The sequence below is a fragment of the Dietzia sp. IBK-p2-16D genome (assembly GCF_057773085.1).
The window spans coordinates 169186-224339 of sequence record NZ_JBYMTL010000007.1; the positions used below are offsets into that span (position 1 = coordinate 169186).

Genomic DNA, 55154 nt, shown 5'->3' on the forward strand with positions numbered 1-55154 from the left:
ACTCGTCGTCGAGTTCCATGCGCACCAGCACGTAGCCGGGCAGGACCTTGCGGTTGGCGACCTTCTTCTGGCCGTTCTTGACCTCGGTGAACTCCTCCACGGGGACCTCGACCTGGAAGATCTTGTCCTCGGCGCCCAGCGTCACGGCGCGGGTCTCGAGGTTGGCCTTCACCTTGTTCTCGTACCCGGCGTAGGAGTGGATGACGAACCAGTCGCCGGGGAGCTTGCGCAGCTGACGCTTGAACGCGATGATCGGGTCGATCGCGGGCGCGGCCTCCTCGGCCGGGGCCTCGGCGGACTCATCGGTGGCCTCGAGCGCCGACTCGGCGAGCTCGTCCTCCGCAGCGGTCTCGTCGCCCTCGGGGATGGTCTCACCCTCGACGTCCTCGTCGAGCGCCGTCTCGACGGCGTCGGTGTCAACGGCGTCGGTGTCGGCGTCAACAGCGTCCGCGCCAGCAGCGTCGGTGTCAGCAGTATCGGCGGGATCCGCAGCCGTGTCACCGAGCGCCGCGTCCGCCTCGGTCGCGGCCTGCTCGGCGCCCTCGGCCTCGGGGCTCTGATCGATGTCGCTCACGGAAATGCGGTCCTCTCGGGTTTCGGCGGTCCGGATCTCGCCCCGGACCCCAGCGGCAGGTCTCTAGCGGTCGAAGACGAGCTCGACGAGCTTGCCCGCGCCGAAGTCGACGCCCGAGACCAGCGCGGTCATGAAGATGAGGAACAGGAACACCACGATGGTGTAGGTGACCATCTGGTTCCGCGTCGGCCAGATGACCTTACGGAGCTCGTCCACGACCTGCTTGATGTACTGGAACGGATTCGCGCGGTCAGTCCGCGTGTCCTCCGGCTTGTCCGCGTCCGTGCGGACCCGGCCCGCCACGGCGGTGTCGCCGCGGCCGGCCTTACCGGTGGGGACGGCAGCGGCGGCGTCGGAATCGCGGACGCCGCTGATGTCGACGTCGTCGTCGCGATCCTGGCTCACGCGGCTACCTCCGGGTCGTCTGGCTTGCGGTAAGTGCAGGGGCGACAGGACTTGAACCTGCAACCTGCGGTTTTGGAGACCGCTGCTCTGCCAATTGAGCTACGCCCCTTCGGCCGGTCACCCGGCCACCCGTGCCCTCCCGCGCCTGCGGGCCGCACGAACGCCTCGACTCTACAGTGTCGGCGACTGCCCGGGGCAGCGCGGTCCGCGACCGCGTTCGGTCGGGCGTCCCAGTATACGACAGCGTTGCCGGTGGCCCGAAATCGTGCGTCGTCACCCGGCGAGGGAGACCGTGACGATCGCCTTGCCGAACACCTTCGACCCGCCACAGGTCACGGCGAGCGCGACGTCCGCGGTCGATCCGTCCTCGGCCACCTTCCTCACCGTCCCCGCCACCTCGAGCCGGGCGGGCTCGTCGGCAGGGACGACCACGGGCCCGGCGAACCGGAACGAGGTCGCCACCACGCGGTCGGCTCCCCCGGCCCACTCGGCCACGACCCCGATCGCCAGCGCGGAGGTGAGCATCCCGTGCGCCACCACCCCGGGCAGGCCGAGCGCCCGCGCCGCGTCGTCGTCCAGGTGGATGGGGTTGTGGTCCCCCGACGCCTCGGCGTAGCGACGCAGGTCGTCCCGCGAGATCGGCAGGGTCCGCGACGGCAGGACGTCCCCGGTGGCCGCGGTCCTCGTCGTCGTCGTCATGTCCTGTCCGTCCTTGCCCTGTCCGTCCTCGTCCCGGTCGGTCATTCCTCCACCTCCGCGGTGAGCAGCGCACTGGTCAGGGTCTGGACCGGCTCGCCGTCGGCATCGCGCAGCACCGTGTCGAACCCGATCATCCGCCCGCCGCGCGCCGACCGCACCCCGGTGACCGTGGCGGTGGCGGTGAGGACGTCGCCGACACGGATCGGCCGGTGATGCTCGCTGGACTGCGCGGTGTGGAGGGTGCGCGCGAGGTCGATGCGCAGAGCGGGGTGCTCCATCACCGCGCGTTGGACCGGCGCGGTCAGGGCGGCCGCGAGGGTGACGGGGACCTGGTCGGTCGGCGCGCCCACCGCCCCGGCGAAGCGCGTCACCACCGCGTCGGTGACCGTGACCGGATCCCCGACGACGACGAGGTCATCAGCGTTGTCTGTGCTCACAGGCGCCGACGCTACCCGAGGGCGAGTCCGCCGAACCGCCGATACGAGTCGTCCCCGCCTCCTACGGTGGGGGCAGTCGAGCAGGGAGTGCGATGTGAGCCACGACGAGCCGGCCCCGCAGGCCGGGCAGGAGAAAGCTGGGCGGTCGCCGGGCGGACCCGGCGGAGACGCCCCCACACCGGTGGAGGGGCACGGCGGCTCGCACGCCACGGCCGTCGCCGCCGCGCACGGGGTGCGGACGATGTTCACGCTCTCCGGGGCGCACGTGTTCCCCATGTACGACGCCGCGGAGAAGGAGGACCACGGCGTCGCACTGCTGGACGTGCGGCACGAGCAGACGGCCGCGTTCGCCGCCGAGGCCACCGGCAAGCTCACCCGCTCCCCCGGCCTGGCCGTCCTCACCGCCGGCCCGGGCGTGACCAACGGCGTGTCCGCGCTGGCGCAGGCGTCGTTCTCGGGCGCGCCGATGGTGGTGCTCGGCGGACGCGCACCGGCCGGCCGCTGGGGCACCGGCAGCCTGCAGGAGTTCGACCACGTCCCGGTGGTACGGCCGGTGACCGTGTCCGCCGAGACCGCCCGGGACACCTCCGACATCGCCGCCGCCACCCACCGCGCGTTCACCGCCGCCCGCACCGCGCACCGCGGGCCGGCGTTCCTCGACGTGCACATGGACCACTTCTTCGACCGGTGCTCCTCGGTCCGCCCGGGCCCCGGTCTCGCCGACGACGGCTCCCCCGCCGCCGCGCCGGACCGCTCCCCCGACACCGACGCCGTCGACCGGATCGCCGACCTGCTGGTCGGCGCCGAGCGGCCCGTCCTGGTGCTGGGCTCCGACGTGTGGGCCGACCGGGGCGAGGACGCCGCGCTGCGGTGCGTCGAGTCCCTGGGCCTGCCCGTCATCCCCAACGGCATGGGTCGCGGGATCGTCCCAGCCGGGCACCGGCTGCTGGTGACCAAAGCGCGCGGGCTGGCGTTCGGTGCGGCCGACGTGGTGGTCGTGGTGGGCACGCCCCTGGACTTCCGGCTCGGCTACGGCGTGTTCGGCGGCAAGGAGGGCGCGACGCCGGCGACCGTGGTGCACATCGCCGACTCCCCCGGCCAACTCGGTCACCACGCCTCCCCGGCCGTGGCCACTGCGGGCGACCTGGGGCTCGTGCTGGACGCGGTGGTCGAGGCCGTGCAGCGCCGGTCGGGGGCTCCCCGCCCGGACTGGTCGACCTGGGCGGCCACGCTGCGGGAGAAGGCCGACGCCACCCATGCCGCCGACCTTCAGCTCCTCGGAGCCTCGGCCGACCCCGTCCATCCCGCCCGGATCTACGGCGAGCTGCTACCGCGGCTGGCCGAGGACGCCGTGGTGATCGGCGACGGCGGCGACTTCGTGTCCTACGCCGGCAAGTTCATCGAACCCGCCCGGCCCGGCAACTGGCTGGACCCCGGCCCGTTCGGGTGCCTGGGTGCGGGGCTGGGCGCGGCGATCGCGGCCCGCATCGCCCGGCCGTCCAGCCAGGTGGTGCTGCTGCTGGGCGACGGCGCCGCTGGGTTCTCCCTCATCGACGTGGACACCCTCGTGCGGCACAAGCTGCCCGTGGTGATGGTGATGGGCAACAACGGGGCGTGGGGCCTGGAGAAGGGGCCCATGCAGATGCTCTACGGCTACGACGTGATCGCCGACCTCGCACCGCGGACCCGCTACGACGAGGTGGTCAAGGCCCTCGGCGGGGCCGGCGAGATGGTCACCGATCCCGCGCAGATCGGCCCGGCGCTGGACCGGGCGTTCGCCAGCGGCGTGCCGTACCTGGTCAATGTGGTCACCGACGTGGAGGCCATGTATCCCCGCTCGACATTCGGAGTCTGAACTGACGTGATCAACCCTGATTTCCCGTTGTGGCTACGTGCCTCCCACCTGATCAACTTCATCCTGATCGGCATGTTGCTCCGCTCTGGCTGGGAGATCCTTTCCTCGATGCCGCGGTTGTGGTGGCGCAACGACTGCAAGCCCGGGACCGAGTGGTTGCGCTTCACCCGCCGGAAACTGCCACGGGAGGAGGGCGTGTACACCTCCCTGATGGACGAGAAATCCCTGTCACCGTTGATCGGCCTACCGGGTCGGGAGAACATCGGGCTGGGCCGGCACTGGCACGGGATCTCGGTGATGCTGTGGGTGCTCAACGGCCTGGTGTACGTGGTGCTGCTGTTCGCGACCGGACTGTGGCGCCGCATCATCCCCACCTCGTGGAGCGTGTTCGGCGAGGCGTGGGAGTCGATCCGGATGTACCTCGGGTTCCGGGCTCCGGCGATCGAACACTTCGACCCGTATGACGCCGCACAGATGCTGGCCTACACCGCCGTCATCTTCGTCCTCGCTCCGCTGCTCATCCTCACCGGCGTGGCGATGGCGCCGGCGGTGCGGTCGCGGTTCCCCTGGTACGTCAAGCTCTGGGGTGGCCACCAGGGTGCCCGGTCGCTGCACTTCATCCTCATGGTGCTCATCTCGGCGTTCATCGTCATGCATGTCGGGCTGGTGTTCCTGGTGCACGCCGAGCACAACGTGGTGCACATGGTGTTCGGCACCACCGACACGGCACGATCCGCCCAGGCCTTCACCATCACGATCGCCACCGTCGTGGCCGTGGTCCTGTTCTGGATCGCCCTGAGTTACTGGTCGCTGGCCGACCGCGCCCGGGCGCAGCGGTTCACCGCCGGGGTGTCCGAGATCGGCCGCCGCCTCTTCCTCAACCGGATGCGACCGCGGATGGGGCGGCAGAACACCTACACCGACGACGACATCTCCGAGTTCCACTGGACCAACGGCCTGCCGCCCACCGAGGACGAGTCGCCGGAGTGGGTGGCGGCGGCCCGGGATGACGACTGGTCGGGTTACACCGTGACCATCGGCGACGACCTCTCGGGCGCGGCGAAGACCCTTACCCTCGACGATCTCGCGGAGCTTCCGCGCACCTCCTACGTGGCCGTGCACACCTGCATGCAGGGCTGGTCCGCCACGTCCCGGTGGACCGGAGTGCGGCTGCGCGACCTGCTCGGCCCCAGGCCCGAAGGTGCGAACTACGTGCTGATCGACTCCTACGGATTGGCCCAGAAGATGTACGACAACCGGCCGCGGGAGCCGTTCTACGCGGTCCTGGACCTCGAAACGGTCTACGAGGACGACACGATCCTGGCCTATGAGCGCAACGGGAACCCCGTCGAGACCCACCTCGGCGCCCCGGCACGCCTGCGGGTGGAGTCCAACCACGGGTACAAGCACGTCAAGTGGGTGCGCTCGATCCGGTGGATAGCTGACTACGCCGAGTACGGTGACGGCCGTGGCGGGACCCGCGAGGATTCCGCGCTGCAGGCGTTCAACGGAAGGATCTGACGTGCCCGAGATCGTGTCGTGCCGCTTCGAGGTCAGCGGGGTCCGGACCGACAGAGACGTCAAGAAGGCGCTGCAGGCGCTCTACGACATCTTCGCCGAGCACGGACTGGGCCAGGCGACCTTCGAGCTCACCGGAGCCGAACACGCGCAGCTGCACGTCAAACACCCGGACACGGTCCGCCCCGACCCGGCGATCATCGACCGCGCCCTCGCTCGGGCCGGAGATTTCCGCGTCGTCTCCTCCCGGCTCCACTCGCCGGACTGAACCGACCGCCACGAGAAGAGTCCCGGTCATGACCCGCAACCCCGTCCGGCGCAACTGCGCCCATCCCCATTCCTGCTCGGACGAGACCCGGCTGCGGGTCCTGGCCGAGTCACCGCTGACCGGCGAGCTGACCCCGGCCGAACACCGTGACCTGAACAGACACCTGTCCGCCTGGTCCTGGGCGGAGGGCGATCCGCTGATGCTCGCCGGGGATGAGCTGCACGGCTCCTACCTGGTGGTCTCGGGCCGCGTGCGGGTCACCCGTGACACCGTCGAGGGACACGAGATCACGGTCGACATCGCCGCCCCGGGAGATCCCGTGGGCCCGCTGCGCTCCGAGACCGACACCGCGATCGATTCGGCCTGGGCGATGGAGACCACCTGTGCGTTGTTCCTCCCCGCCGAGGCCCTGGCGGAGGTCGTCGGGAACCACCCCCGCTTCGCGCTCGCGGTGCTGCAGCAGCAGCAGGAGCGCCTCGAGCAGGCGCGTGAGCGGGAGATCGGGCACGCCACCCGCTCGGTGGAGCAGCGGGTTGGTTCGGTGCTGCGGTACCTCGACGACAAACTCGGCAGTAGACAACGGGACGGTGCGAGCCTGCTCCAGGTCCGACTGCGACGCGACGACATCGCGGGACTCGCCGGCACGACGGTCGAGTCCGCCTCCCGCGTGATGGCCCGCCTCAAGAAAGCGGGCGTCATCGACTCCGGCCGCGAATGGGTGTCGATCCTCGACCACGCCGCACTCGATCGGGTGATCGACGGAAAATAGCCGCTCACCTCGAGTTCTTCGTTGATTGACCGGGGTCAAGGAAGTCCGCTTCCGCTCCTCCTAACGTAAGTGGTGCACGTAGGGAACGTGCAAGAACCACAGACTCGAAGGAGAGGGATCACCATGAGTGTCCGCGAACAGGTCAAGAGCATCGTCCTGCGTTCGGACGAATTCTCGTGCCCGTCGTGCATCGCGAAGATCGAGAACAAGTTGAACGATCTGGACGGTGTCGAGTCCGCTGAGGTCAAGTTCGCCTCCGGACGGGTTCTGGTCGACTACGACCCCGCGAAGGTCTCGGTACGTGACCTCGTCGCAGCGGTCGCCGAGGTCGGCTACGCGGTCAAGCCGTCGGCGTTCTGACGCGACCGCACCGACCGCACGTCAGACGAGGAGAACAGGCAATGTTGAAGTCATGGAGAACCTGGGGCGTGGTCGCTGCCTCCGGTCTGCTCATCATCGCGTCGTGGCTGGTCGGGCGGCTGACCTCGGCCGAGACGGTCGCGGACGGGCTGATGATCGCCGCCGCCGTCGTGGCCGGCTACCGGATCGCCGTCTCGGCGGTCCAGGCACTGCGCGTCCGGATGGTGTCGATCGACCTGCTCGTCGTGGTCGCGGCCGTCGGCGCGATGTTCATCGACAACTACTGGGAGTCGGCCGCGGTCACCTTCCTGTTCGCCCTCGGCAAGGCGCTGGAGCGGGCGACCCTCAACCGCACCCGGCGGGCCCTGTCCGACCTCGTCGATTCGGCACCCGAGACCGCCACCGTCCTGCGTGACGGCGAGCCGGAGGTCGTCGAGGTGTGGGAACTCGAACCCGGCGACATCGTGGTGGTGCGCAACGGCGAGCAGATCCCCGTCGACGGCCGCGTCATCTCCGGCAACGGCGGCGTGGACGAGGCCACCATCACCGGCGAGTCCGTCCCGGCGGAGAAGTCCGAGGGCTCCGAGGTCTTCGCCGGAACCTGGCTGCGCTCGGGAGTCCTGCGGGTCGAGGCCATCGGCATCGGGGCGGACACCACCCTGGCCCGGATCGTCCACCGCGTCGAGGACGCCCAGGACGACAAGGCCCGCACCCAGACCTTCATGGAGAAATTCTCCCGCTGGTACACCCCCGCGGTGATGCTCGCGGCGCTGATCGTAGGCCTGCTGCCCTGGTCACTGGTCGCCACCATGGACAACCTCGAATTGGCGCTGACCCTGCTGGTGATCGGCTGCCCCGGCGCCCTGGTGATCTCGATCCCCGTCTCGATCGTGGCCGGCATCGGCCGCTCCGCCAGGGACGGCGTCCTCATCAAGGGCGGCGAATACCTCGAGAGTTCGGCGAGGGTCGACGCGGTCGTCGTCGACAAGACCGGCACCCTCACCAACGGCCGACCGGTGCTGACCGACGTCGACATACTCGACGACGACTATTCGCGTGAGCAGGTCCTCCTGCTGGCCGCCCGCGCCGAGACCGCGTCCGAGCACCCGCTCGCCGAGGCGATCATCTCGGGTGCCCGGGAGGCCGGACTGGAGATCGACCTGGTCGAGGCGGCCGAGCCCGTCGCCGGCAAGGGCATCCGCGCCGAGGTGGATGGCCGAGTGGTCGCGGTGGGCTCCGCGGATCTCCTCGACCACCGGCCTGACAACGCACGGATCCTCGAGCTCAACGAGCAGGGCAGGACCGCGATGTTCGTCGGGGTCGATGGCCGGGCGATCGGCATCGTCGCGGTGGCCGACACCATCCGGGACGACGCCCCGGCCGCGATCCGTGCCCTGCATGACGCCGGGATCCGGGTGGTCATGGCGACCGGGGATGCCGAGCGGGTGGCCCGCAACGTCGGCACCGAGCTCGGGGTCGACGAGATCCGCGCCGAGCTGATGCCGGAGGACAAGGTCGAGATCGTGAGGGAGCTGCAATCCCGCGGTCACACCGTGGCCATGGTCGGCGACGGGGTCAACGACACCCCGGCACTGGCACTGGCCGACATCGGGGTGGCGATGGGGGCCGCCGGATCCCCCGCCGCGATCGAGACCGCCGACATCGCGCTGATGGCCGATCGGCTCCCCCGCCTGCCGTATGCGCTGGGCCTGGCCAAGCGGACCGTCCGGACCATGCGGATCAACATCGCGATCGCCCTGGTGACCGTTGCCGCCCTGCTGGCGGGACTGTTCCTGGGTGGGGTGACCATGTCGGTCGGCATGCTGGTCCACGAGGTGTCCGTCCTCGCGGTCATCGCGATCGCCATGCTGCTCCTGCGACCCACCCTCGCACAGGGCGGGGCGGAGGCGCCGCGACGGGAAAAGAGTCTCGACCTCGGAGCCGGGGATCAGGCGACGGTCAGGGTCTGATCCGGCAGCGTGTGACCACCGGGCGGGCTCGAGCCCGGGTCCGAGAGAGGTGAGGCGTACGACGAAGGCCGCCCGCGGCGAGCGGGCGGCCTTCGTGTTGAGAGTACCGGTGGGGGGACTCGATCCCCCGACCTCACGATTATGAGTCGTGCGCTCTAACCAGCTGAGCTACACCGGCATGCCCTGCCAGTCGGGCGATCGAGCCGCCCCGCACAGTGCGAGCCCCCTGTCGGAATCGAACCGACGACCTTTTCCTTACCATGGAAACGCTCTGCCGACTGAGCTAAGGGGGCGGGCCGCGCTTCGCTGTTGGTCTCCCAACCGCTTGGCGCGTAAGCCTTTAGCAGATTACACACACCGCCGAACACGGCACAAATCGCCCGGTAGGACGCGGATCCGCCGGGCCCACTGGCAGGATGGCCGGATGCGCATCTCCGTGGTGATCCCCGTCCTCGACGACGCCCGCGAACTCGAGGGATGCCTGGCCGCGCTCGCCACTCAGACGCGCCTGCCCGACGAGGTCGTGGTGGTGGACAACGGGTGCACGGACGACAGCGTGGCCGTCGCACTCGGCGCGGACCCCCGGGTGGCCGCCCGGGTGGTCGCAGAACCGGTCCGTGGCATCCCCGCGGCGGCCGCGACCGGTTACGACTCCGCGGCGGGCGACATCATTGCCCGACTGGACGCCGACTCCCGGCCCGGCCCGGAGTGGGTCTCCCGGATCGAGGCCGCGTTCGTCGCCGACGCCGAGCTCGCCGCCCTCTCCGGCCCGGGCGAGTTCATCGGGTTGACGGGGTGGCGGGCCCGCGCCGCGACGCTGCTGTACATGGACGCGTTCTTCGTCTCCGTCGGCGCCGCGATGGCACACCCGGTCCTGTTCGGTTCGAACCTGGCGATGCGTCGCGAGGCGTGGGAGCAGGTCCGCGACGGGGTCAACCGAACCGACCCGGAACTGCACGACGACATCGACCTGTCGTTCCAGTTCGGGGCCGACGATCGCCTGCTGGTCGACCGCTCGCTGACCGTGGGGATCTCCGCCCGGCCCTTCGACGACCCCGCGGCCATGCGGCGGCGCTTCTCGCGGGCGTTCCGGACGATCTTCCGCAACTGGCGCACGAGCCCGCCGTCGCAGCGCTGGATAGAGCGCGTCCGACGCTGACCCGGCCGGGCAAGTCCGTCAGCGAGCACACCACCAGCACATCCGGCACCGGATGCGCTGCGCCGTTGACCTGTGATGCCGGAATGCTCGACTATCGACGGGTTGCGCTGGCAGGAGGGACCATACCGGCAGCGCGAGCCGACGAGGCAGCACACCTGGCAGCACATGCGCTGCCCGACTGATCGCCCGGCTCACGCCCAGACGAGCACCGACCAGAGGATGAGCTGGGTGACGCAGAACCCGGCCAGCATGTTGAGCACCAGGAAGCGCTTCCAGCCCTCGTTGGTCGCCTCGGCGGTGGTGTCGGTGACCCGCGTGTAGGCGGCCACGGTGGCGAGGTACGGCAGGATCGCGAACGCCGCCCCCGACGCGGGCCACGGCGCGGCGATCAGCAGCACCAGTACCGCGGCGGCGTAGCAGGCCAGCGCGAACCACACGGCTGCCCGCGCGCCGAGGACGGTGGCGACCGATTTCAGGCCGGCCTCGCGGTCGAAGCGCACGTCCTGCACGGCGCCGAACGCCTGGGACGCCGCGCCCCAGAGCATGAACGCGATCAGGCACGCCCACACCCCACCCCCGAGGTCCGCGCCGGCGATGGTCCAGCCGACGATCGCCGGGGAGACGAAGTGGAACGCCGAGGTCACCGAGTCCAGGAACGGGATCTCCTTGAACCGCAGACCCTTGGCGCTGTAGGCGATCACCGCGAACGCGCTCGCCGCCAGCCACAGCGACGACTCGAGCGTCCCGACCACCACGAGGTAGACCAGGAACGGCACGGTCGTCACGGCCGAGGCCACGAGCGTCGCCGTGTGCCGCGATCGTTCCAGCACCGAGCCCTCCACGCCGCCCTTGCGGGGGTTGCGCAGGTCCGACTCGTAGTCGAAGACGTCGTTGATGCCGTACATCGCGAGGTTGTACGGCACCAGGAAGAAGATCGTGCCGATCACGCCCAGCAGGTCGAAGCCGCCCGTGGCCAGGAAGTACGCCAGCGCGAACGGGGCGGCGGTGTTCACCCACGAGACCGGGCGGGACGACCAGAAGAGGGTGGTGAGCAGACCCGGTGTCGCCGGCCGCTCGGGGGTGCGGACCTTGTCGTCGTCGTCCTCCCCCGGCTCCGGGGTGCCCGCCAGCGCCGCGTCCCCGCGGCCCGACACCGTCGGGCTGCCCGCCACGGCACCGGCCCGCGGCCGGGCGGTGAGCACGAACCAGACCGAGGGCATGAACACGGCCACGGCCACGGCGTAGGCGAAGTCCTCGATGGGGGCCACGCCCAGGCGGATGCCGCTGGTCAGCGCGTCGTCGTAGGCCACGAGCCCGGCGGAGATCATGATGTTGTCGAAGATCGCCGTGAGGACGAGCAGCACCACGAGCGAGCCGCCGACCCCGGTCAGCCAGCGTCGACGCTCGGGCCCCCGCAGGCGCCACAGCGCGATGAGCGCGGCGGCCACCACGGGGATGGCCATCGTGAAGTTGATGGTCGAGTAGATGCTCACGAGCGCGCCCCCGCCCCGTCGTTCTGTGCGCCGCCGGACCGCGCGCCCCGCCGCGCCGAGACGTGCTCGACGGCCGTGACCACGCCCGTCGCACACACCAGTGCGAGGTGCGACAGGAACGCGAGGAAGACGACCTCCTCGAGCGGGATCTCCGGCGCGACCAGGAGGCCGGTCATGAAGTCGGTCTGCCCGCGGAAGAACACCCCGCTGCGCACCCCGAGCACATCCCAGGTGAGCAGCAGGGCCACCGCCGCGGTCACGGTGAGGGCGGTCGCGGCCGGCGCGCGGAACGCCGCGAGCTTCCACCGGTGGTCGATGACGAGGATGCCGGCGAACGAGATGACCTGGACCGCCAGGTAGGCCAGTCCGATCACCGGTCGAACACCGAGCCCCGATCGAACACCGTGCCCCCGCCGGGCTCGGCCACGGGCGCGGTGCTCGTGTCCCCGCGCACGTGCTTGAGGATCAACTCGGCGCTGATGAGGCACATCGGCAGCCCGATCCCGGGGATGGTCGAGGCGCCGGCGTAGTACAGCCCGTCGACGTGCTTGCTGACGTTGCGGGTGCGGAAGAACGCGCTCTGCGCCAGCGTGTGCGCGGGCCCGAGGGCGGTGCCCCGCCACGCGCCGAGGTCGTCCTCGAGGTCGGCGGGCGCGATGGTGCGGCGCACGACGATCCGCTCGGCCAGGTCGTCGATGCCGGTCCAGTCGGCGATCTGGGCGATGGCCTGGTCGGCGGCCGCCTCGATCGCCGCGTCCCCCGCACCGTCCACGCCGCCGTGACCGAGGGCGGGGTCGGCGGGGATGGGGACCAGGACGAAGAGGTTCTCGTGCCCCTCCGGGGCGATGCCCGCGTCCGGGTCGGTGTCGGTGGCGCTGGGGCGGCACACGTAGAGCGACGCCGGGTCGGGGATGTGGGGCTTCTCGCCGAAGATGGCGTCGAACCCCTCCTCCCACCGGTCGGTGAACAGCAGCGTGTGATGGGCCAGTTGCGGCAGCTCACCGCGCACACCGAGCAGCATGAGCAGCGCGCCGGGCCCGGGGGTCTTCGAATCCCAGTAGGACTGTGGGTAGGTGCGGAGGTGGTCGGGCAGCCACCGGGTCTCGAGGTGGTGGAGGTCCGCGGCCCCGACGACGAGGTCGGCCGGAAGCGTCCGCTCCTCCCCTGCCCGGTCGCGCACCCGGACGCCCCTCACCCGGGCCGTGGAGCGGCGGGACCCGCGACCGCGGGCGCCCTCTGATGTGGTGACCAGTTCGATCGCCTCGGTGCCCGTGTGGACGGCCACCCCCTGCTGCTCGGCGACCCGGCGGACCGCGGCGATCACCTCGGTGAATCCCCCTCGCGGGTAGAGGACACCGTCGGTGAGGTCGAGGTGGCTCATGAGGTGGTAGATCGACGGCGCCAGGTACGGCGAGGAGCCCAGGAACACCGCGGGGTAGCCGAGGATCTGCTGGATGCGGCGGTCGCTGAACCGGCGGGCCACGAACGAGTGCAGCGGCTGGACGAGGCGCGCGACCAGCGAGCCGGCGCGGGCCAGCACGTCGGGGCGAACCAGGGCCGGGTACGACGTGAAGTTGGTGTAGAGGAACCGCTTCAAGGCGAGGTCATAGGTGGTCCGCGCCGAGTCGAGGTAGGTGCCGAGCACGCGGCCGGCGCCCGGCTCGAGCGACTCGAACAGCGCTGTCGAGGCGGCGCGGTCCGAGCGGACGTCGACCGACTCGGGCCGGTTCTCGAAGTACACGCGGTACCCGGGGTCCAGGCGCACCAGGTCCAGCTGCTCGTCGGCCGAGGTGCCGCAGAGACGGAAGAAGTGGTCGAACACCTCCGGCATGAGGTACCAGGACGGCCCGGTGTCGAAGCGGAACCCGCGCGCCGACCAGCTCCCGGCGCGCCCGCCGACGGAGTCGGTGGCCTCGACCAGGGTGACGTCGCGGCCCTCGTGGGCCAGCAGCGCGGCGGTCGCCAGGCCGGCGATGCCGCCGCCCACGACCACGACCGGCCCCTCCGGGGCGTGCCTGCGGCTCATCGGGCCACCGCCCGACCACGACCGGCCGCAGCGCGGCCGATCACCACGAGCTTGACCGGATCCGGCACCCGCACCCGGCCCGCGCTCACCCCGGACGCCCCGGCCGCCCGCAGGCGGTCGTTGAGTTCCGCGAACAGGTCGTGGGCGGCGGCCACCGCCAGCCGGTCGCGGCCCGGGATCCGGTGGATCGCCGCCCGCGCGATGCGCAGGTCCGCGTCCACGTCGTCGGCCAACTCGCTCACGTCCTTCTCCGTCAGTGCCCGCGGGTCACGGCCCGGCAGGTAGTTGCGACCGAGGTCCGTGAAGTCTTCCCGGATGTCCCGGAGGAAGTTCACCTTCTGGAACGCCGCACCGAGTGCGCGCGCTCCGGCGGCCATCTCGTCGTCGTCGCCCAGTCCCCCACCGTCGAACGTCCGCAGACACATCTCCCCGATGACCTCCGCCGACCCGTGGATGTACCGGCGCAGCGACTCCTCGGTGTGCTCGGTGACGTCGATGTCGGCCTCCATCGAGTCGTAGAACGGATCCACCAGGCGCGCGTCGATCCCGAACCGCCGCGCGGTGTCGGCGAAGGCGTGCGTCACCGGATCGGGGTCCAGGCCACGCTCGATCGCGCGGTGCGTCCGGCGGCGCGCCTCGGCGATGAGCTCACGCGCGGCGACCGGGTCGTCCATCGCCCCGTCGACGACCTCGTCCCCGACCCGCGCCCACGCGTAGATCGCGGCGACGTGCGGGCGGGTGGCGGGTGCGAGCAGTCGGCAGGCCAGTGCGAACGACGTGGAGTACCGACGCAGGATCACCTCGCTGCACCGGCGGGCGGCGTCGGTGAACTCCGCGTGGGGGCTCTGCTGGGTCATCGGGTCCTCTCCAGGGCGGTGGCCAGGTGGGGGCCGAGCGCGGCCCGGACGTCATGGGGCACTGCCGGGGAGTCCAGCGCGGCGCGGGCGGCGGTGATGAGGTCCTCGGCGATGCCCACCGCGTGCTCGCGGGCACCGCACTCGCGCAACAGCTCACGCGCGGTGTCGGGGTCGGGCGTGTGGCCGTTCATCGTCGCGGGGTCGGCGGCCGGGCGTCCCAGGGCGGCATCGATCCGCGGCCAGGCGTCGGTGGTGGCGGCGAAGGCCAGCAGGACGGTCGGTGCGCGCCGGAGCAGATCGCCCTCGTTGGACTTGCCGGTCACGGCCGGGTCCCCGAACACACCCAGCACGTCGTCGATCACCTGGTACGCGGTCCCCAGGTGGCGGCCCACCTCGTGCAGGGGGTCGATGGCCTCGTCGGACGCGCCGGCGAGCACCGCGCCCAGGACCAGGGGCAGACACACGGAGTAGGCGGCGGTCTTGGCCGCGCCGATCGCCAACGCCCGCTCACGGTCGGCGGGCTCGCGCTCGACGGCGCCGTGGACGTCGGCGTACTCCCCGGCGATCGAGGCCACGACCGCGCTCTGCACCTCGTCGAGCACACGGTGCAGGACCGGCGCGGGGACGGGCAGTCGAGCGAACCCGGCCATCGCGGCCACGAGCAGCAGGTCGCCGCCGAGCAGCCCGCCGACCTGCCCGACGTGACGCGCGGTCTCGGTGCCGAGGCCTGACTCGACGGCCCGCGCGGTGGTGCGCCCCTGCAGGTTGGGCTGGCCGCGGCGCTGGTCGTCCCCGTCCGCCAGGTCGTCGTGGACGAGGAACGCCTCGTGCAGCAACTCCAACGCCTGCCCGGCGGCCCTCCGCACGGCCTCGTCGCGCCCTCCGGCCGAGGAGTAGACGGCGTCGAAGAGCGCCGAGCGCATCCCCTTGCCGGAACGGGTGGTCCGCCCCAGGTCATCGACCCACTCGTCCACCGCCGAGCCCAGTCCCGCCGGCAGATCGTGGGAGGTCATCCGATGTGCGGCGGTCATCGAAAGGAGTGTCATGTCCGGTAGTTCGGAGCCGGGGCCGTCGTGGATACGTCTCACCTCGATTCTCGTCGACGAGATGCGCCCGTGGCAGGTCGTGTGGTCGTGACGCTGGCGTCCGCGCGTGTTCACATTTTCACGGATCCCCGCGCCGAGGGGCCCGAAATGCACGAAGACCCCCGCTTGTGGCAGGGGTCCCGCGTGCCAGATGATGGATTCGAACCAACGTAGGCTAAGCCGACGGATTTACAATCCGCTCCCTTTGGCCGCTCGGGCAATCTGGCGTGCACCTCAAGGGCGCTACGACACGATACAACGGCTGTGACCCCTGGTGCCAAATCGGGGTGCTCAGGGGTGGTGCGGTGGCGGCCCCCCACCCGGCTGGTGGCGGCCTCCGGTGCGGCGCCGGGCGGGTAACCTGACCGGAACATCCCCAACGACAGGAGAGCGTCCATGGCCTCGGAGTCCTCGTTCGACATCGTCTCGGAGTTCGACCGCCAGGAGGTGGACAACGCCCTGAACCAGGCCGCCAAGGAGCTGGGCACCCGCTACGACTTCCGCGGGACCGACGCGAGCATCGAGTGGAAGGGCGAGGACGCGGTGGAGATCGTCGCCAACTCCGAGGACCGCGTGCTGGCCGCCAAGGACGTCTTCGTGGAGAAGCTGGTGCGCCGGGGCCTGAGCATGAAGGCGCTCGAGGTGGGCGAGCCGATGCCGTCGGGCAAGTCCTTCCGCCTGGTCGGCTCACTCAAGCAGGGCATCGACAAGGAGAACGCCAAGAAGATCACCAAGCTACTGCGTGACGAGGGTCCCAAGGGCGTCAAGGCGCAGATCCAGGGCGAGGAGATCCGCGTGTCCTCCAAGAAGCGCGACGATCTGCAGGAGTGCATCTCGTTGCTCAAGGGCGCCGACTTCGAGGTCGCGCTGCAGTTCACCAACTACCGCTAGTCGCGCGGACGGTGCCCGGTCGAGGTCCGCGCCGTGCCGCCGCGCTGGTCACCGCCGTGGGCCTGTCTACGCTGGTGGGGTGCGCGTCCGGGGGCGACGACGACGAGGGCGCGCAGCAGCTGACCGTCGTCGCCGCCGCGTCGCTCAGCGAGGCCTTCACCGAGATCGCCGAGGATTTCGAGGCGGCTCACCCCGGCGTGGCGATCCGGCTGGGTTTCGACGGCTCCTCCGGCCTGGTGGACCAGCTGGCCGGCGGCGCCCCGGCGGACGTGTTCGCCTCCGCCGACACCCGGACGATGGACCGCGCCGTCGCCGAGGGGCTGGTCACCGGTGAGCCGGCGAGGCTGGCCACCAACGTGCTCACGCTCATCACCCCGCCCGGCAATCCCGCGGGGGTCACCGGGCTCGACGACTCATTGGACGGTGCGCGACTCGTGGTGTGCGCGTCCGTCGTGCCGTGTGGTGCCGTTGCACGCACGCTGGCCGACGCCGCCGGGATCCGGCTGGCCCCGGTGAGCGAGGAGTCCACCGTCACCGACGTGCGCGGGAAGGTCACCTCCGGCGAGGCCGACGCCGGGATCGTCTACGTCACCGACGCCCGCGCCGTCGCCGACCGTGTCGAGCAGGTCCCGATCGCCGGTGCCGACGCGGTGCCGAACGTCTACCCGGTGGCGGTCCTCGACCGGGCGACGGACCCCGCCCTGGCCCGCCGCTTCGTCGACGCCGTCACCGGCCCCGAGGGGCGTGCGGTCCTCGCCGAACACGGCTTCGGTCCGCCGTGACCCGCCCGCCGCTCCCCCGATGGCTGCTCGTCGCCGCCACGCTCGCCGTCCTCCTGGCGGCCGTTCCCCTCGCGGGCCTGGCGGTGCGGGTCCCGTGGGCGCGGGTCCCCGAGCTCCTCGCCTCCGAGGCCGCCCGGGACGCGGTGTGGCTGAGCCTGCGGACGTGCGCGGTCTCCACCGTGCTGTGCATCCTGCTCGGGGCCCCGCTGGCGGTGCTGCTGTCCCGCAGCCGCGGGCCCCTGGCGGCGCTGGCGCGCACGATCACGGCGCTGCCCATGGTCCTGCCCCCGGTCGTGGCCGGCCTGGCCCTGCTCATCACGCTCGGGCGCACCGGCGTCGTGGGCCGCCATCTGTCGGTGCTCGGGATCGAGATCGGGTTCACGACCGCGGCCGTGGTGATCGCGCAGACGTTCGTGGCGATGCCGTTCCTCGTGGTGGCGCTCGAGGGCGCGCTGCGCTCGGTGGACCCGGGCCTCGAGCGGACCGCCGCCTCGCTGGGCGCGTCCCCGAGTCGCGTCCTCACCACCGTGACGCTGCCGCTCGTCCTGCCGGCCCTCGTCGCCGGGGCCACCATGTCGTTCGCCCGCGCCCTGGGAGAGTTCGGCGCCACCCTCACCTTTGCCGGTTCCCTGCAGGGCACCACCCGCACCCTCCCGCTGGAGATCTACCTCGGCCGCGAGGCCGACACCGAGACCGCCCTCGCCCTGGCCGTCGTGCTCATCGCGGTCGCGGCCGTGCTCATGACGGTCTCCGCGCTCGTCGCCCGCCGGGCGGTGACGGGCCGTGGCTGAGCACCCCGCCGCCGAGCTCCACTGTCGGGTCGCCGACCGCGACGTCGACCTGGACCTCAGCGTCCCCGCGGGCCGCCGACTCGCGCTCGTCGGCCCCAACGGCGCGGGCAAGTCCACGGCCCTGGCCCTGCTCGCCGGGCACCTGCGGCCCGACTCGGGCGAGGTCCGGATCGGCGGCCGCGTCGTGGGCTCGCCCCGCACCCACCTGCCCGCCCACCGCCGCCGCGTGGTGTCGCTCGAGCAGCGGCCCGGACTGCTGCCCCACCTGTCCGCCCTGGAGAACGTCGCGTACGGCCCGCGCGCCCGTGGCATCCGCAGGAGGGCCGCACTCGACCGCGCCCGCACCGAGCTCGAGGCCGTGGGCTGCGCCGACCTCGCCGACCGCAGACCCCACGAGCTGTCCGGCGGGCAGGCGCAGCGCGTCGCCCTCGCCCGGGCGCTCGCCGTGGATCCGGAGCTCGTCCTGCTCGATGAGCCCCTGGCCGCGCTCGACGTGGAGGTCGCGCCCGCGATCCGGCGTCTCCTCGCTGATCGGCTCACCGGACGGGCCGTGGTCCTGGTGACCCATGATCCGCTGGACCTGTGGGCGCTGGCCGACGATGTCGTCGTCGTCGCCTCCGGCCGCGTCACCCAGTCCGGCACGGTCGAGAAGGTCCTGGCCCGCCCCGCATCCGACTTCGCCGCGCGCCTGGCCGGCGTCTCACTGGTGGAGGGTCTCGCCGACGACGACGAGCTCCGCACCCCCGGTGGCGACCTCGTCTCGGGGGTCCGCGCGGACGCGGTGGCGGGATGGCGGTCGGGAGCGCGGGCGGTGGCGACCGTCGATCCGCGGGCGGTGGCCGTCCACGTCGATCCCGCACGCGCCGTCGACTCTCCGCTGGCTCCGGTCCCCACGACACCGACCCCGCCATCCGCGCACGCGCCTGCAGCGAGCCCGCGGAATGCCTGGCCCGCGCGGGTGGTCTCCCTGGCCCCCGCCGGGGCGTTGACGCGGGTGACGGCCGAGCTCCGGGACGGTCAGCGGGTCGACGCCGAGATCACCAGCCGCTCGGCCGCCGAACTCGCGCTCGCTCCGGGCTGTCCCGTGATCCTGGTGGTCAAGGCGGCCCAGGTCGCGCTGTATCCGCGTCGCTGACCGGCACTCCCCCGGGCCCGGCAGACGGCGGAGGTCAGCCGACGCGGTCGACGGTGAAACGCACGAGCCGGCGAAGCGCCTCGTTCGCGGGACCGGCGGGCAGGGCGTCGAGTTCGGTCATGGCGTCGTCGACGTACTTCTCCAGGGTGGCCCGGGCACGCCGCATGCCGTCCGATGCGCGCAGAAGGTCGAGCGCCTCCGCCACCTCGGCGTCATCGGTCAGGGGCTCGGAGAGCAGCTCGCGCAGTCGGGCGCTGTCCGCGGAGCCGTTCTCCATCGCGTAGATCATCGGCAGGGTGTGCACGCCCTCGCGCAGGTCCGTGCCGGGGGTCTTGCCCGACTCGGCGGACGGGGAGGCGATGTCGATGATGTCGTCGGCGATCTGGAAGGCGATCCCCACCGCGTCGCCGAGACGGCGCAGGTGCTCGATCTGCTCGCCGGTCGCTCCCGAGTACCTGCCACCGAACTGGGCGGCGGCGGCGATGAGCGAACCGGTCTTCTCCCAGATCACCCGCAGGTAGTGCTCAGCGGCGCCCTCGTCCCGACCTCCGACGCCCGGGCCGACGGTTTCGCGCATTTGCCCGGTCACGAGCTCGGCGAACGTCTGGGCGATGAGCTGCACGGCCTCGGGCCCGAGGTCGGCCAACAGCATCGAGGAATGGGCGAAGAGGAAGTCGCCGGCGAGGATCGCGGTGGAGTTGTCCCAGCGACTGTTCGCCGACTCGACACCGCGGCGCATGGAGGCCTCGTCCATGACGTCGTCGTGGTACAGCGTGGCCAGGTGGATCATCTCGCACACCACGGCGGCCTTGACGAGCTGCTCGCGGTCGGGTGCGGGGCCCAGGGCGCCGGACAGCAGGGTGACGACGGGCCGGAATCGTTTGCCTCCGGCGGTCACCAGGTGCAGGGCGACCTCGGAGAGGAAGTCCTCGCCGGTCTGGAGCCGGTCGACGAGCAGCGTCTCGACCTCGTCGAGCCGCGCACGCAACTCGGCTGCGAGGTCGGCGTCGCCGACGTCCACGCCCGCCACCGTGTGGTCGGTCGCCGTCTCCGCGGTGCCGGTCACTGAATCGCTCGACATCCCCACTCGTCCTCGTCGCCAGGTCCGGGGCGGCGTCGACCGCCCCTGCCGACAGACTACGGTCCCGGGTCGCGGGCTGCGGCACCCCACCCCGCCCGAGGTCCCGGCGACCGCCGCCCCCGCCGACCTGCCACCATGGAGCGCATGGAGTCAGGTATGGGTCTTCCCGCGTCGACGGACGTCCTGGTGGTGGGCTGCGGCCCGGCCGGTTCGGCGACCGCCACGTGGTTGGCGCGTGCCGGACGCGAGGTCACGGTGCTGGACGCGGCGCGGTTCCCGCGCGACAAGACCTGCGGCGACGGGCTCACGCCGCGGGCGATGCTGGAGGTCGACCGGCTGGGGCTCGGCGGGTGGGCGCGGGACCGCATCACCATCCGCGGTCTCGAACTGCGGGGCTTCGGCCACTCCCGCCGGGTGCCGTGGCCGGCCGGTGAGCACGGCGGGACGGGGTCGGCGGTGCGGCGGACGGTGTTCGACGACCGGCTCCGGCAGGCGGCCGTGGAGGCGGGCGCCGTCGTCCATGACGGCGTGCGCGTGACCGACGTGGAGAGGGGCGACGACGGCGAGGTGATCGCCGTCCGGACCGAGAGCGGTCGCGTGGAGTGCCGAACCCTCGTGGTGGCCGATGGCGTGCGGTCGCCGGTGGGTCGGCTGCTCGGTCGGACCTGGCATCGCGACACGGTGTACGCCGTGGCGGGGCGATCCTATGTCCGGTCCGGGCGGCACGATCACCCCTGGATCGGTTCCGATCTCGAGCTGCGCGACGAGGCGGGTGCCATCCAGCCGGGCTACGGCTGGGTCTTCCCGCTCGGCGACGGCGAGGTCAACCTCGGGGTGGGTGCGCTGGCGACCTCGGCGCGGCCGGCGAACGTCGCCGTCAAGGAGCTCCTGCAGCACTACGCCCGTAGCGTCCGCGAGGACTGGGCGCTGGAGAACGAGCCGCGGGCGGTGACGTCCGCGTTGTTGCCGATGGGCGGGGCGGTCTCGACGGTGGCCGGTCCCAACTGGGCCGCGGTCGGTGACGCCGCGGCGTGCGTGAACCCGCTCAACGGCGAAGGGATCGACTACGCGCTCGAGGGTGGCCGCCTGCTGGCGGAGCTCGTCGTGACGGGCCGCGGCGACCTGACGACAGCGTGGCCGCAGATCCTGCGGGAGACGTACGGCGAGTCGTTCGCGATCGCCCGCGACGCCGCGCGACTACTGACGTTCCCGCAGTTCCTGCCGCTGGCGGGACCGATCGGGATGCGTTCGCAGGCGCTGATGACCGCGGCGGTGCGGTGCATGTCCAACACGGTCGCCGATTCCGATCGCGATGTGGTGGCCCGCGGCTGGCGGGCGGCGGGGTCGATCGCCCGCAGGTTGGACCGCCGGCCCCTCTTCGCGGACTGAGCCGCCCCCGGGCCTCCGCCCCGCCCGGGTTACGCGTCGGGAATGGACCAGAGCGGCAGCGCAAGCGGCCGGAAAGCGTACAAAGACGGCGCGCACCCCGGGAGGTCGACTCAGCGCGCCCGGGGTGGCGCCGCGTTCGCTGTGCCCGCGCCGGGGTCAGGCGGCGCCGGGGTCAGGCGGGGCGGCGCGCCAGGTGGATGGCCGCGATCCCTCCGGTGAGGTTGGTGACGCTGCAGCGCTCCCAGCCGCTGGCCTCGATGATCTCGAGCAGGGCCTGCTGGTCCGGCCAATCGCGGATGGACTCGGCCAGGTAGACGTACGCGTCCGGGTTGGAGGACACGCTGGTGGCGATCTTGGGCAGCGCCCGCATGAGGTAGTTCATGTACAGCGCGCGGAAGGGCGGGAACACGGGCGTGGAGAACTCCACCACGGCCAGCCGCCCGCCCGGCCTGACCACCCGCGCCATCTCGCGCAATCCGGCGGCGGTGTCCTGGACGTTGCGCAGCCCGAAGCTGATGGTGGCGGCGTCGAAGGAGTCGTCGGCGAACGGCAGCCTCATGGCGTCGCCCGCGACCTTGGGCACGTCCCGGCCGGAGCCCGCCCGGAGCATCCCCAGCGAGAAGTCCGCGGCCACGCACCACGCACCGGACTTGGCGAGCTCGACGGTCGACACCGCGGTGCCGGCGGCCAGGTCGAGGATCCGCTCCCCGGGCCGCGGCGCGAGCAGTGAGCGGGCCCGCCGCCGCCACACGTGATCCATCCCCCCGGAGAGGATGGTGTTGGTCAGGTCGTAGCGCTTGGCGACACCGTCGAACATCGACGCGACGTCGCGGGGCTGCTTGTCGAGATTGGCGCGGGACACGCCGTCGACGCTACCCGCCCCGGGTGGACGCGGCCGATCAGGCCACCACACGTGGGGTTCGGCTTCCGACCACACCACGCGCGCCCACCCCGACCCTGCCCGAATCGGACCGGGCGCCCGCGGCCGCGTAGTGGTCGAAGAGCTGGGCGCAGACCGCGTCCCAGGTACGACCGAGGACGGTGGCGCGGGCCCCGGCGGCCAGCCGCTCGTGGTCGGCGAGCACCGCGTCCACGGCGTGCGACACCTCGTCGGCGTACCGGCGCGGATCGAGCAGGACGCCGTTGACCCCGGCCTGCACGAGGTCGCGGGGCCCGCCCTGGTCGGGGCCCACGACGGGCACGCCGGACGCCTGCGCCTCCTGGATGGACTGGCAGAACGTCTCGAACTCCCCGGGGTGGCAGAACACGTCCATCGTGGCGTAGGCCTGCCCCAGCTGGTCGCCGTGGAGCTCGCCGGTGAAGATCGCGTGCGGCATGGCGGCCCGGAGTGCGGGGCGATCGGGGCCGTCGCCGACGACGACGAGGTGGAGGTCTCCCCCCGGGCCCGACCGGTCGGCCAGTGACTGAAGGCGCTCGACGTGCTTCTCCGGGGCGAGCCTGCCGACGAACCCCACGACGGGCCGCCCCTGCGGGGACCACAGCGCGTGCAGGGCCGCACTGCGCCGGGACGGCGAGAAGCGCTCGGTGTCGACGCCCCGACCCCATCGGTACAGGCGCGGGATGCCGTGGGCCGCGAGATCCTCCATCGCCGCGGTCGACGGGGCGAGGGTGCGGTCGCAGGTCGCGTGGACGGCCCGGGTCCAGACCCAGGCCGCGTCGGCGACGACGCCGACCCCGTAGGCGTCGGCGAACCCGGCGATATCGGTCTGGTAGACGGCCACCGAGGGCACGCCCAGGGCGCGGGCCGCGGCGGCACCGGCGGCGCCGAGCACGAACGGGGACGCGAGGTGCACCACGTCGGGGCCGAAATCGCGCAGGGCGCCGAACACGCTCGGGCTGGGTGCGCCGACCGGCAGCGACGACACCACCGGCACCTTCACCGCGGTGACCCGGTGGACGGGATAGCCCAGGTGGTGGTCCGGGCCGGGCCCCTCCGCGGCCGGGCCGCCGAACAGCGGGGCGACCGCGCTGACCAGCGGGTGCGTCCGGACGGCGTCGGCGGCGCCCTGCCAGAGGCCGACCTGCCCGGACGGGGCCACCACCAGGCAGTCGTGACCGTGCCGCCGCGCGTACTCCAGCACGCGCAGGACGGAGTTGGTGACGCCGTTGACGTTCGGCAGGAACGATTCGGTGACGATGGCTACGCGCACGACCCCACTGTCGCCGGGCCGGGCCACGGGCCGGTGTTCAGCGGGAGACGGTGCGTCGAATTCGTGGTGCCGCCGGGTGAACCCTCGGCGACGCGGCGGCATAGGCGAGTGCCGCCAGCGGGATGACCACCGCGGGCACGGACAGGGCGGGCACCACCGCGACGGTCCAGCTGCGGCCGGAGACCCGCACGAGGTCCGGGTTGGCGCGGCGGAACTCGACCTGCACCCGCTGCCCTTCGACGAGCCCGGTCGGGTAGAACACGCCCGTCACCGGGCGGACGGTCCGGCCGCCGCCGGCGTCGAACTCCACGGCGGCCCGCCGGTCCGTGACCTCGGTGACGGTCGCGGTGGCGCTGCCCATGTCCCCGTCGATCCGCTGGTCGTCGACGAAGCACGCCAGGACGATGAGCACCGCCGTGAGCAGCGAGAACACTCCTGCGGTCACGGCCACCACCCGTACGCCCCACCGGATGCGGCGGGTGCGACGGATCTGACGGGCCGTGACCGTGGCCGTGGCGGTCACCCGTCCGCCACGGCTTCCGCGCGCAGGGCCGCGTGGAGGTCGCGCAGGCCCTGCCTGTCTGTCGCGACCCGCACCACCCGCAGCCCCTCGGGGACGATGTCCCGGTGCCCGTGCGGGAACGCCGGCTGCGCGAGCAGGGCCTCGAGACCGGCGGGGTCGGTGTCGGTGAAGGGCACCCCGAAACCCGCGCACAGGGCGCCCAGATCGGCGCCGTGCGGCGTACCGAAGACGCGCTCGAAGTCGGCGGCCAGGCGCGGGTCTCCTTGCTCGAGCAGGGAGAAGATGCCGCCGCCGTCGTCGTCGGCCACCACGATCGTCAGATCGTCGGGGTGACGTTCCCGCGGCCCGAGCAGCAGCCCGGACACGTCGTGCAGGAAGGTGAGGTCGCCGACCAACGCGACGGTCCGCCCCGGGGCGGAGAGCGCGACCCCGATCGCGGTGGAGACCGTTCCGTCGATCCCCGACGCCCCGCGGTTGGCGTACATCGCCACATCCGGGTCGAGCGGACCCACGAACGACAGGTCCCGCACGGCGTTGGAGGCGCCCACCACGAGGTTGTCCCCGGCCCGGACTCCGCGGGCCACGGCGCGCGCCACGTGCAGACCCGTCGGCGCGCCGGACTCGAGGTGCCGGTCCAGTAGCCGGTCCACGGCGGCGCGGGCGCGGGCGTCGGCGCGGGCGGTGGTCTCGGTCCACCTCTGGTCCACGCCCCACCCGGTGAGGACGGAGTCGGCGAGCTCGGCGGCGCTCCCGGTGGGGTTGGGCGAGCGCGGGCCGGCGTCGAGGATGACGAGGTCGACGTCCGGGTCCGCCAGCAGCCGGGTGACGGCACGGTGGAGCGTCGGCCGACCGGTGACCACCACCTGCTCGGGCCGCAGTGCCGGGATCGCCAGCGGGTGCACGGGGTGCAGCGGGACGGGCGCCCCGGGCTCGGCCACCGTCGGCACCGTCACCAGACCCGAGACCGGGGCCGCCCCGACCCCCGAGATGACCAACGTGGGCCGCGTGAGATCCACCGCCACGGCCGACTCGGCGGGCGCGGAGTCGACCCCCGCTCCCGCCCGCTGCACCCACGGGCGACCGTCCGCACGCCCCGCCGGCAGACGACCGGTCTCCGAGCTGCCGCCGACCTCGTCGTCGTCGTCGTCGTTCCCCGCTGCGTCTGACCCGAGGGCGAAGTCCTCGTCGCCCTCGCCCGGCACGAGTGGCTCGCGGAACGCGATGTCGACCTGCACCGGACCCGGGTCGGCGTGCGCGGTGGCGGTGAGGATCGCCCGGCCGATCGCCGACCGCCAGTGTCGGTGCTCCGCCTCCGGGTCCCCCGCCGCGCCGAGTTCGACGACCGCCCGCGCGTGCGGGCCGAACAACCCCACCTGGTCGATGGTCTGGTTCGCGCCGGTCCCGCGGAGTTCGGGCGGCCGGTTGGCCGTGAGCGCGAGGAGCGGCACTCCCGAATGCGCGGCCTCCACCATCGCCGGGTGCAGGTTGGCCACCGCCGTGCCGGAGGTGACGACGACGGGGACCGGCCGCTTCGACCCCAGCGCGAGCCCCAGCGCCGTGAACCCGGCGCCGCGTTCGTCGATCCGCACGTGCAGGGCGAGTCGGCCGGACCGCTCGGCGGCGGCCAGGGCCAGGGCCAACGGGGCGCTGCGCGAACCCGGGCACAGGACCGCGTCGGTGATCCCGTGGCGGATCAACTCGTCGACCAGGACACGGGCCTGCGCGGTACTCGGGTTGCTCACGGTGGGGTTCATCGCCCCCAGCCTAGTCGGGGTGGGGCGGCGATCCGGCCGCGAGCGTGAGCCGCTCGGCCAGCTCCGCCAGCCGCTCCCGCAGCCCGTCCGGCGACTCCACGGTGAACGGGCCCGGCAACCGACCGAGGTACCAGGCCAGCACCTCGAGATCCGCGCCCCCGGTCTCCAGCCGGCAGGCCGGACCGTCGGGGTGGTCGGAGGGGCGGAGCTCGGTGACCGTGCCGTAGGTGGGCGGGAACTGCTCGACCACCGCGTCCGCGGGCGCGAACACCAGCACCCGGGCCAGGTGTTGGTACGGCGCCGCGGTCACGGCGTACTGGACGTGCGCGGCCGGATCGGGCACGTCCGGGCGGGGCGTGAAGCGCCACCGGCTGCGGTGCACGGCCCGGATGCGGTCGAGGCGGAAGGTGCGCCAGTCCGCGCGGTCGAGGTCGTAGGACAGCAGGTACCAGCGCCGGCCCAGGACGACGATCCGGTACGGCTCCACCCGACGCTCGGTGTCCCGGCCCGCCCGATCCCGGTACGCCAACCGCACCTGCTCGGTGCCCCGGACCGCATGTCCCAGGTCGATGAGCATCTCCGGCTCGACCGGGGTGTCCGAGCCGGGGACCGCGACCATCGACTCGGTGACGTCGGCGACCCGCTCGCGCAGCCGTCCGGGCATGACCTGGTCCAGCTTGGTCAGGGCGCGCAGCGCGTGCTCCCCGACGCCCGCCACGGCGCCGCCCGCGGCCAGCCGCAGGGCGATCGCCACGGCCACGGCCTCGCGGTCGTCGAGCAACAGCGGCGGCAACCGCCGGCCCGACCCCAGCCGGTACCCACCACCCGCGCCGCGCTCGGACTCCACCGGATACCCCAGGTCACGCAGCCGGTCGACGTCGCGGCGGATCGACCGGGTGGTCACGCCCAGCTCGGCCGCCAACTCGTCGCCCGTCCACACCGATCGCCGCTGCAGGAGGTCGAGAAGTGCCAGCACACGCTGGGTGGTGGGCATCCTGTCGTCGCTCATGACAGCAGTGTTCCACCCTCAGCGGACCGATCCTGTCCGGTTGGGCTGAGACGCTGTGCGGACACCACCACCGTCAGGAGAACACCGTGACCACCACGACCCGCCCCGTCGACTGGACCGATCAACTCGTCGACCAACTCGATCACCACTGGAACGGCCACCTGCGGCCGCGCCTCGAGGGGATGACCGACGCCGAGTACCACTTCTCCCCCGCGGCCGACGAGCGCACCTGGGACATCCGCCCCCGCGGGGCCGGCACCGCGCCCATGCAGGGCGGCGAGGGCGAATTCACCATCGACTTCGAGTTCCCTGAACCCGTCCCCGCCCCGTTCACGACCATCGCGTGGCGGATCGGCCACGTCGTCGTCGGGGTCCTGGGCGCCCGGTGGCACTCCCACTTCGGCGGACCGCCCCACGACTACATGACCCACACCTACGCCGGGGACGCCGCGGGCGGACTCGCCCAACTCGAGCGCACCTACGTCGGCTGGATGGAGGGCGTGCGGGCGCTGGACCCCGAGACGCTCGCCCGACCCATCGGCGAGTCCGAGGGCCCGTGGGCCGAGTACTCCATGGCAGCCCTGGTCCTGCACATCAACCGTGAGGTCATCCACCACGGGGCCGAGATGTGCCTGCTGCGGGACCTCTACGCGCACACCCGCTGACACGGCGGCCCCGCCGTCGTCCCACGGCCCGCCGCGAACGCCCATCCACCGGACACCCACCCGAACCCCCGCACCCCGAACACACACCCGAACACCCGCACCCGTTACCAGAGGAGTCGTCATGCCCTTGTTCCCCGCCACCCGCGACACCGAGCGAGAGAACCTGCTCGAATGGATCGACGACGCGCTCGTCAACGCCCGGTCGATCGTCCACGGCCTCACCGGCGATCAGCTCCGCACGTGCCCCGTGCCCACCAGCGAGCTGACGCTGGGGTGGCTCATCCTGCACATCGGGGAGGTCGCCGAGGGCTGGCTCGGCCGCGCCGCCGCCGCACCCGACGCTCCCGACACCGGCCGATCACTGCCCGAGGAGTTCGCCTGGGCCGAGACCGTGAACCGGGTCGACCCCGACGCCACCGCCGAGGAGATCCTCGCCGAGTTCGACCGACGGCACGCCGCCGCGCTCGGGCACCTGCGCGACGCCGACCTGGACGCGCCGGTACCGGTGCCCACCGAGATGCCGTGGTTCCCTCCCGGCCTACCGCCGTTCAACGGTCGCTGGGCGGCGCTGCACGCACTGAACGAGATCGCCCGACACTCCGGGCACGCCGACATCCTGCGCGAGGCGGTCGACAGCCGGACGATGTACGAGTTGATCGCCGAGGACCAGGGCATCGACATGTCCTACATCGGGGCCTGGTTCGCCGCGCACCCGGAGGTGCCGGCGCCGCAGTGGTGACGGGCGGCGTGGCGGCCAGCGCCGGGGAGGCGGCCGGCCCGCGGCGGCTGCCGCGCCGGGCTCAGTCCTCGTCGTACCAGCCGTCGAACGTGGTGAACTGGCCCTCGATCATCCCCGCCACCGCCCCCGGTTCGGGAATGAGTTCGGCGTCGGTGGCGATGCCCACGGAGACTGTGCCGTCGTAGCTGAAGATGCAGATCCCGAGCGCCTGGTCGCCGCTCATCGGCACCCAGCCGAGCATCCCCGCCACCGGCGTACCGGCGAGGGTGACCGCGGAGACGGGCCCGGGCACCGAGGTCAGCTGGCCGACGGTCTTGTTGGCGAACAGGTCGATCACGGCGTGCGCCACCGGGCCGGGCGTGACGGCCACGGTGAGCATCGTGGCGAAGTTGACGTGCGGCTCGAGCGAATAGCGCACCCGGGTCATCGACGTGGTGATCGCCTCGAGCAGCTCGTCGGTGTCGTCGATCCACAGCGGCAGCCGCATGAGGATGAGAGTGATGTGATTGCCCAGCTCGTCGGGCAGCTCGTCGCCGACCGGGGAGACCGCCATCGGCACCATGAGGTTGATATCGGAGACCCGCCGGTCGCCCTGGGTGTCGAGGTACTGCGTGAGCGCCTTGGACACGGCGGCCAGCATCACGGTCGTGACGGTCGTGTCGTGCACCTTCGCCACCCGCTTGACCGCCGCCAGGTCCAGCCCCGAGATCCAGGAGACCTTCTTCTCCGCGTGCGACTTGCCGCTCCACGACAGGTCGGCCGATCGCGGCTCGAACAGCAACCGGAAAACGCCCCGGTAGGTGTTCGCGGTCCGGTTCTCGGCGCTGATGTTGTCCGTCAACGACTCCACCAAGCGGGTCGGGACCCGCGTCAGCGACCGGCCGGGGGCCGCGACGTCCCGCGCCAGGCGGGCCAGGGTCACCGGGAACCGGACGGTGGCGCCGGTCAGCCCCCGCGCGATTCCCCACGAGTCCTTGGCCAGCCCGGCGCCGGCGCCGGTGACCGCCCCGAGGATGCCGCCGCCGGAGGGCGCGAGATCCCGGCCCACGCTGGGCAACGGCGAGGCGTCCTCGTGGTCGCACAGGCCCAGCACGAGTTGCGTGAGCCGGATCCCGTCGACCACGCCGTGCTGGACGCGGAACAGGATCAGCGCGCCCGCCTGCGTCGCCTCGTGCCCGAAATAGCCCTCGATGAACTCGGCGCGCCACATCGGCTGGCCCTTCGGCAGCTGCACCGCCATCTGTTCGGCGACGTACGCCTCGGCCTCGGCGCGACCGCCCGGTTCTGGCAGGCGGCTGTGCACGAGGTGGTTGGAGATGTAGTAGTCGGGGTCGTCCACCCAGTACCAGCGGCGGCCTCTGCGGACGGGGATGCGGTGGAACACCGGGTAGGCGTCGACCATCCTCGTCTGGATGGCCCGGGCGACCTCGTCCCAGTCGGGGATCTCGGCGAACCACACCAGGCAGTTGATGTACATGAGGTTGTCCGGGCGGTCCATGAGCAGCCACAACTGATCCCGCAGGGGGATCCGGACCCCGTCCATCGCCGCCATCGCCACCACTCCCCTCGCTCGCCCGCCACGTCGCCCTCGAGACCACCGATTCGTCACCACGCTAGAGCAGCGTTGACATGCCCAACCGCGCTATGGCCGAAGCGGCAGGGCATCCGGCGGCACAATGGGCGGATGCGCATCGTTCACACCCCGGATGATCCCCCAGCCAAGGGCATGTACGCCCTGCTCACCGCGTCGATCACACCGCGTCCGATCGCCTGGGTGTCGACTGTCTCGGCCGACGGGGTCCCCAATCTCGCGCCGTACTCCTTCTTCACCGTCGCCTGCGCCGACCCGGCGATACTGTCCGTGACCTCGATCGGCCACAAGGACACCTACCGCAACGTCGTGGACACGGGCGAGTTCGTGGTGAACATCGGCACCGAGTCGCTGATGGAGGTCATGAACGCGACCTCGGCGCCCGTCGGCCCGGAGGTCGACGAGTTCGAGATGCAGGGCCTGACGGCGGATCCGTCGGACGTCGTCGCACCGCCACGGGTGGCCGAGGCGCCGATCGCGTTCGAGTGCGTACGCCACGACGTGATCGACCTGGGCACCAGCGCGATGCTGCTCGGGCGGGTGGTGAGCGTGACCATCGATGACGAGATGCTCGCCGACGACGGCCTGCCCGACTTCGCCGCCCTGCTGCCGCCCTCACGGTTGGGCCGCCACCAGTGGGGGTACGCCCCGCGCACGCGGGAACTGCCGCGGCCGAGGAAGTAGGCGCGCCCAGCCCGCCGCCGCCCGGCTCACCGCCGCCGTCCTCGAGCGCCCCGACGCAGCCGCGCGCAATCACTGCACCCGCTCACGGTGTTTCGTGAGCGGCTGCAGTGATTGCGCGCGGGTGCACGGGGCGATGGCCGGGCGGGGCGGGCCGCAGGGGCCGGGCCGGGCCGGGCCGGGCGGGCCGGGCGACTCAGAGGAGCTCGTGGCAGCGGCGGATCCGGTCCAGCCACCAGTCGCGGACCTCGCCGCTCACGCGCAGGCCCTCCAGCCGCGCCGGGTCCGGAGCCACCGGGCGGACCGGGAGACAGCCCTCCTCGAGGATGAACGTGCCGGGTTCGACCACGTCCTCGACGAAGAACCCGCCGGTGCCCAGACCCGCGGCGGGGATCTCGTCGTCGTCGTCATCGGGTCCGGGACGGCCACGCCCGGCACCACCGGGCATCGCGGCAGCCGCGGCGACCCCCGCCGCGACCCCCACCGCGGAGTCAAGCGCACTGGAGACCGTCACCGGCACCCCGAGCTCGGCGGCGACGGAGAGCAGGCGGCGCGGCCCCCCGAGCGGCGCGACCTTGACCACCGCCCTGTCGGCACCACCCGCCCGGACGACGCGCAGCGGGTCGTCGGCGCGGCGGATCGACTCGTCGGCGGCCACGTCCACGTGCACTCCGTCGGCCGCCAACCGGGCCCGCAGCTCGACCAGTTCCTCCACCGTCGCGCAGGGCTGTTCGGCGTACTCCAGGCCCGGCCCGTCCAGCGACACCGGACCGCTGCCCGGGGCCCGCGCGACGTCGTCCGCACGTACCGCCTGGTCCAGCACCCGGATCGCGTGGGCCGCCTCGGCGACCGACCACGCCCCGTTGGCGTCCACCCGCACGCGCGCGCCCGGGCGGGCCTGCAGGACGGCGGCGACGCGGGCGACGTCGTCGACGAGCTGCTGCCCTTTCTCGGCCACCTTGACCTTGACCGTCGTGCAGCCCGGGAACCGGTCGAGGACGCCCGCGACCTCGCCGGCAGCGACCGCCGGGACCGTGGCGTTGACCGGGACCCGGGAGCGCAGCGCCGGCGGCGGTCCCTGCCACGCCATCTCCAGCGCGGAGGCGAGCCAGTGGGCGGCCTCGGGATCGTCGTACTCCGCGAAGGGGCCGAACTCGCCCCACCCCGCCGGGCCCTCGATCAGCGCCACCTCCCGCTCGGTGATGCCGCGGAACCGCACCCGCATCGGCAGGGCCACCACGCGCACGCGGGCGAGCAGATCGTCGATCGACTCGGGGCCCGGTACGGATGTCATGGCTCCACGCTAACGTCGAACCCATGACCGAGAGCAGCGCACCGCAGGACCAGGCCGCCAACCCCTTCGATCCGTCGCAGTGGCGGGAGGTCGAGGGCTTCCGGAACGGAGAGGACCTGACCGACCTGACCTACCACCGCCACGTGGGCGAGGGCCGGGCCAACGGGATCGTGCGGATCGCGTTCGACCGCCCCGACGTGCGCAACGCCTTCCGCCCGCACACGGTGGACGAGCTGTACCGGGTCTTCGACCATGCGCGCCGCTCCCCCGACGTCGGCACCATCCTGTTCACCGGCAACGGACCCAGCACCAAGGACGGCGGGTGGGCGTTCTGCTCGGGCGGCGACCAGCGGATCCGCGGCCGGTCCGGCTACCAGTACTCGACCGAGCACGATTCGGACGTCGCCGGCGCCACGGCCGACAAGGTCGACGAGGCGCGCGTGAAGGCCGAGGGCGGGCGGCTGCACATCCTCGAGGTGCAGCGGCTCATCCGCACCATGCCGAAGGTCGTCATCTGCCTGGTCAACGGGTGGGCGGCCGGCGGCGGGCACTCGTTGCACGTGGTGAGCGATCTGACCCTGGCCTCCCGCGAGCACGCCCGGTTCAAGCAGACCGACGCCGACGTGGGCTCGTTCGACGCTGGCTACGGCAGTGCCTACCTGGCCAAGCAGGTGGGCCAGAAGTTCGCGCGCGAGATCTTCTTCCTGGGCCAGACCTACACCGCCGAGGAGATGTTCCAGATGGGCGCGGTCAACCGGGTCGTGGACCACGCCGAGCTGGAGAACACCGCGATCGAGTGGGCGCGGCAGATCAACGGCAAGTCGCCCACGGCGCAGCGGATGCTGAAGTTCGCGTTCAACCTCACCGACGACGGGCTCATGGGCCAGCAGGTGTTCGCCGGCGAGGCCACCCGTCTGGCGTACATGACCGACGAGGCGGTGGAGGGCCGGGACGCGTTCCTCGAGAAGCGCGAGCCCAACTGGGACGACTACCCGTACTACTACTGACGGCCGTGGGCTCACCGGCCATGGCCGTGAATCGCGAACTGCGCACCCTGCCCGTCCCCGGCGGCCCGGCGGTCGCCGAGGTGTTCCCCGCGCTGGCGCAGATGCTCGACGACCGCGGGCCGGCGCTGCTGCCGGTGCCGGCCGACGACCCGGCGCGCACCCGGATCCTCATCGACAGTCAACGTCCCGGCGAGCCGATCGACCACCGCACCGCCCTGGTGGTGAGCACCTCCGGGTCGACGGGTACCCCCAAGGGCGCGATGCTCTCCGCCGCCGCGCTCGCCGCCTCCGCCGAGTCGACCGACACCGTGCTCGGCGGGCCCGGCCGGTGGCTGCTCGCCCTGCCCGCGCACCACATCGCCGGGCTGCAGGTGATCCTGCGATCACTGCGTGCCGGGCACGAGCCGGTCGTGATGGACGTGACCCGCGGGTTCGACCCCGCGTCCCTTCCCGAGGCGGTGGCCGCGTGCCGCGCGGGCACCACGGCCGCGGGCACCACGGCCGCGGGCGGCGCCGGTGCCGGGGGCGGCGCCGGGTCCGTGGCCGGGGGCGGCAGCCCACGCGCCTACACCTCGCTCGTCCCGGGCCAGCTGGCCAAGGTCCTCGACGGCGGCCCGCCCGAGGCGATCGCCGCGCTGGCCGAGCTCGACGCGGTCCTGCTCGGCGGGGCCGCGGCCGCACCGGAGCTGCTCGCCCGCGCCACCGACGCCGGGATCCGGGTGGTCCGGACCTACGGCATGAGCGAGACCGCGGGTGGATGTGTGTACGACGGCGAACCGCTCCCCGGGGTCACGGTGGAGGTCGACGACGACGAGGGCCGCGTCTGGCTAGCCGGCCCGCAGCTCGCGTCGGGGTACAGGAACGCGCCTGATCACCCCGCGTTCGCCCGGCCGGGTTGGTTCCGCACCGATGATGCGGGCCGGGTCGGCCACGATGGCAGGCTCCGGATTCTGGGCAGGCTCGACGAGGCGTTGAGTGTGGGTGGGCTGACGCTCCTCCCGCAGACCGTGGAGGACGCCCTCCGCGGGCATCCGGCGGTGGTCGACGTCGTCGTCGTCGGGATCCCGCACGACCGGCTCGGGACCAGGCCGGTCGCGGCGGTCACGCTCCGCTCCCCCGCGTCCCCGGACGACCTGCGCGCACATGTGGTCGCGTCGCTCGGGGCGCACTCGGCGCCGGCGGTCGTCGCCGTGCTGGACGCACTGCCGACGCTGCCCGGCGGCAAGGTGGACCGACGCGGCGTCGCGGCGGGGTTCGTCGATGGGACAATCAGGGCATGAGCCGCGAGACCGATCCCACCACCTCCCGCGGGACCACTCCCGCCACCGACGCCACCACCGAGCACGGGGGCGCCACGCTCTCCCACTGGCTCGAGGGCGCGCGGCCCCGCACCTGGCCCAACGCGTTCGCGCCCGTGCTCGTCGGCTCGGCGGCCGCGGCGCTCGCCGGCGGGTTCGTGTGGTGGCAGGCACTGCTCGCACTGGCGGTGGCGTGGTCGTTCATCGTGGGCGTCAACTACGCCAACGACTACTCCGACGGCATCCGCGGCACCGACGACGATCGCGTGGGCCCGCTGCGACTGGTGGGCTCCGGGCTCGCCCGTCCCGCCGCGGTCAAGCGTGCGGCATTCGGGTTCCTCGGGCTGGGCGGGCTCGCCGGGCTGGTGCTCAGTGCGACGTCCGCTCCGTGGCTGATCCTCGTGGGCGTGGGGTGCATCCTCGCCGCCTGGTTCTACACGGGCGGCAGGACCCCGTACGGCTACCGCGGGTTCGGTGAGGTCGCGGTGTTCGTGTTCTTCGGCCTGGTCGCGGTGATCGGCACCCAGTTCACGCAGCTCGGGTCGGTGACCTGGTACGCGGTGGTCGCGGCCGTGGCGGTGGGGAGCTTCTCTTGCGCGGTGAACCTCACCAACAACCTGCGGGACATCCCCTCGGACACCGAATCGGGCAAGGTCACGCTGGCCGTGCGGCTGGGCGACTCCCGCACCCGTGGCCTCCACGCGGTCCTGGAACTGCTGGTCCCGCTGGTGGCGACGCTCGCGTTGATCCCGGCGACACCCTGGGCCCTGCTGGGACTGCTCGCCTCGCCTGTGGCGTGGAAGGCCAACGGTCCGGTTCGGGCACGCGCCACGGGTGCCGGACTCATCCCCGCACTGACGATGGCCGGGATGGCGATGCTCGCATGGAGCGTGCTGGTGAGCGTGGGGTTCGTCATCGCCTCGCTCTGACACGGCGTACCCCGCCGGGGGCAGACGACGGCGGCCGATCCCCTCGGGGACCGGCCGCCGTCGGCGTTCGCGTAGGGCTACTTCCCGAGCGAGCCCTCGGGCACGGCGTTCCAGGCGGACTGGATGCCGTTGTTGATGGCCAGGGCGGCACCACGAATGGCGTCCTTGACCTCGTTCGGCACCGGCAGGGTGTCGATGTCGGCGAGGTTGATCGTGCCGGGAGCAGGAGCAGAGACGGGGGCGGGTACGGGCGCGGGTCGCGGCGCCGGAGCAGGTGCCGGGCCGGGCGCGGGTGCGGGTGCCGGAGCAGTCCCGCCTCCTCCGCCACCACCGGTGACGGTGACCGTGGTGGACTCGGTGCGCACCGGCACCCCGAAGATGAATGCGGTCGCGACGGGCTTGTAGACCCCGGCGACGGTGGGCGTGCCCTTGATCGCGGTGGTGGCCGGATCGTAGGTCAACCCGGGCGGCAGACCCTGGAACTGGATCGAGGCACCGGGGGGCGGGGTGACGTAGTCGCTGACCCGCCGCTCCATGTACTCACCGACGCGCAGCGTCAGGGAGGGCAGGGCCGCCGGGGTGACGTCGGTGGCCTCGACGACCACGGGAGTGCGGTCGGGCGCCTCCGTCTGGCCGGACGCGACCCCGACCGCGGCCATGGCGGCGAGTGCGGTGGCGGAAGCGATGACAGGACGGGAGATACGCATAGAGGCCTTTCGGTGGGTGCCGTCGCCAGATCGCGACCGCCCCACGGTAACCCACCGATACACCACACCCCGGAGCCATCTCATCAAGTGAGACGACATCCGGGGTGGAGGTGGTCACCGGCGGCCTACCCGGCCGCCGGGAGTTCGGTGGTCAGCCGCGGCCGTTGGCGACCGTCGGGCCCGGGGCCTGGACCGTGCTGGGGGCGCCGGCGGCCACGGTGGGGGCGATCGATCCGGACGAGCCACCGTTGCCGGTGTCGCTGGACCCGCCCGTGTCGCTGGACCCGCCGGTGGTGGTCCCGCCCGTGGTGGTCGAACCGGGCAGGGCCGGGAGGATCGCCGAGGAGCCCGGGACCGAGGACCCGCCGCCCAGGACGAGGCTGAGTCCGGCGATGCCGAGCAGGGCGGCGCCGGTCAGGGCCAGCCCGGGAGCCAGGGCACCGAGCGAACCGGTGTCCGCTGGGAAGGACGAGCCCGGGACGGTGATCTCGCCGCCGCCGGTGAGGTCCGCGCCGGTGACGATCTCGGCGCCGGTCTGGGTCCCGCCGGTCGTGGTGGAGCCGGGGAGGGTGGAGCCGGTGGTCCCGGTGTCACCGTCGGTGGTCGAACCGGTCTCGGCGTCCGAGTCGATCAGGGATCCGAGCGGGGCCAGCGGCCCCAGGCTCTGGGTGTCCAGTCCGCCGGTGGCGTCGCCGGCCGCCTCGCCGGTGGCAGTGGAGCCCGGGGTGCCGAGCGAACCATTGGTGGGGACGTCCGTGCCGGGGGTCTCGGTGTCCGGCCCCTCCGGTCCACCGTTCGACAGGCTGCCGAGGCCGAACTCGCCGTTGGCCGCGCTCCCGAGGGGGCCGGTGGGCGCGTCGGGGGCGTCCGGGTTCTCGGGGGTGACCCCGCCCTGGCCCGTGGAGCCGGCCGCGAGCTCGGTGACCGAGCCCGCGTCGCCGCCGAGAGCGGAGACGATGCCCGCCACCGCACCGAGGATGGCGTCCGTCCCGTCGGAACCGGTGGTGATCTCGCCGCCGGCCTGGGCCTGGCCGCCGAGGCTGCCGTCGACTGTGGCGGTGGCCTCACCGGAGGCGCCGGCAGGGGCGGAGCCGTCGGGGTTGTTGATCGTCAGGGTGACGGGGACGGTGACGAGCCCGCCGAGGCCGCGTCCGGTCACCTGGATCGTGTACACACCCGGGGTGGTCACGGTGCCGGAGATGCCGCCGTTGCCGTCGTATTCCAGCCCCTCCGGCAGTCCGGTGACGTCCTCGATCACGAAGCCGGCCGACTGGGAGGCCTGGACGAGCGCCCCCGCGTTGAAGGAGAACTCCATCCCCGCGTTGAACGACGGTGCGGCGACCGCCACGGTCTGGACGTCGTCACGGACGGTGGGGGCATCGGGAGCGGCAATGACCATCCCGCCCACGAGCGCGACCGCTGCTGCGGCTGCGACGGGGGCGGCAAGGCGACCCCGGACGATACGACGAGGACGGGCGAGGCGAGCACGCATCGGCTGGTTCCTTCCGGAGGGGTTCAGATCGCTCACTCCGCGGAACGGGAGCGCAGACCATTACGGAAGCCACTCTAACCACACGCACACCAACTGTCTACTCCTGTCACATATGTCACTCAAGAATCAGGAGTCACACTGGTAACACACCCCAGGGGTATATCGCGGCCGATGGACACCTCTTTAGGCGGCCTCGACCCACCCGGGCCGGAACAGGCGGGGAGGCAGGGCCGGAACGACCGCGGCCCGGCCCCCGTGGTGGGGACCGGGCCGCAGCCGAGCGGGAGCGAGGAGATCAGGCGGCGGGGACCGGGACCGAGGTCGCCGGGGTGGGCTCGCCGGCATCGGCGGCATCCGAACCCGTCTCGGCAGGGGCGCCGCCCGGGCCCCCGTCGCTGGTCTCGACACCCGGGGTCGTGGACGAGCCGGACGAGGTCGCCGTCGAGGTCACGGACGCGCTGCTGCTGGTGGGCGTCCCGGTGACCGTGGTGACCGGATTGCCGTCACCGTCGACGATGACGGTGACCGGCGGCGGGACCATCTCGCCGCCGAGAACCAGGGTGCACAGCCCCTCGCCGAGCGAGCCGGTCTCACCGACCAGCGCGGCACCCCCACCCTCTCCCGCGACCACGTCGAGCAGGTTGGGGAAGGAGTCCAGGGCCGAGGTGATCAGATCGAGGACACCGGTGGGGATGCCGTCGATCCCGAACAGCGGGTAGAACTTCGCGACCGAACCGCCCAGGGCGGGCAGCTCGCAGACCCCGTCGGTCGAGGGAACGAGGTCGCCGAGGCTGGTGTCCTCTCCGCTCGCGGAATCGAGGTCGCCCAGCGAGCCGTCACCGAGGGAACCGGACCCGGCGACCTCGTCACCGTCGGACTCCCCCTCGGCGGGGCCGTCCGAGCCGGCGGCGAGGCTACCCGCGTCGAGGCTGCCGCCCTCCAGACTTCCGAGCGAGATGCTGCCGGAGTCGGCATCACCGGCGAGGGATCCGTCGTCCTGCGCGTTGACGACCGGGACGGACAGGGCGACCAGCGCGAGAGCGGCGGCGGAGGCGGTGACGACCTTGCGGGTGAACATGTGTGATGAACCCTCTTCGACGACGACGGACGTGATCGAGCCACTGCGCCCCGGTGGGCCGCCTCAGGTCGACAGGAGGACTCTAGCGCGGTGAACCGCGCCCGGGACAGACATTGCCGCGGGCGCGGCGGGACTCACTGCCCGAGGCTGCCCGCGCCCGTGGTGAGCAGACCCAGCAGCGCGGCCGGGCCACCCTCGAGCGCCGCCGCGCCGGTGGCCGGGCCACCGGTGGTCGCACCGCCGACGGCGGCGCCGCCGGTGGTGGTCTCCGCGCCGGAGGTGGCGGCGCCGCCGGCCAGGCCACCGAGCAGCGACGGGGAGAGGGTGCACAGGATCTCCCCGACGGAGCCGAGGCTCTTGACCGACCCGCCCTCACCGAGCACCGACGGGAGCAGGTTGACGACCGTGTTGACCAGGACCATCACGAGGCCGGACGACTCGGCGTTCTCCCCGCCCGTCACCAGTGGCAGCAGCTGCGCCAGCGAGGCGCCGTCCATCTGCCCGTCCCCGAGGACCGCACACAGGTCCGGGGTGGTGCCGACCTCGTCGTCGTCGTCCCCGGTGGCCCCGTCGGTGTCATCGTCGGCACCGTCGTCGGTGCCCGTTCCGCCGGTCCCGTCACCCTCGAGACCGTCACCCTCGAGACCGTCGCCCGCCAGCGTCGGATCGCCGGGGGTCGCGGCGAGCGTGGGGCCGGACGGCGTCGCGGCGGTGGTGGACGGGCTCGTCGTCGCCCCCTCCCCCGGGCCACCGGCGCCGTCGGTGACGGTGATGGCGACCTTCTCCGACCGCGAGACCCCCGAGTTGGAAACGGTGACGAGCACCTCGTACTCGCCGGCCCGGGTGGGCGTGCCGGAGATGATCCACCCGTCCTGGGTGAGACCGTCCGGCAGTCCGGTGACCTGCACCGTCGTCCCGGCCGGGATCGTGCCACCGGCGGCCTGGGCCACGACGGGCTCGAGGTCGAGGTTGACGGCCGTACCGAGCGGGAGCTCCTGCGCATCGGCCTGACCGGTCGCGTTCTGGGTCAGCTGGATGTCGTCGGCATCGACGGCGGCGGGCGCGCCCACCGCCGCGACGGTGCCACCGCCGACCACGGCGAGCGCGGCCAGGGCGCCGCCGAGGGCGAGCGAACGGGAGCGGGGGGCGGTGCGGTGCGAGCGTCGCTGGAACATGAGGTCACCTTGTCGTCCGGGAGCTGGGCACGACCGGGTCCGGCCCAGTCACACACGTACCATACGTCACATCAGTCACATGGGCCACAGGTGCGGCGCCGTGTCCGACCGGGTCTCCACCACCGGGGTCCCTACACTCACCTCCGGACGCCACGCCGCGACGGAAGGACCCACGTGACCCCACCCCCAGAGATCGCGATCCGGGCCCACGGCCTGCGCAAGACCTATTCCCACGGGCGGGTGAGGGTGCGCGCACTGGACGGCGTGGACGTGGCGATCGACAGGGGGCGCTGGACCGCGGTCATGGGCCCGTCCGGCAGCGGCAAGTCCACCCTCATGCACTGCCTGGCTGGCCTGGACACCCCCGACCACGGCACGGTCTCCATCGGATCGACCGAGATCACCCGCCTCGGTGACGCGGGACGGACCCGGCTGCGGCGCACCCGGGTGGGCTTCGTCTTCCAGTCCTTCAACCTCGTGCCGGCGCTCTCGGTGCGCGAGAACATCGTGCTCCCCGTACGCATGGCGTTCCGCCGCCCGGACCGGTCGCGACTCGACTCGCTCGTCGGCGAGCTCGGGATCGGCGACCTGCTCAAGCGGCGGCCCCACGAGTTGTCCGGCGGCCAGCAGCAGCGGGTGGCGATCGCCCGCGCGCTGTTGCCGAGCCCGGACGTCGTGTTCGCCGACGAGCCGACCGGGAACCTCGACTCCGAATCCGGCGAGGCCGTGCTGACACTGCTCGGCGCGTGCGTCCGCGAGGCCGGACAGACCGTCGTCATGGTCACCCACGACGCGCACGCCGCCGCACACACCGACACCGTGCTCGTGCTGGCCGACGGACGGATCGCCGACGAGGTCCCCTCCCCCACGCCCGAGTCGGTGCACACCGCCATGCGTTCCCTCACCGGTCGTCGACCGGTCACCACGTGAGCCCGCACCTCGTCCTGGGTCAGCTGCGCGCGCATGCCGGCCGCTACCTGGGCACCATCCTGGCGATCGCCGTGGCGGTCGGATTCGTCCTGGCCTCGGTGGGCGTGCTGCGCACGATGACCGCCAGCGCCGACGCGACCTTCGGCATGCGGTACTCGGGCACCGCCGTGCTCGTGCAGAACCTCGGCGACCGCACCTCCGCCGGCACCGATGCCGCGCGCGACGAGGCGGCCGAGTCCCAGCGGCTCGGCCTGGAGGCCATCGCCGCCACCCCGGGGGTGCGTGCCGCGACCGTGGACGCGCAGACGTACGTGCGGGTCCGTGTCGAGGGTCGCGCGCAACAGGTGACGACGACGACGACGATCGCCACCGACGACGGGCTGCGCTGGCAGCCGTTGGCGGACGGGCGGCTACCCGGGGCCCCGGGCGAGGTGGCGGTGCGCGGTGACGCCGACCTCCCGGTGGGCGCCACGTTCGAGGTGCAGCCGACCGGCGTGGGCGAACCCACCACGGTCACGGTGGTCGGGCTGTTCGACCTGTCGGGGCAGCCGGACATGAAGACGGCCTTCCCGCTCTACACCGTCGATGAACAGGTGCAACAGTGGGCGCCGAACGGAGCCGGCGGGGACGTCCGCGTCGCCGGCGACGGCACGGTTCCCGACGCGGCACTGGCGGCGGAGATCGAGCGACGGCTGGGACAGATCCCGGGCACGTCCGCCGTCGAGGTGTCCACCGGCGCGGCCGAGGCGGACGCGCTCGCGGAATCGTTCATCGGCAGTCGCGACGTCTACACCAGGGCCCTGCTGGCCTTCACCGTTCTCGCCGTGGCCGTGGCCGCGCTGGTGATCGGCACGACGTTCGCGGTGGTGTTCGCCGCCCGCGTTCGGGAGACGGCGCTGCTGCGCTGCCTGGGCGCCTCGCGCCTGCAGTTGCGGCTGTCCGGGATGGCCGAGGCCCTGTTCGTGGGCGCGTCCGCCACCGCCGCGGGGCTGGCGCTGGGCCGGTTCGCGGTGTCACTGGCGGCTCGCGAGGCCCCGAGGCTCGGCGTGACGATCCCCCTGCAGGAGGTCAGCGTCCCCGGATCCGCCTATCTCCTCGCCGCGGCGGTGGGCGTCGGCGTCACCCTCGCCACCGCCCTCCCGCCGCTGTGGCGGGCCACCTCCGGTAGCCCACTGGAGGCGCTGCGCCCGGCCGATGTGCGGCCCGACCCGTGGTGGCGGCGGCTGGCGATGGTCGCGGTGGGTGCCGCCGCGGCGGTGTTCGGCTGGCACTCCATGTCGGCGGCGGTCGCGGCCCGTGACGTCGTCGAGGCCGGGGCGTGGGGCGTCCTCGCCTTCCTGGGTGTGCTGGCCGTGGCCGCGGGGGCCCTACCGACCCTGCTCGGGGCGCTCGGCAGCATCGTGGGACTGCTGCTCGGCCCGGTGGGCCTGCTCGGCGCACGGAACACCGCCCGCAGCCCGCGCCGCACCGCCGCCACCTCGGCGGCCGTCCTGGTGGGCGTCACGCTCACCGCGACGATGGTGACCGGCATCGCCCTGCTCGGACCGGCCATCCAGGCCCGGCTCGTCGATCGCGTCCCGCTGGACATCGCCGTCTCCGCCCCGGGCGGAGACACCCTTCCCGCCGCCCTGCCGGGGACGCTGGCGGAGCTCCCGGGCGTGGGCGAGTCCCTGGTGGTGACCGACATGTACGCGGAGGACCCCCGGGGCAGGCGCACGGTCCTCCGGGTCGCCGAACCGGAGCGGGTCGGCGACGTGATGCGCCGCAACGTCATCCTCCCCGGCCCCGGGGAGATCGTCCTCCCGGAGTCCTCCCCCGTGGCCGCCGGCGCCCGCGACGGGGACACGGTCCGGTTCACCTTCTTCTCCGACGACGACGGTCGTGACCTCGTGGTGCGCCGGACCGGTGATCAGTGGGCCCTGGCCGCGCCCGGGAGCGTGCCGGCCTGGCCCGTGGTGCAGTTGCCCGACGGGTCGCCGTGGCCGGAGGGCGTCGAGGTGCCCACCGAGTTCGTGCCCCGCACCGAGGTGTGGCTGCGCATGGACGACTCCCTGGAGGGCGAGCAGCTCGAGGCGGCCCTCCAGGGGGTGCGATCCGCCGTGGCGGACGCGGCCCCCGACCTCGCCGTGACGGAGAGTTTCGCCTCCCGCGAGCAGATCGCCACCTCCGTCCGGACCGTCCTCACCTCCAGCTCGCTCCTGCTGGCGGTGGCGGTCGCGCTGGCGCTGGTGGGGGTCGCCAACACGCTCACCCTGGCGGTCCGGGAGCGGACCCGGGAGATCACCCTGCTCCGGGGCGTGGGGGTCACCCGCACCGGCGTGTGGCTGATGCTCGTCCTGGAGACCCTGCTGGTCGCGGTCTGCGCCGCGGCCCTCGGCGTGGCGCTGGGCGCGGCCTTCGGGTCCGCCGGCGCCACCGCACTGACCGGAGCCGGGGCGGCTGCGGGCGGCGGGATCGTCGGTGGTCTGTCCCAACTCGGTAACGACGGCGTGCCCGTCGGCGATCTGGTGAATGTGGGTGTCGGGGGTGTCCTCGCGGCACTCCTCGCCGCCGCGGTCGCGTCCCTCGGGGCGGTCAGATCCCGTGTCGGCACCGGGTGACCGGGGGGTCGCGGGTGATATCGCCGCAACTCCGTCATCCCTCCGGAGAGTGAGAAAGAACCCACTCCGCCAGTCCGGTAGCCATCCTTTGACAGAACTGAGACACTATCGTTATGCAAATTCGGGTGCTCCTCGTCGCCGGCGCAACTGCGCTGGTGGCCGCGTCATGCGCGCAGCCGGAGCCACAGGTGCTCTCGGAAGCGCCGCGCTCCGCGTCCGCCACGGAGGTCGCGTCGCCGACCCAGACGACGGAGCGTGATGAGCAGCCCGGAAAGTTCATCGCACGCTGCGCCACTGAGGCCGACGGCGGCACCCCGGGCCTGACCATCTTCACCGACGGCTCGCAGAACGTCACCGATCACTGCCTGAGCAGGTACTACATCGGGGTCCAGCCGGCTCCCGGGGCGTTGTACGTCCCCGACGAGGAGGCGGGCACCTACGCGCCGTCCTACGAGTCCGCGCCGGTCGACACCACCGCTCAGCAGTGGACGCCCGCCCAGCCACGGACCGATGTCGGGCCCGAGGATGACCGCGATCTCCTCGCTGACGGGGAGACGACCGGGCAGCCGGGCGACCCGGACTCCGGCCAATCCCCCACGGACGAGCCCGGCGCCCCCACGACCCCGACCGACGGGACCTCGCCCACGACGCCGCCGACCACCGACCCCGGTGGCACCGAGCCGGGCGAGACGGACCCGACCGCCCCCGGCACCTCCGTCCCCGGAACCACCACGCCCGGTACGACCACGCCGGACACCACCGTCCCCGGTGAGACCGTGACCGAGGGGACCGGTTCGTCCGAGCAGGCGGCGGTGCCCACGGTCACCGAGGCGCCGCAGGACCAGCAGCCGGGCCCCCTGACGTCGGTGATGTCTACCGAGCCGTCGGGTTCGTTCGGATCCGGGGCGCCCGCCGAGCCGCCGACCTCCGTCGGGTTCCCCGCGTTCCGCTGGCCCGGGTCGTTCTGGCCGGGCGGCCCGCAGGACTGACCGGCGGCGAGCCGACCGGGCGCTCTGTCCGGTCGGGCCCTGTTCCGGTCAGGCCTCGTTCATCCGGCGACGCAGGTCGTCTCGCTTCTCGCGGCGTCCCGAGTCGACCGCCGCGATGTCGGAGTTGATCTGCGCCCGCATCCGGCTGAACAGCACCATCGACAGCGGCAGCGCGATCACGACGGAGATGATCGCGGCGACGAGCACCGGTACCTGCACTCCCGCGAGACTGCCGACCCCGATGATGACCAGCGTCAACGCCACCACCAGCAGGAGGCGGACGACGGTGTAGACGACCATGTTGCGGGCCAGGCGCGCACCGGGTGAGGCCCCCGCCGGGGTGGTCGTCGGGCTGACCGCCCCATCCGCAGGGTGTGTTGACTCGTCTCGCTCGCTCATGGTCACCAGGATACGTATCGTGGTGGAGAGGAGGTTCGAGTGATCTGGCTGTTCGCACTCATCGGAGTGGTGACCGTGGCGATCCTGCTGTGGCGGGCCTTCGGGCCCGGCTCACGGTCGGCTCCCCCACGCGTGATCGCCCCGGACGACGACCCCGACTTCCTGCGGGATCTGGATCGTCGCAAACCGCTCGACCCCTGACGCCTCGGGCGCAGGGGTCGCGGCGGAGCTCTGTCCGGCAGCGCGCCCCGCGGGTGCCCGGTCAGCTGCGGGCGAGCAGGCGGACGATGGAGTCCACGGCGTCGCTGATCTGCGCCCCCGTACGGTCGAACACCTCGGGCTCCCGGCCGATCGGATCCTCCACGTCGAGCGCGGGGTCGTCGGTGTCGATGTCCAGCCTCGCCCGTGACAGGCCCGCGAGCGTGACGGCGTCGTCGGAGTCGGCGATCCGGGCGGCCTCCAGGATCGTGTAGGTCTTCTTCCACAACAGCGGCGCCAGCTCCTGCACGGCATCGCGGTGGGCGCGCGTCGCGGTGAGTACGAGATCGCGTCCGGTGAGCAACCGGGAGGTGAGCAGCCGTGAGGAGAACCCGCCCCCGTCACCCCCGTAGCCCTGCAGTACCCGCAGGGACTCCCGGTGGATCTCCACGCCGTTGGCCGCCCGTGTCCCCGCCGAGTCGACCGTCACGTCCAGTCCCGCCGCCTCCGCGCGCCTGGCCAACAGACGTTCGGCCAGCGGGGAACGACACATGTTGCCGGTACACACCGTCATCACCGAGATCGCCATGCCGACGATCCTAGTGTGCCGTCGTGGCGCGCATTTCCCTCCGGACCTCGGACCCCGGCCCCCTACCGCCTCCGCCCGTCACTCCCCGCGCCACTGCGGGGTGCGCTTCTCCAGGAACGCGGTCATGCCCTCCTGGGCGTCACAGGTGACGGCGTTGGTGGCCATCGTCTCGGCCATTTCGCGGTACGCCTCGTCCTGGGGCAGGTCGATCTGCAGGTAGAAGGCCTGCTTGCCGATCTCCAACGTCAATGGGCTGGCGTCGGCGATCTGCACCGCGAGTTCGTCCGCCCGGGAGCGCAGCCGGTCGGCGGGGACCGCCTCGTTGATCAGTCCCCAGTCCACGGCGGTGGCGGCGTCGATGGTCTCGCCGGTCAACAGCATCTGCATGGCGCGCTTGCGACCGACGGCGCGGGAGACCGCCACCATCGGGGTGGAGCAGAACAGGCCGATCTTCACGCCGGGGGTACCGAAGCGTGCGGTGTCGACGGCCACGGCCAGGTCGCAGGTGGCGACGAGCTGGCATCCTGCGGCTATCGCGTGGCCCTGCACCTCGGCGATCACCGGCTGCCTGATCGCCTGGATGGTCTCCATGAGCTGGACGCAGGTGGTGAAGACCTCGCGCTCCTGCGTGAGCGAGCGGTCGACCATCTCGCTGATCTCGTGTCCGGCGGACAGCGCGGGTCCCGAGCCGGTGAGCACGACGACCCGGCAGTCCGGGTCGTCACCGAGGTCGCGGATCGCCCCCGTCGCCTCCCGCATCATCTGCAGGGAGAGCGGGTTGCGCCGCTCGGGCCGATCGAGGGTGACGCGCGCGATCGGGCCGCTGCGCTCGACGAGGACGAACGGGGTGCTCATGGGACCTCCGGAGGGGATGAGGGGCTGGCGCCTCCCCTGGTTCTACCCCGTGGCCCCGGTCGACGGGCCGGGACGGGGCCCGGACGCCCCCACCGGACGCGGCGGACCCTCCGGACGCGGCGGGCCCTCCGGTGGCGCCGGACAGCGGGGCCCGGCCGGGAGTCAGGTCGCGGCGGTCCCGTGCCGGCCGTCGCACCACTGCTCGGCGGGCACGGTGGCCTTCACCTGGTCGACGTGCTCACCGCAGCCGTCCCAGGTGGTCTTGCCGCAGACGGGGCAGGTGACGGGGTAACACATAAGAATCTCCTCAGATTCGACTACATACCCTAGGGGGTACGCCTGTGAGGGTAGGTCAGTTCTCGTCCGGGCGCCACACGGCGTCCACGGCGGACGTCGCCTCCCTCATGTGTTCGACGTGGGCCTCACACGCCTCCCACTGTGGCAGCCGCCCCGCGGCGGCGACGTCGAGCAGGCTCGGGGCGTCGCGGTCGCGCTCGCTCATGACGTGCTCGATCGAGGTGCCGTCGAGGGCCGTCCCCGGCCAGTCGATGGCGATCTTGGGGTCGAACGCGTCGATGACGTGCTCGGCCCCGGGGCGCCACCCCTCCGAGCAGAAGTACATCACCGTGGACTGCGGCTCGAGCGCCAGGAAGCCGTGCGCCACGCCCTCGGGGATGTAGAGGGCCCGCTGCTCGACCGAGTCGAGGATGACCCCGGCCCACTCGCCGAACGTCGGCGAGCCCACCCGGACGTCCACCACCACGTCGAACACGGTGCCGGACGGGCACAACACGTACTTGGCCTGACCGGGCGGGACCTCCGCGAAGTGCAGGCCGCGCAGCACACCCTCCCCGGAGACCGAGACGTTGACCTGCGCGAGGTCGAAGCGGTGGCCGGTCATACGGCGGAAGTTCTCGTCGGTGAACGCCTCGTGGAACACCCCGCGGTCGTCGGAGATCTGCCGAGGGGTGATCTCCCACGCCCCCGACACGCTGAGCTCGCGCAGCTGCACGTCGGTCCCGCCTTCCTGTCGTCTGTCGATCCGACCCGTGGATCCCGACCACCCTAGCCGCGCATCGCCTCCACGATCTGCGCCGCCGTCCACTCGCCGATGAGCAGGCACCGCATCGCGTCGTCGTGGACGGACGCGTCCTCGCGCCACCCGGTGACGACGAACTGGAACACGTAGGTGGCCTCGTCGTCGCTCCATCCCACGATCAGACTGGAGGTGGCCATCCGCCCCGGTTCGGCCGTGTAGGTGCCGCGCAGGTAGCGGTAGACGCTGCGGACGGCGCCGGCGGACTCGTCGCCCTCGCCGGCCACCTGCTCGAGCAGGGTCCACTCGGCCAGCGCATCGGCCGTGGCGACGATCATCTCGACCGCCTGCTCGGTGTCCATCGCCGGGGCGACGCGTGCGCAGGTGGCGACGGCGTTGGGCGAGAACCCGTCGCGGTGTGCGCCCGGGTCCACGTAGATCACCGCGGACGGCTCGGGCGATTCGATGCGCTGCCACGGCGGGCTGTCCACCCAGATCAGCGGCTGTGCGGCCACGGCCATGGGCGGGCTCGCGTCCAGCGAGCGACCGGTCGAGGCGCAGTATTCCTGGATCGAGGTCATCGTGGGCTCCCGGGCCCCGTCAGCCCTGGAGGCCCGCGCCGACGATGTGCGCGCCCCCGTCGACGACGAGGGTCTGCCCGGTCATCCAGTGCGCGTCATCGGAGAGCAGGAACGCCACGGGCCCGGCGATGTCGTCGGGCACCCCCAGTCGCCCGGCCGGCAGCGCCGCCGACATGGCCTCTTCGCGGCCGGAGTACAGCGCCTCGGCGAACCTGGTCTTGACCACGCCCGGGGCGACGGCGTTGACGCGCACGGCCGGGCCGACCTCCACGGCGAGCTCCTGGGTCAGCCGCATGACCAGCGCCTTGGTGGCGCCGTACCAGCCGATCCCCGGCGAGGGGGCCAGGCCGGCGATGGAGGCGATGTTCACCACGGCGCCGCCGCGCTCCCCCAGCCCGGCGTGGTAGATCTTCTGCGTCCACGACAGGGTCCCGAGGGCGTTGACCTCGGTGATCTTGCGGGCGGCGGCGAGGTCGATGTCGACGGTGCGGCCGAAGACGGGGTTGATGCCGGTGTTGTTGACCAGCAGGTCGATGGGGCCGAACTTCTCCTCGGCGCGGGCGATGACCTCGCGCTGGTGGTCCTCGTCGTCGCTCTTGCCGGCCACGGCGAGCACCCGGTCCGGCGCGCCGAGCTCGGCGACGGCCTCGTCGAGGCCCTCCTGTCCCCGGGCGGTGATGACCACCGAGGCCCCCTCCGCGAGCAGGCGTCCCGCGATCCCCAGGCCGATCCCCCGGCTCGCCCCGGTGACGAGCGCGGTGCGGCCTGCGAAGCGGTCGGGGACGACAGGGCCGGTGCGGGGGGCGGGAAGGGGGGTAGCGGTCACGACCGTCTCCTTATGAGGGTGGGATGCCGTCTGGTGTGCGCCTCCCAGCCTAGAGGCCGTGCGGCTGGGGCCCGCCGAGACGGGGTCTCTCGGGATTCTCTCAGCGGACCCTCCGGGATTCCTTCACCTGCGGGTCGCCGGGCGCTAGAGTTGTTGACGGGTCTCATCCGGCCGCTCCCTCAGGCGGCGCTACTATCCCGGGGTGTGTGCATGTCACCACTAGTTCCACGCGCTGGCGCGGAGTCGGCGGCGTGTTCGATCCTCGACATCCCCGGCCCGCGCTGGTTCGGGCAGGACGATCCGATCTGGCGCGTCCACGGTGACGCGTCCACCCCGATCGGGATCACCACCGGCCTTCTCATGCTGACCGCCGACCCCTCCTACTCCGCCGTGGTGGCCGCGTGCGGAGCCGAGGAGCACCCGTGGTCGGTGGACGACTACCTGCACGACCTCGTGGAGATCTCGACGTTCGGCACGGTCGACGACGCCATGGTGACCATCGAGCACGCCCGCCGTGACCACAGTTCCTTCTCCGGCACCACCGAGCACGGCGACTACTACTACGGCTCGGACCCCGCGCTGATCGAGTGGGCGCAGGCCGCGATGGCGTGGGCCCTGCTCGCCGCGTTCCAGCGCTTCTCGGGGCGGCAGCTCTCCCCCGCCGATTCCGACCGGTACGTGTGTCAGTGGTCGGGCCTCGCGCGGCTCCACGGCGCCCGGAGTTTCCCCTCGACCGTCCGCGAGCTCGAGCAACTGTTGCGTGGGTCCCGCGGTCGCGCCCGGGCCACCGTCGCCGGTCGCCGCGCCGCGGCCAAGCTTCGCGAGGACGCCAACGCCTGCCCCGGGGTCACGGAGAACTCGGTGATCGCCCACCGGTCGTGCACCACGGTCGTGGACGCCGCCGCGAGCCTGGTGCCCTCGGAGGTGCGTCGCGCGCTGGATCTGCCGCACCGTCCGATGGACCGCACCGCCGTGTTCGGGCGGATCACCAAGGCACACGAGGGCCTCGCGCGGCCGAGACTGACGACCCGCGCACCGATCGCAGCCCCGTCGGCGATGCGGTCCCGGACCGCCTGAGCGTCCCGACCCGGGCCATACGGACCCGACGCGTCCGGCCGGTGGCGGTCACCAGTGACCGTTGACGCCGCCCTTGATCCATCCTGCGATCTCCCACACGAGATGCACTGGCACCATCACGCGGTCGAGCCGGTCGATGGGTGTCATCCGCACGTCCAGCCCGGTGGCGCCCCGCATCCACGTTCCGGCCCGCAGCGTGTGGGGCCGGTTGGTCACCACCAGGATCCGTTCCCACCCGCGCGCCCGGGCGATCGCCCCGACCGACTGCGCCTCGCCCCACGTGGTGCGCGGGTCGGGTGAGAAGCACACCACCTCGGCGCCGGACGGGCGGGCCGGACCGGTACACAGCCGCCGGGCCACCTTCTCCGAGTTCCCGCCGGGATTGCTCACCAGCAGGGTGTCGGCGTATCCCGCCTCCACGAGATCGCGGGCGTACAGGTGTCGCCCGTCGTCCGCGCCGGCCAGCATGACCACGGCGTCGGCGCGCACGGGGTCGTCCGCGCGGGGCTGCAACAGGAACGCACCCCACGCGGTGAGCGCGAGCACACCGACGGTGGCGGCCGCGGCGACGATCCCGGCCGCGAGCACTCCGCGGCGGGTCCGGTTCACGACCCGGGTCCCGGGAGCTCGCCCCGCTCCCGCTGTCGCTGGGCGATCCAGCCCTCGTGGGCGATCGCGCGGACGAGATCCTGCCTCCAGTCGTCCATCGGCGCCAGCCCGGCGGCACGCCACGAGGCGTCGGAGAGCACGGAGAAGGCCGGCCTCGGGGCGGGACGCGCGAACTCCTCGCTGGAGCAGGGTCGCACCCGCCCGGGATCCGCCCCGAACCACGTGAACACCGCCCGGGCGAGGTCGAACCACGTCGTTCGGCCTCCCCCTGCCAGGTGAAGGGTCAGGCCCCTCGCGTCGAACTCGCCCCCGGCATCCCTGACCACGAGGCCGAGCAACCGATCGGCCAGCGGCGCCGTGTAGGTGGGCGAACCCCACTGATCGTCGACCACGGTGAGCGTCTCGCGCTCCCGTTCCAGTCGGGCCATGGTGGCCACGAAGTCGGACCCGCGCAGCCCCTTCCCCGCGCGTTCGGGCCCGCTGTACACCCACGCGGTGCGCACGATCGTCGTCTCGGGGTACACCGACAGCGCCGCCCGTTCCCCCGCGAGCTTGGTGCGTCCGTACGCGGTCGCCGGCGCGGTCGGGTCGTGCGGCTCGAGAGCCGGAGCGGTGGCCGGGTCACCCCCACCGGGGACCTCGCCCGAGAAGACGTAGTCGGTGCTGATGTGGAACAACCGGATCCCGCGGTCGCGGCACGCCACGGCCAGCGACTCCACCCCGTCGGCGTTGACCGCGTGGGCGGTGGACTCGTCGGCCTCCGCGCCGTCGACGTCGGTGTATGCGGCCGCGTTGATCACGACCTCCGGTTCGTGGCGGTCCAGGGCGGAGGCGATCGACGCCGGGTCGGTGACGTCGAGCTCGTCGCGTCCCACCGCGACCGCGCCGCCACCGAGCCGAGCCCTCGATTGCTTGTCGAGGTAGTGCCCGAGCTGCCCGCGGCCGCCCGTCGCGAGGATCCGCGGCCACCTGCCGGCGGTCACAGGGTGCGTCCCTTCTCGCGTCGCAGGACATCGAGGAGATACCGGCCGTACCCCGACTTCTGCAGGGCACGGGCGCGGTCGGTGAGCTCGTCGTCGTCGAGATACCCCATCCGCCACGCCACCTCCTCCGGGCAGCCGATCTTCAGTCCCTGTCGGTCCTCGATCGTGCGGACGTAGTTGCCCGCGTCGAGCAGGGAGTCGTGCGTGCCCGTGTCGAGCCACGCCGTACCGCGCGGCAGCACCTCGACGTGCAGACGCTCCTCGCGCAGGTAGTGACGGTTGATGTCGGTGATCTCGTACTCACCCCGGGCGGACTTGCCCAGGCCCCGCGCCACGTCCACCACGTCGGCGCTATAGAAGTAGAGCCCGGGGACGGCGAAGTCGGACGCCGGGTCCTCCGGCTTCTCCTCGAGGCTGATCGCCCGCCCGTCCGCGTCGAAGTCGATCACCCCGTATGCACTCGGGTTCGACACCCGGTAGGCGAACACGGCGCCACCGTCGGGATCGGCGAACCGTCGCAGCTGCGTGCCCATGCCGGGCCCGTAGAAGATGTTGTCCCCCAGGATCAGGGCCACCGGCTCGTCCCCGATGTGGTCAGCGCCCAGCACGAACGCCTGCGCCAGCCCCTCCGGGGCCGCCTGCTCGATATAGCTCAGGGTGATGCCGAACCGGCTGCCGTCGCCCAGCAGGCGGCGGAACTGAGTGGAGTCCTCGGGCGTGGTGATGATGAGGATGTCGCGGATCCCCGCCAGCATGAGCGTGGAGAGCGGGTAGTAGATCATCGGCTTGTCGTAGACGGCCATCAGCTGTTTGCTCGTGGCCAACGTCAGCGGGCTCAACCGGGTGCCGCTGCCGCCGGCCAGGACGATGCCCTTCACAGCACCGTCTCCGTCCGCGCGTAGGTCGCCTCGACGCGCTCCTTGACCGGCTCCCACCAGTCACGGTGGTCGCGGTACCACTCGATCGTCTGCCGCAGGCCCTCGCGCAGGTCGGTGTGCCGCGGCTCCCAGCCCAGCTCCTCGCGCGTCGCGGTGGCGTCGATGGCGTAGCGCAGGTCGTGGCCGGGCCGGTCGGTGACGTGGTCGAACCCGGGGTCTCCCCCGGCCTCGCCGTCGTTCGCGCCGCTGCCGCCGGCCAGTCCCATGAGCTCGCAGATCATGCGCATCACCTCGAGGTTCGAATGCTCGCCGTCCGCGCCGATGAGGTAGGTCCGGCCGGGCTCGCCGGCGGCGAGGACGCGCAGGACCGCCGCATTGTGGTCGTCGACGTGGATCCAGTCCCGCACATTGGCCCCGCTGCCGTAGAGACGCGGACGACGGCCGTCGAGGATGTTGGTGATCTGCCGCGGGATGAACTTCTCCACGTGCTGGAACGGTCCGTAGTTGTTCGAGCAGTTGCTGATCGTGGCGCGCACCCCGAAGCTGCGGACCCAGGCGCGCACGAGCATGTCCGCGCCGGCCTTGGTGGCCGAGTACGGGCTCGACGGGTTGTACGCCGTTGCCGGGGTGAACTTGGCCGGATCGTCCAGCTGGAGGTCCCCGTACACCTCGTCGGTCGACACGTGGTGCAGCCGCACATCGTGCCGCCGACACGCCTCGAGGACGGCGTAGGTACCGACGATGTTGGAGTGCACGAAGGGCCAGGGCGCGGCCAGCGAGTTGTCGTTGTGACTCTCCGCGGCGAAGTGCACCACGGCGTCCCGCGGCCCTGTCAACGCCGCGACCAGACGGTCGGTGACCGCCGGGTCCGCACAGTCCGCCTCGATCAGTTCCACCCGGCCGGCGGGCAGACCGTCCAGGTTCGCACGGTTGGCGGCGTAGGTCATGGAGTCCAGGACCGTGACGTGGGCGTCCGGGTACTCGCGGATCACGGTGTGGACGAAGTTGGCGCCGATGAACCCGGCTCCCCCGGTGACGACGAGGCGCATGGGCGCAACCCTACCGCTGCGAACGGACCGCCCCCGCCCCTTCCCCGGAGCCCGGGGTGTCCTCGGCCTCCGGCGTCGACCCGGCATCCGATCCGGCCACCGACCCGGCCTCCGATCCGGGCGCGCCGGCCGAGTGGTCGACCGTTGCGTCGTCGGGGTGGTCGGGGTAGCCCCCGGCGGGTTCGCGGCGCAACTCCCGGTACGCGGCCAGCATGCGGGCGCGGCGGCGGTCGTGCGCCTCACTGGCCGTGGTGTCGCGCGGCGTCACCCGGACCGCCTCCTCGGCCGGGATGCCCGCCCGGAGCTGCCGCAGGCGCATCACCTCCGCGTCCAGCCGGGCTCCGTAGAGCACGCCCATGTTGACCAGCCACAGCCACAGGAGGAAGACGATGATCCCGGCGAGCGAGCCGTAGGTCCGGTTGAAGCTGCCGGCGGCGGAGAGGAACAGTCCGAACCCGGCGGTGGCCACCCCGATCACGAGCAGCGCGGCGCTCGCGCCGAGACTGACCCAGTGGAACCGTCGACCGGCGATGTTGGGTGAGAAGCGGTAGAGGATGGCCAGCGCCAGGATCGCCGAGATCACCGCGCCCGGCCACTTGGCGACGCCCCATACGGCCAGGGCCGTCTCGCCCAGCCCGATCCATCCTCCGATGGTCTCCGCGATGGGCCCGGTGAACACCAGGGCGAGACCCCCGACGGCCACCAGGACGATGAGCAGCGCGGTGAGCACCAGCCCGACGGGCAGCACCCGCCACAGCGGGCGTCCCTCGGCCACCCCGAAGATCGCGTTGATGGCCCGTCCGAGCGCCCAGACGTAGCGCGAGGCCGTGACCAGTGCGACCACCGCACCGACCAGGAGCGCCGTCCCCGCGGCCGGCGTGGTCACGAGCGTCTCGATGGGGCCGCGGACCGGGTCCAGCACCGCCGGCGGGGCGACGTCGGAGAGCATGTCCATGACCGCGTCCACCGTCCGCTCGCCCTGGCCGAACACGCCGAGCAGCGAGACCACTCCGAGGATCGCGGGAAACAACGAGAGCACGCCGTAGAAGGTGAGCGAGCCCGCCACGTCCGGGCCGCGGTCCCGGAAGAACTCCGACACCGATCGGGCCAGGACCAGCCGGGCGGTCCGGAGCCGTCTGCGCACCGTCCGGCCGGCGCCGCCCGAGATCGTCATGCCCTGATTGTGGCCCCTGCCGGTCGCGGGCGTCCCCGCCTCGCCGGTCAGTCGCGGTTGCGGGCCTGTTCCACCTGGGCCTCGCGGCGCACGTCGGCCGCGTCGTCGATGGTCTTCTGGTGCTTCTCGGCCGCCTTGTCGCTGGCCGTGGTGTCGCGCGGCGGGAGCTGGATGGTCTCCTCGGCGGGCAGCCCGGCCTGCAGCTCGCGGGCCCGCTCGATCTCGGCGTCCACCTCCGCACCGAACAGCAGGGCGTTGTTGGTGATCCACAGCCAGAGCAAGAACACGATGACACCGGCCAGCGAGCCGTACGTGGCGTTGTAGCTGCTGAAGTTGGAGACGTAGAAGACGAACCCGGCGGTGGCGACCGCCCACACGATCAGGGCGACGATCGCGCCCACGGAGATCCACCGGAACCTGGGTTGCTTGACGTTGGGCGAGAACCCGTAGAGGACCGCCAGGATAACGACGACGACGAGGATCAGCGCCGGCCACTTGGCGATGCCCCACACGGTCACGGCTGTCTCGCCGAGTCCGACGAGATCACCCACCCACTCGGCGATCGGGCCGCTGATCACCAACATGAGCCCGGCCACGCAGACCAGGAGCAGCAGGACCGCGGTGAGCAGGATCATCGCGGGCTTGAGCTTCCAGAAGGGACGACCCTCCTCGACCTCGTAGATGTTGTTCATGGCCCGTCCGAACGCTCCCACGTACCCGGACG

At 72.5% G+C, this 55154-nt stretch carries 57 protein-coding genes and 4 tRNA genes (2 of these 61 only partly in view); 23 read left to right on the plus strand and 38 right to left on the minus strand.

Translation table 11 applies throughout. The features are described from left to right. From nusG to hadA, 5 genes are all read right to left on the minus strand, one after another. Positions 1 to 574: the 5' portion of a transcription termination/antitermination protein NusG gene (gene nusG / locus AC3DE3_RS15110; RefSeq protein WP_488370504.1), read on the minus strand. Its footprint begins 359 nt before the window's first position; 574 of the gene's 933 nt are visible here — the first part of the coding sequence; the start codon lies at positions 572 to 574; its stop codon lies beyond the left edge, outside the window. A 63-nt stretch (positions 575 to 637) separates the two neighbouring features. Continuing rightward, the gene (gene secE, locus AC3DE3_RS15115) at positions 638 to 979 is read right to left on the minus strand and encodes a preprotein translocase subunit SecE (RefSeq protein WP_260488526.1); all 342 of its coding nucleotides are present in this window, start codon (positions 977 to 979) and stop codon (positions 638 to 640) included. A 36-nt stretch (positions 980 to 1015) separates the two neighbouring features. Beyond that, a tRNA-Trp gene (locus tag AC3DE3_RS15120) sits at positions 1016 to 1088 on the minus strand. 164 nt (positions 1089 to 1252) lie between these two features. Further along, positions 1253 to 1723, minus strand: coding sequence for a MaoC/PaaZ C-terminal domain-containing protein (locus tag AC3DE3_RS15125; RefSeq protein ID WP_488370505.1), 471 nt, complete (start codon positions 1721 to 1723; stop codon positions 1253 to 1255). Beyond that, on the minus strand, positions 1720 to 2115 hold the full coding sequence (hadA, locus tag AC3DE3_RS15130) for a (3R)-hydroxyacyl-ACP dehydratase subunit HadA (RefSeq protein ID WP_260488528.1): 396 nt from the start codon (positions 2113 to 2115) through the stop codon (positions 1720 to 1722). Before hadA ends, AC3DE3_RS15125 begins: the two co-directional genes overlap by 4 nt. Positions 2116 to 2296: 181 nt before the next feature. On the opposite strand from hadA, the gene AC3DE3_RS15135 reads away from it, so the two are divergent. The 6 genes from AC3DE3_RS15135 (at position 2297) to AC3DE3_RS15160 (ending at position 8855) form a co-directional block, all read left to right on the plus strand. Then, positions 2297 to 3970, plus strand: a complete 1674-nt coding sequence (locus tag AC3DE3_RS15135; protein WP_488370562.1) for an acetolactate synthase — start codon at positions 2297 to 2299, stop codon at positions 3968 to 3970. A gap of 6 nt (positions 3971 to 3976) precedes the next feature. Beyond that, the gene (locus AC3DE3_RS15140) at positions 3977 to 5491 is read left to right on the plus strand and encodes a molybdopterin-dependent oxidoreductase (protein WP_488370506.1); all 1515 of its coding nucleotides are present in this window, start codon (positions 3977 to 3979) and stop codon (positions 5489 to 5491) included. Between the two features lies 1 nt (position 5492). Next, positions 5493 to 5756: a hypothetical protein gene (locus AC3DE3_RS15145; RefSeq protein WP_260488531.1), complete on the plus strand. Its 264-nt coding sequence runs from the start codon at positions 5493 to 5495 to the stop codon at positions 5754 to 5756. Positions 5757 to 5784: 28 nt separating this feature from the next. Beyond that, on the plus strand, positions 5785 to 6525 hold the full coding sequence (locus tag AC3DE3_RS15150) for a Crp/Fnr family transcriptional regulator (RefSeq protein ID WP_488370507.1): 741 nt from the start codon (positions 5785 to 5787) through the stop codon (positions 6523 to 6525). Between the two features lie 123 nt (positions 6526 to 6648). Next, positions 6649 to 6885 carry a heavy-metal-associated domain-containing protein gene (locus AC3DE3_RS15155; protein WP_260488533.1) on the plus strand — a complete coding sequence of 79 codons (237 nt, stop codon included), beginning with the start codon at positions 6649 to 6651 and terminating at the stop codon, positions 6883 to 6885. Positions 6886 to 6929: 44 nt separating this feature from the next. After that, the gene (locus AC3DE3_RS15160) at positions 6930 to 8855 is read left to right on the plus strand and encodes a heavy metal translocating P-type ATPase (protein WP_488370563.1); all 1926 of its coding nucleotides are present in this window, start codon (positions 6930 to 6932) and stop codon (positions 8853 to 8855) included. Positions 8856 to 8959: 104 nt separating this feature from the next. Here AC3DE3_RS15160 and AC3DE3_RS15165 read toward each other — a convergent pair. Both AC3DE3_RS15165 and AC3DE3_RS15170 read right to left on the minus strand, forming a co-directional pair. Then, a tRNA-Met gene (locus AC3DE3_RS15165) sits at positions 8960 to 9033 on the minus strand. A gap of 42 nt (positions 9034 to 9075) precedes the next feature. After that, a tRNA-Thr gene (locus AC3DE3_RS15170) sits at positions 9076 to 9148 on the minus strand. Positions 9149 to 9279: 131 nt separating this feature from the next. Here AC3DE3_RS15170 and AC3DE3_RS15175 point away from each other — a divergent pair. Next, complete coding sequence (locus AC3DE3_RS15175) at positions 9280 to 10014, plus strand: glycosyltransferase family 2 protein (protein ID WP_488370508.1); 735 nt, start codon at positions 9280 to 9282, stop codon at positions 10012 to 10014. Between the two features lie 191 nt (positions 10015 to 10205). Here AC3DE3_RS15175 and AC3DE3_RS15180 read toward each other — a convergent pair whose 3' ends face one another. From AC3DE3_RS15180 to AC3DE3_RS15205, 6 genes are all read right to left on the minus strand, one after another. Beyond that, positions 10206 to 11507, minus strand: coding sequence for a prenyltransferase (locus AC3DE3_RS15180; RefSeq protein WP_312027447.1), 1302 nt, complete (start codon positions 11505 to 11507; stop codon positions 10206 to 10208). Continuing rightward, positions 11504 to 11881, minus strand: coding sequence for a lycopene cyclase domain-containing protein (locus AC3DE3_RS15185; protein WP_260488535.1), 378 nt, complete (start codon positions 11879 to 11881; stop codon positions 11504 to 11506). The genes AC3DE3_RS15180 and AC3DE3_RS15185 overlap by 4 nt, the downstream gene beginning before the upstream one ends. Next, the gene (crtI, locus tag AC3DE3_RS15190; RefSeq protein WP_488370509.1) at positions 11878 to 13533 is read right to left on the minus strand and encodes a phytoene desaturase family protein; all 1656 of its coding nucleotides are present in this window, start codon (positions 13531 to 13533) and stop codon (positions 11878 to 11880) included. The genes AC3DE3_RS15185 and crtI overlap by 4 nt, the downstream gene beginning before the upstream one ends. Next, positions 13530 to 14390 carry a phytoene/squalene synthase family protein gene (locus AC3DE3_RS15195; RefSeq protein WP_488370510.1) on the minus strand — a complete coding sequence of 287 codons (861 nt, stop codon included), beginning with the start codon at positions 14388 to 14390 and terminating at the stop codon, positions 13530 to 13532. Before AC3DE3_RS15195 ends, crtI begins: the two co-directional genes overlap by 4 nt. Beyond that, positions 14387 to 15421 carry a polyprenyl synthetase family protein gene (locus AC3DE3_RS15200; protein ID WP_488370511.1) on the minus strand — a complete coding sequence of 345 codons (1035 nt, stop codon included), beginning with the start codon at positions 15419 to 15421 and terminating at the stop codon, positions 14387 to 14389. Before AC3DE3_RS15200 ends, AC3DE3_RS15195 begins: the two co-directional genes overlap by 4 nt. Positions 15422 to 15620: 199 nt before the next feature. Continuing rightward, positions 15621 to 15702, minus strand: a tRNA-Tyr gene (locus tag AC3DE3_RS15205). A 169-nt stretch (positions 15703 to 15871) separates the two neighbouring features. Here AC3DE3_RS15205 and AC3DE3_RS15210 point away from each other — a divergent pair. Genes AC3DE3_RS15210 through AC3DE3_RS15225 form a run of 4 tightly spaced genes read left to right on the plus strand, consistent with a single transcriptional unit; the run spans position 15872 to position 19074 of the window. Next, on the plus strand, positions 15872 to 16366 hold the full coding sequence (locus AC3DE3_RS15210) for a YajQ family cyclic di-GMP-binding protein (protein WP_260488539.1): 495 nt from the start codon (positions 15872 to 15874) through the stop codon (positions 16364 to 16366). Positions 16367 to 16377: 11 nt separating this feature from the next. After that, complete coding sequence (gene modA, locus AC3DE3_RS15215; RefSeq protein ID WP_488370512.1) at positions 16378 to 17148, plus strand: molybdate ABC transporter substrate-binding protein; 771 nt, start codon at positions 16378 to 16380, stop codon at positions 17146 to 17148. After that, positions 17145 to 17939: an ABC transporter permease gene (locus tag AC3DE3_RS15220; RefSeq protein WP_488370513.1), complete on the plus strand. Its 795-nt coding sequence runs from the start codon at positions 17145 to 17147 to the stop codon at positions 17937 to 17939. Before modA ends, AC3DE3_RS15220 begins: the two co-directional genes overlap by 4 nt. After that, positions 17932 to 19074, plus strand: a complete 1143-nt coding sequence (locus AC3DE3_RS15225; RefSeq protein ID WP_488370514.1) for a sulfate/molybdate ABC transporter ATP-binding protein — start codon at positions 17932 to 17934, stop codon at positions 19072 to 19074. Before AC3DE3_RS15220 ends, AC3DE3_RS15225 begins: the two co-directional genes overlap by 8 nt. 34 nt (positions 19075 to 19108) lie before the next feature. Here AC3DE3_RS15225 and AC3DE3_RS15230 read toward each other — a convergent pair whose 3' ends face one another. Further along, positions 19109 to 20155 (minus strand): polyprenyl synthetase family protein, encoded by a 1047-nt coding sequence (locus AC3DE3_RS15230; protein ID WP_488370515.1) that lies wholly within the window; start codon positions 20153 to 20155, stop codon positions 19109 to 19111. A gap of 156 nt (positions 20156 to 20311) precedes the next feature. Between AC3DE3_RS15230 and AC3DE3_RS15235 the strand changes: the two genes are divergently transcribed. Continuing rightward, complete coding sequence (locus AC3DE3_RS15235) at positions 20312 to 21544, plus strand: geranylgeranyl reductase family protein (RefSeq protein WP_488370516.1); 1233 nt, start codon at positions 20312 to 20314, stop codon at positions 21542 to 21544. Between the two features lie 172 nt (positions 21545 to 21716). On the opposite strand, the gene AC3DE3_RS15240 is transcribed toward AC3DE3_RS15235, so the two are convergent. The 5 genes from AC3DE3_RS15240 to AC3DE3_RS15260 are packed head-to-tail and all read right to left on the minus strand — an operon-like array spanning position 21717 to position 27001. After that, positions 21717 to 22406: a demethylmenaquinone methyltransferase gene (locus AC3DE3_RS15240; protein WP_260488545.1), complete on the minus strand. Its 690-nt coding sequence runs from the start codon at positions 22404 to 22406 to the stop codon at positions 21717 to 21719. A gap of 37 nt (positions 22407 to 22443) precedes the next feature. Next, positions 22444 to 23715, minus strand: coding sequence for a glycosyltransferase family 4 protein (locus tag AC3DE3_RS15245; RefSeq protein WP_488370517.1), 1272 nt, complete (start codon positions 23713 to 23715; stop codon positions 22444 to 22446). Positions 23716 to 23752: 37 nt separating this feature from the next. Continuing rightward, positions 23753 to 24238 carry a DUF3592 domain-containing protein gene (locus AC3DE3_RS15250; protein WP_488370518.1) on the minus strand — a complete coding sequence of 162 codons (486 nt, stop codon included), beginning with the start codon at positions 24236 to 24238 and terminating at the stop codon, positions 23753 to 23755. After that, entirely contained in the window at positions 24235 to 25992 is a 1758-nt protein-coding gene (gene menD, locus AC3DE3_RS15255; RefSeq protein ID WP_488370519.1) for a 2-succinyl-5-enolpyruvyl-6-hydroxy-3-cyclohexene-1-carboxylic-acid synthase, read from the minus strand. The genes AC3DE3_RS15250 and menD overlap by 4 nt, the downstream gene beginning before the upstream one ends. Before the next feature lie 10 nt (positions 25993 to 26002). Next, on the minus strand, positions 26003 to 27001 hold the full coding sequence (locus AC3DE3_RS15260; protein ID WP_488370520.1) for a helix-turn-helix transcriptional regulator: 999 nt from the start codon (positions 26999 to 27001) through the stop codon (positions 26003 to 26005). Positions 27002 to 27087: 86 nt separating this feature from the next. On the opposite strand from AC3DE3_RS15260, the gene AC3DE3_RS15265 reads away from it, so the two are divergent. Both AC3DE3_RS15265 and AC3DE3_RS15270 read left to right on the plus strand, forming a co-directional pair. Next, a complete protein-coding gene (locus tag AC3DE3_RS15265; RefSeq protein ID WP_488370521.1) occupies positions 27088 to 27666 on the plus strand; it encodes a DinB family protein in 579 nt (192 codons plus the stop codon). 121 nt (positions 27667 to 27787) lie between these two features. Further along, positions 27788 to 28405, plus strand: a complete 618-nt coding sequence (locus AC3DE3_RS15270) for a mycothiol transferase (RefSeq protein WP_488370522.1) — start codon at positions 27788 to 27790, stop codon at positions 28403 to 28405. A gap of 61 nt (positions 28406 to 28466) precedes the next feature. Here AC3DE3_RS15270 and AC3DE3_RS15275 read toward each other — a convergent pair whose 3' ends face one another. Beyond that, the gene (locus tag AC3DE3_RS15275; protein WP_488370523.1) at positions 28467 to 29957 is read right to left on the minus strand and encodes a WS/DGAT domain-containing protein; all 1491 of its coding nucleotides are present in this window, start codon (positions 29955 to 29957) and stop codon (positions 28467 to 28469) included. A 132-nt stretch (positions 29958 to 30089) separates the two neighbouring features. Here AC3DE3_RS15275 and AC3DE3_RS15280 point away from each other — a divergent pair, with 132 nt between their 5' ends. Beyond that, complete coding sequence (locus AC3DE3_RS15280) at positions 30090 to 30680, plus strand: flavin reductase family protein (protein ID WP_488370524.1); 591 nt, start codon at positions 30090 to 30092, stop codon at positions 30678 to 30680. 193 nt (positions 30681 to 30873) lie between these two features. On the opposite strand, the gene AC3DE3_RS15285 is transcribed toward AC3DE3_RS15280, so the two are convergent. Further along, positions 30874 to 31971, minus strand: coding sequence for an o-succinylbenzoate synthase (locus AC3DE3_RS15285; protein WP_488370525.1), 1098 nt, complete (start codon positions 31969 to 31971; stop codon positions 30874 to 30876). A gap of 23 nt (positions 31972 to 31994) precedes the next feature. Between AC3DE3_RS15285 and AC3DE3_RS15290 the strand changes: the two genes are divergently transcribed. Genes AC3DE3_RS15290 through AC3DE3_RS15300 form a run of 3 tightly spaced genes read left to right on the plus strand, consistent with a single transcriptional unit; the run spans position 31995 to position 35205 of the window. Then, complete coding sequence (locus AC3DE3_RS15290; protein WP_488370526.1) at positions 31995 to 32978, plus strand: 1,4-dihydroxy-2-naphthoyl-CoA synthase; 984 nt, start codon at positions 31995 to 31997, stop codon at positions 32976 to 32978. A gap of 20 nt (positions 32979 to 32998) precedes the next feature. Further along, complete coding sequence (locus AC3DE3_RS15295) at positions 32999 to 34258, plus strand: AMP-binding protein (RefSeq protein ID WP_488370527.1); 1260 nt, start codon at positions 32999 to 33001, stop codon at positions 34256 to 34258. Continuing rightward, on the plus strand, positions 34255 to 35205 hold the full coding sequence (locus AC3DE3_RS15300; protein WP_488370528.1) for a 1,4-dihydroxy-2-naphthoate polyprenyltransferase: 951 nt from the start codon (positions 34255 to 34257) through the stop codon (positions 35203 to 35205). The genes AC3DE3_RS15295 and AC3DE3_RS15300 overlap by 4 nt, the downstream gene beginning before the upstream one ends. A gap of 77 nt (positions 35206 to 35282) precedes the next feature. Here AC3DE3_RS15300 and AC3DE3_RS15305 read toward each other — a convergent pair whose 3' ends face one another. The 4 genes from AC3DE3_RS15305 to AC3DE3_RS15320 form a co-directional block, all read right to left on the minus strand. After that, positions 35283 to 35912, minus strand: coding sequence for a hypothetical protein (locus tag AC3DE3_RS15305; RefSeq protein ID WP_260488557.1), 630 nt, complete (start codon positions 35910 to 35912; stop codon positions 35283 to 35285). Positions 35913 to 36063: 151 nt separating this feature from the next. Further along, complete coding sequence (locus AC3DE3_RS15310) at positions 36064 to 37404, minus strand: hypothetical protein (RefSeq protein ID WP_488370529.1); 1341 nt, start codon at positions 37402 to 37404, stop codon at positions 36064 to 36066. A 295-nt stretch (positions 37405 to 37699) separates the two neighbouring features. Continuing rightward, positions 37700 to 38482: a hypothetical protein gene (locus tag AC3DE3_RS15315; RefSeq protein ID WP_488370530.1), complete on the minus strand. Its 783-nt coding sequence runs from the start codon at positions 38480 to 38482 to the stop codon at positions 37700 to 37702. A gap of 134 nt (positions 38483 to 38616) precedes the next feature. Further along, entirely contained in the window at positions 38617 to 39657 is a 1041-nt protein-coding gene (locus AC3DE3_RS15320; protein ID WP_488370531.1) for a hypothetical protein, read from the minus strand. Between the two features lie 174 nt (positions 39658 to 39831). Between AC3DE3_RS15320 and AC3DE3_RS15325 the strand changes: the two genes are divergently transcribed. The 3 genes from AC3DE3_RS15325 to AC3DE3_RS15335 all read left to right on the plus strand — a co-directional run bounded on the left by AC3DE3_RS15325 (position 39832) and on the right by AC3DE3_RS15335 (position 44176). Next, positions 39832 to 40587, plus strand: coding sequence for an ABC transporter ATP-binding protein (locus tag AC3DE3_RS15325; RefSeq protein ID WP_260488561.1), 756 nt, complete (start codon positions 39832 to 39834; stop codon positions 40585 to 40587). Then, on the plus strand, positions 40584 to 43187 hold the full coding sequence (locus AC3DE3_RS15330; RefSeq protein ID WP_488370532.1) for an ABC transporter permease: 2604 nt from the start codon (positions 40584 to 40586) through the stop codon (positions 43185 to 43187). The genes AC3DE3_RS15325 and AC3DE3_RS15330 overlap by 4 nt, the downstream gene beginning before the upstream one ends. A gap of 113 nt (positions 43188 to 43300) precedes the next feature. Then, positions 43301 to 44176, plus strand: a complete 876-nt coding sequence (locus AC3DE3_RS15335; protein ID WP_260489309.1) for a hypothetical protein — start codon at positions 43301 to 43303, stop codon at positions 44174 to 44176. A 48-nt stretch (positions 44177 to 44224) separates the two neighbouring features. On the opposite strand, the gene AC3DE3_RS15340 is transcribed toward AC3DE3_RS15335, so the two are convergent. Beyond that, entirely contained in the window at positions 44225 to 44575 is a 351-nt protein-coding gene (locus AC3DE3_RS15340) for a DUF4229 domain-containing protein (RefSeq protein ID WP_260488563.1), read from the minus strand. 39 nt (positions 44576 to 44614) lie between these two features. On the opposite strand from AC3DE3_RS15340, the gene AC3DE3_RS15345 reads away from it, so the two are divergent. Continuing rightward, entirely contained in the window at positions 44615 to 44776 is a 162-nt protein-coding gene (locus tag AC3DE3_RS15345; RefSeq protein WP_260488564.1) for a hypothetical protein, read from the plus strand. A gap of 61 nt (positions 44777 to 44837) precedes the next feature. On the opposite strand, the gene AC3DE3_RS15350 is transcribed toward AC3DE3_RS15345, so the two are convergent. The 6 genes from AC3DE3_RS15350 to AC3DE3_RS15375 form a co-directional block, all read right to left on the minus strand. After that, positions 44838 to 45362 carry an arsenate reductase/protein-tyrosine-phosphatase family protein gene (locus AC3DE3_RS15350; RefSeq protein ID WP_260488565.1) on the minus strand — a complete coding sequence of 175 codons (525 nt, stop codon included), beginning with the start codon at positions 45360 to 45362 and terminating at the stop codon, positions 44838 to 44840. A 78-nt stretch (positions 45363 to 45440) separates the two neighbouring features. Then, positions 45441 to 46217 carry an enoyl-CoA hydratase gene (locus AC3DE3_RS15355; RefSeq protein ID WP_260488566.1) on the minus strand — a complete coding sequence of 259 codons (777 nt, stop codon included), beginning with the start codon at positions 46215 to 46217 and terminating at the stop codon, positions 45441 to 45443. A 162-nt stretch (positions 46218 to 46379) separates the two neighbouring features. Continuing rightward, positions 46380 to 46514: a hypothetical protein gene (locus AC3DE3_RS15360; protein ID WP_260488567.1), complete on the minus strand. Its 135-nt coding sequence runs from the start codon at positions 46512 to 46514 to the stop codon at positions 46380 to 46382. A 55-nt stretch (positions 46515 to 46569) separates the two neighbouring features. Beyond that, the gene (rfbC, locus tag AC3DE3_RS15365) at positions 46570 to 47229 is read right to left on the minus strand and encodes a dTDP-4-dehydrorhamnose 3,5-epimerase (RefSeq protein ID WP_488370533.1); all 660 of its coding nucleotides are present in this window, start codon (positions 47227 to 47229) and stop codon (positions 46570 to 46572) included. A 53-nt stretch (positions 47230 to 47282) separates the two neighbouring features. Further along, positions 47283 to 47834: an LpqN/LpqT family lipoprotein gene (locus tag AC3DE3_RS15370; RefSeq protein ID WP_488370534.1), complete on the minus strand. Its 552-nt coding sequence runs from the start codon at positions 47832 to 47834 to the stop codon at positions 47283 to 47285. 19 nt (positions 47835 to 47853) lie between these two features. Then, positions 47854 to 48660 (minus strand): SDR family oxidoreductase, encoded by an 807-nt coding sequence (locus AC3DE3_RS15375; RefSeq protein WP_260488570.1) that lies wholly within the window; start codon positions 48658 to 48660, stop codon positions 47854 to 47856. Positions 48661 to 48870: 210 nt separating this feature from the next. Here AC3DE3_RS15375 and AC3DE3_RS15380 point away from each other — a divergent pair, with 210 nt between their 5' ends. Next, positions 48871 to 49737, plus strand: a complete 867-nt coding sequence (locus AC3DE3_RS15380) for an oxygenase MpaB family protein (RefSeq protein WP_260488571.1) — start codon at positions 48871 to 48873, stop codon at positions 49735 to 49737. A gap of 48 nt (positions 49738 to 49785) precedes the next feature. Here AC3DE3_RS15380 and AC3DE3_RS15385 read toward each other — a convergent pair whose 3' ends face one another. The 6 genes in view from AC3DE3_RS15385 to AC3DE3_RS15410 are tightly spaced (at most 47 nt apart) and all read right to left on the minus strand, a layout consistent with a single transcriptional unit that may run on beyond the window. Further along, positions 49786 to 50346 carry a YdcF family protein gene (locus tag AC3DE3_RS15385; protein WP_488370535.1) on the minus strand — a complete coding sequence of 187 codons (561 nt, stop codon included), beginning with the start codon at positions 50344 to 50346 and terminating at the stop codon, positions 49786 to 49788. Then, complete coding sequence (rfbD, locus tag AC3DE3_RS15390; protein WP_488370536.1) at positions 50343 to 51329, minus strand: dTDP-4-dehydrorhamnose reductase; 987 nt, start codon at positions 51327 to 51329, stop codon at positions 50343 to 50345. Before rfbD ends, AC3DE3_RS15385 begins: the two co-directional genes overlap by 4 nt. Continuing rightward, complete coding sequence (rfbA, locus tag AC3DE3_RS15395; protein ID WP_260488574.1) at positions 51326 to 52207, minus strand: glucose-1-phosphate thymidylyltransferase RfbA; 882 nt, start codon at positions 52205 to 52207, stop codon at positions 51326 to 51328. Before rfbA ends, rfbD begins: the two co-directional genes overlap by 4 nt. Beyond that, positions 52204 to 53256 carry a dTDP-glucose 4,6-dehydratase gene (gene rfbB, locus AC3DE3_RS15400; RefSeq protein WP_488370537.1) on the minus strand — a complete coding sequence of 351 codons (1053 nt, stop codon included), beginning with the start codon at positions 53254 to 53256 and terminating at the stop codon, positions 52204 to 52206. Before rfbB ends, rfbA begins: the two co-directional genes overlap by 4 nt. 10 nt (positions 53257 to 53266) lie before the next feature. Next, positions 53267 to 54430, minus strand: coding sequence for a YihY/virulence factor BrkB family protein (locus tag AC3DE3_RS15405; protein ID WP_488370538.1), 1164 nt, complete (start codon positions 54428 to 54430; stop codon positions 53267 to 53269). 47 nt (positions 54431 to 54477) lie between these two features. Next, positions 54478 to 55154: the 3' portion of a YihY/virulence factor BrkB family protein gene (locus AC3DE3_RS15410; RefSeq protein ID WP_488370539.1), read on the minus strand. Its footprint extends 397 nt past the window's final position; 677 of the gene's 1074 nt are visible here — the last part of the coding sequence; its start codon lies off the right edge, out of view — the gene reads right to left on this strand; its stop codon occupies positions 54478 to 54480.

Excerpts from the sequence above, each read along its gene's own strand:
- AC3DE3_RS15125 (WP_488370505.1), bottom strand. The coding sequence starts at position 1,723 with ATGACCGACCGGGACGAGGACGGACAGGGCAAGGACGGACAGGACATG.
- AC3DE3_RS15150 (WP_488370507.1), top strand. The coding sequence starts at position 5,785 with ATGACCCGCAACCCCGTCCGGCGCAACTGCGCCCATCCCCATTCCTGC.
- AC3DE3_RS15155 (WP_260488533.1), top strand. The coding sequence starts at position 6,649 with ATGAGTGTCCGCGAACAGGTCAAGAGCATCGTCCTGCGTTCGGACGAA.
- AC3DE3_RS15175 (WP_488370508.1), top strand. The coding sequence starts at position 9,280 with ATGCGCATCTCCGTGGTGATCCCCGTCCTCGACGACGCCCGCGAACTC.
- crtI (WP_488370509.1), bottom strand. The coding sequence starts at position 13,533 with ATGAGCCGCAGGCACGCCCCGGAGGGGCCGGTCGTGGTCGTGGGCGGC.
- AC3DE3_RS15195 (WP_488370510.1), bottom strand. The coding sequence starts at position 14,390 with ATGACCCAGCAGAGCCCCCACGCGGAGTTCACCGACGCCGCCCGCCGG.
- AC3DE3_RS15200 (WP_488370511.1), bottom strand. The coding sequence starts at position 15,421 with ATGACCGCCGCACATCGGATGACCTCCCACGATCTGCCGGCGGGACTG.
- AC3DE3_RS15210 (WP_260488539.1), top strand. The coding sequence starts at position 15,872 with ATGGCCTCGGAGTCCTCGTTCGACATCGTCTCGGAGTTCGACCGCCAG.
- AC3DE3_RS15230 (WP_488370515.1), bottom strand. The coding sequence starts at position 20,155 with ATGTCGAGCGATTCAGTGACCGGCACCGCGGAGACGGCGACCGACCAC.
- AC3DE3_RS15235 (WP_488370516.1), top strand. The coding sequence starts at position 20,312 with ATGGGTCTTCCCGCGTCGACGGACGTCCTGGTGGTGGGCTGCGGCCCG.
- menD (WP_488370519.1), bottom strand. The coding sequence starts at position 25,992 with ATGAACCCCACCGTGAGCAACCCGAGTACCGCGCAGGCCCGTGTCCTG.
- AC3DE3_RS15260 (WP_488370520.1), bottom strand. The coding sequence starts at position 27,001 with ATGAGCGACGACAGGATGCCCACCACCCAGCGTGTGCTGGCACTTCTC.
- AC3DE3_RS15270 (WP_488370522.1), top strand. The coding sequence starts at position 27,788 with ATGCCCTTGTTCCCCGCCACCCGCGACACCGAGCGAGAGAACCTGCTC.
- AC3DE3_RS15275 (WP_488370523.1), bottom strand. The coding sequence starts at position 29,957 with ATGGCGGCGATGGACGGGGTCCGGATCCCCCTGCGGGATCAGTTGTGG.
- AC3DE3_RS15280 (WP_488370524.1), top strand. The coding sequence starts at position 30,090 with ATGCGCATCGTTCACACCCCGGATGATCCCCCAGCCAAGGGCATGTAC.
- AC3DE3_RS15285 (WP_488370525.1), bottom strand. The coding sequence starts at position 31,971 with ATGACATCCGTACCGGGCCCCGAGTCGATCGACGATCTGCTCGCCCGC.
- AC3DE3_RS15290 (WP_488370526.1), top strand. The coding sequence starts at position 31,995 with ATGACCGAGAGCAGCGCACCGCAGGACCAGGCCGCCAACCCCTTCGAT.
- AC3DE3_RS15295 (WP_488370527.1), top strand. The coding sequence starts at position 32,999 with ATGGCCGTGAATCGCGAACTGCGCACCCTGCCCGTCCCCGGCGGCCCG.
- AC3DE3_RS15300 (WP_488370528.1), top strand. The coding sequence starts at position 34,255 with ATGAGCCGCGAGACCGATCCCACCACCTCCCGCGGGACCACTCCCGCC.
- AC3DE3_RS15305 (WP_260488557.1), bottom strand. The coding sequence starts at position 35,912 with ATGCGTATCTCCCGTCCTGTCATCGCTTCCGCCACCGCACTCGCCGCC.
- AC3DE3_RS15310 (WP_488370529.1), bottom strand. The coding sequence starts at position 37,404 with ATGCGTGCTCGCCTCGCCCGTCCTCGTCGTATCGTCCGGGGTCGCCTT.
- AC3DE3_RS15315 (WP_488370530.1), bottom strand. The coding sequence starts at position 38,482 with ATGTTCACCCGCAAGGTCGTCACCGCCTCCGCCGCCGCTCTCGCGCTG.
- AC3DE3_RS15320 (WP_488370531.1), bottom strand. The coding sequence starts at position 39,657 with ATGTTCCAGCGACGCTCGCACCGCACCGCCCCCCGCTCCCGTTCGCTC.
- AC3DE3_RS15335 (WP_260489309.1), top strand. The coding sequence starts at position 43,301 with ATGCAAATTCGGGTGCTCCTCGTCGCCGGCGCAACTGCGCTGGTGGCC.
- AC3DE3_RS15340 (WP_260488563.1), bottom strand. The coding sequence starts at position 44,575 with ATGAGCGAGCGAGACGAGTCAACACACCCTGCGGATGGGGCGGTCAGC.
- AC3DE3_RS15350 (WP_260488565.1), bottom strand. The coding sequence starts at position 45,362 with ATGGCGATCTCGGTGATGACGGTGTGTACCGGCAACATGTGTCGTTCC.
- AC3DE3_RS15355 (WP_260488566.1), bottom strand. The coding sequence starts at position 46,217 with ATGAGCACCCCGTTCGTCCTCGTCGAGCGCAGCGGCCCGATCGCGCGC.
- AC3DE3_RS15360 (WP_260488567.1), bottom strand. The coding sequence starts at position 46,514 with ATGTGTTACCCCGTCACCTGCCCCGTCTGCGGCAAGACCACCTGGGAC.
- AC3DE3_RS15370 (WP_488370534.1), bottom strand. The coding sequence starts at position 47,834 with ATGACCTCGATCCAGGAATACTGCGCCTCGACCGGTCGCTCGCTGGAC.
- AC3DE3_RS15380 (WP_260488571.1), top strand. The coding sequence starts at position 48,871 with ATGTCACCACTAGTTCCACGCGCTGGCGCGGAGTCGGCGGCGTGTTCG.
- rfbB (WP_488370537.1), bottom strand. The coding sequence starts at position 53,256 with ATGCGCCTCGTCGTCACCGGGGGAGCCGGGTTCATCGGCGCCAACTTC.
- AC3DE3_RS15405 (WP_488370538.1), bottom strand. The coding sequence starts at position 54,430 with ATGACGATCTCGGGCGGCGCCGGCCGGACGGTGCGCAGACGGCTCCGG.